The sequence below is a fragment of the Ottowia thiooxydans DSM 14619 genome, from assembly GCF_000422885.1.
GTDB lineage: Bacteria > Pseudomonadota > Gammaproteobacteria > Burkholderiales > Burkholderiaceae_C > Ottowia > Ottowia thiooxydans.
Window position 1 is genome coordinate 1 of record NZ_AUGX01000025.1, and the last position, 57,152, is coordinate 57,152.

Consider the following 57,152-nt stretch of genomic DNA (forward strand, 5'->3'; position numbering starts at 1 on the left):
GGCACTGGCACTGGCACTGGCACTGGCACCGGCACTGGCACCGGCACTGGCACTGGCACCGGCACCGGCACTGGGGGCGACGGCACTGGAGGTGGTTCTGGTACGAGCCGCTGCCAATCGATGTCTGATCAGAACGCAACTTACCAATGCGTCGGACGAGACGTGATCTCGCTTGTAGCGGGCGGCTTCACGACCTTTGTGGGCAACACCAGCGAATACATCAATACCGGCACCCAGACAGTAGAAACGCGAGGCCCGGCGGCTCAACTATGCTCGGTAACCAAATCAGATGGAATATGGCACTTCAATACGCCATTCCGTAATTTCACCATCCCTGCATTAGATGAAATGGTGACTACATTCAACGAAAATTTGAGAAATGGTTATGCGGCTATGCAAAGCCTTACGCCATTGGGCGGTGGTGAAAATCTACTAACCTATACGATCTTGGTGGATAAAGAAGGCAGTGTTTATCGCACAGCAATGGTTACCACTAACACTAAAGAAACCTACGCCTGTACTTTTGATCCCAAGCAATCCACGTCATCACCGAATCAGCCATCCGCCGATGAGTTTATACCTTGGAACAACAGCAGAAATGGCACGGTTGTAAAAGATGCATCTGATAATAGTTTTTCTTTTCACCGTAAAGATGGCTGTATATATAGCCATAACATGAAAACTACGTATACAAATTTCTGCCTGGTACCTGGATCTGAAAATAGAATACGCTTCAAGAATCAAGATTATTATGTGTTGCACATTGCTGCCCGCGATGGCGGGTGTATTACTGGGCTGGGGTTGGATGATGGGAGGCAGGTCGACATCTTCACCACATCTGTGACAGAGGCAACCGCACAAGTGCTGCCCACTAAATGGGTTATGTGCCCGAAATAAATTAAAGGCAATTGATACTTCGCTGTTGTTCCAGCGACGGCAAGTATCTATTGTTAAAAAATCCTCTTCGGAGGATTTTTTACGTGAATGACATAGTCACACCTGCGCGGTTCGCGGCGGCAACCGTCGGAATATGTGGGTCCACCCACCACCACATCGCTTCCTGCGCTTGCTCAGCCCTGCAAGGATTGCAGCAACTGCAAAAGCTCCACTTGCCTGTGGCAGCCGGTTTTACGCAACAGGTTTTTAAGATGCGTACGCGCCGTGTGCCAACTCATGTCCCCTTCAGAGGCGAAATCCTTAACCGTTTCGCCTTTGACCAAACTCAGCGCAAGCTGCGCTTCGGTGGGTGAAAGGCCCAGCATCTCTCTCATCAGATGAGGGTCAAGGTGAGGTGCGGCACCAGAAACGGCTGCGATGACCATGGCCATGGGTGCTTGTTGCTGAGAGGCGCAGATGTGCGAGGCATTCAGCGGCAAGATGTTGAGCGTTAAGCGCCGTTCGCCATCTCCCAAGATGAGGGCACCGGCCTTGCCAGGTAGAGCGCACGCACCGCGTACCAATTGCACCAGCCGGCCAGAGGCCTTCGCGTGCGCGCAATGAAGCCGCCCATACCGAACGGCTAGCGCGCTGGATTGGGCCAGTAGCTTCTCTGCCGCGGCGTTGGCGTGATGGATGCGGCAATCCAGGTCCACCACTGCAACGCACTGCCGCAGCGTCTCCAGTGCCGCCATCCCCAGGCTGGCACTTCGTGAGAGTGCAAGGGTACCCGCGCGCAGTTTGGCTGCGCGGGTGATGTCAGGCATCAGCTGCTCTATGAAACGCTTGTCTTCCAAGGAGAACGGCTTGGCATCCCGGGGGCGGATGAAGCTCACAAGTTCGCGCGCGCTGCCCTCTGTGCGCACCACAACCCCCGCCGTATGCTTGAGTCCCAGGGGTATGAGCCAGTCTGCGTACACGGAGTTGCGAAGCGCCTCGGCCTCACTCACGTGTTCATGATCCAGCATGATCTCTCCGGGGGCGAGACCTAACGTTGCCATCAGCCGAAGATCGTTGCCAGCATGCTCTGTTTCGTATTCGGCCATGTTACGGGCCTGCAGGCCAAACTCCTCCACATTGCCCACGCTCTCTGGGGTGGGTGTCTCGCCTGAAAACAGCGTGAAACCGTGGAATATGCCCGCCTGCAGGTGCGTGCACATGTCATCCATCGCGGCATACCAGGCCCCAGGCTCCAGTACCCCGTCATAGAACCTCCCCGCAATAAGTTGTGCCTGCTCGTTCATGGTGAGTCCACCCTTACTCAGTCACCCCAGGCAGGATGCCGTCACAACGTGAACCGCAGATCCTGTGCATCTTCGTGCTTGGGTTTCAGGAGGCTGTGTCAGAGCCTTCTGCTAATTTCTCATCCATTATTCGCTACTTTTTTACGAATGTAAAAAAATGTGTGGGAATTCCCTCTCAGCCCTGCAAGGACTGCAGCAATTGCACCAACTCCACTTGCCGGTGGCAGCCGGATTTGCGCAAAAGGTTCTTGAGATGCGTACGTGCGGTGTGCCAACTCATTTCCCCCATAGAGGCGAAATCCTTGACAGTCTTGCCCTCAACCAAAAGCAGAGCAAGCTGCGCTTCCATGGGCGAGAGGCCCAGCATCTCCCTCATCAGATGGGTGTCCAGGTTCGGCGTGGCGCCAGACACAGCTGCCACGACCATGGCCATGGGCGCTTGGCGCAGAGAGGCGCAGATGTGTGAGGCATTCAGCGGCAGGATGTTGAGAGTTACCCGTTGCGCGCCGTTTCTCAGGATGAGAGAGCCGGCCTTACCGGGGATGGCGCACGCCCGGCGTACCAACTGCACCAGCCGGCCAGAGGCCTCCGCTTGCGCACAGTGCAACCGCCCATACTGAACAGTCAGCGCGCAGGTTTGGGCCAGTAGCCTCTCAGCTGCCGCATTGGCGTGATGGATGCGGCAATCCATGTCCACCACGGCAACGCATTGGCGCAGAGTCTCCAGGGCTGCCGTCCCCAGGCTTGCGCTTCTGGCGAGTGCGAGTGTGCCCGCGCGCAGCCTGGCAGCGCGGGTGATATCAGGCATCAGTTGCTGGATGAACCGCTTGTCCTCCAAGGAGTACGGCTTGGCATCCCGAGGGCGCATGAAGCTGAAAATTTCTCGTGCACTTTCTTCCGCGCGCACCACAACAGCTGCAGTGTGTTTGAGCCCCAGGGGCATGAGCCAACCTGCATACACGGAGTTGCGAAGTGCCTCGGTCTCGCTCACGTGCTCATGATCCAGCATGATCTCCCCAGGGGCGATGCGCAGCGTTGCCTCCATTCGACAATCGTTGGCGGCGTGCTCTGTTTCATACTCGGCCATGTGCCTGGCCTGTAGGCCAAACACTTCCAGATTTCCAATGCTTTGGGGAACGAGCGCCTCACTTCCCACCAGCGTGAAGCTGTGGAATATGCCCGCTTCCAGGCGCGTGCACATGTCATTCATGGCGGCATACCAGGCATTGGGCTCCAGCACCCCATCATAAAAACGCCCTGCTATATCCTGTGTCTGTTCGTTCATGGCGATCAGCCCAGTCTCAGCGATTGCAAAAGGGCGACAAGTTCCAGCTGACGGTGACACCCTGACTTGCGCAACAGGTTCCGGATGTGCGTGCGTGCCGTGTGCCAGCTAATTTTTTCGCTTTCAGCGAAGTCTTTAACGGTCTTGCCTGCCTCTAGCGAGAGTGCCAACCGGGTTTCTACGGGCGACAGGCCCAGTATTTCGGCAATGACATGCGGATCAAGATCTCCGGGGGCTGTGGGCTTGCGCAGTATCAAGAGTGCCAGCGGACTTTGGTGCGAGGCTGCCAGGAGGTGTTGAGTGTTGACGGGCATCACCGTGATGACCAAACTGTTCAATCCAGGCCCGGAATGAAATGTTCCAGCCATTCCCGTTCCCTGGCGTGTGCAGGCCGCCGCTACGGTAGATTGCAGTCGGGCTTTCGTACTCTCGTCGTGGCAGGAAAGTTGGCCGTACTGCACCACCAAGGCGCCCGCACTTGCGAACATGCGCTCAGCTGTGGGGTTCGCGTATTGGATGCGGCATTGGGCATCAACAAGCGCAATGCCTTGCGGTAGGGCGGCGAGCGCGGTGAGCCCCAGGGCTGCTTGCTGAGCCAAATCGCTGGCATGGGCGCGCAAGCGGGCAGCCCTTATCAAATCTGGCATAAGTTGCGAAGCAAAATCACGCTCTCGTTGGCTGAAGTGCGCTTGGTCCTTGGCACGCATGAAGCCTAAATACTGTTGAACGCTACCCTCTACGCGCAGCATCAAGCCCATGGTGTATTTCATGCCCTGCGGGGCCAGGCAGTCTGCATATAGCGCACTGCGTGACATGTGGCGGTCACTGAAATGTTCGTGGTCCAGCATGACCTGGCCTTGGCCAAGCTGCATGGCAATAGGAACCCGTTCGTCGATCAAGGCATAGTGCCGGTCGTAGTTTTCTACAGCCTCTTCGTTGTGTTCGCTGGCAATGCTTTCAAGCACGGAACCTTGCCGCACATCCACGGTCAATTGGTGAAAATTGAGGCCACCCACGGCCTCGCTGAACGTGGCGATGCCGTCGTACCAATCCTGCTTTGACAGGATCCCGTCATATAGCAAACTGCTGATCTTCCTCATCCCCGGTTGAATATGGCTTGTCATAGCGCATCCATTTTTTTGGGGTTCATGTCATACCCCTATCTGGCGTCTCCGGCTGATCCCTAGCCAGGCGAGCGCCAGGCCAAGCATGGCCAAGGCCCATGTGGATAAGGTTGGTACGGGTACAGGGGTAACCAGCTGAGAGCTCATGACTCCCACCTGCCCTGGATCAACAATCCGGCCATTGACCTGCCCGTCGTCATCTCCCTGCCCGCCATCGCGCAGCGTTAGTGTCACGGTGCTGCTACCCGGCTGAGCCACTGCGTGGCTATAGGGCGCCCATACCCCAGCGTTCAGCTTCCAATACCGCACGCCCTGTGGCAAGGCGCTCGGATAGGTGAGCGTGAGCGTCACATCAGTTGGATCGCACCCTGCCAGCGCAAAGTCCAGCAGCCCGTGTGGGAAGCTCAAGCCCGTTGGTGGGGCAGTAGCGGCATCGCCTACTGGCAACACCCGCACATGCTCAAAGCGGCAGGTGCTGCCACCTCCGGTGACGCTTGCAGTCACAGTGCCGGAGCTGGTGGGCGAGGGGGCAGAGAATGAGCTTGAGTTAACCAAAGGTGTAGCCGGATTGGAAGGGGTAGGTGGTGTACCGGTGTCTGCGCTGCTGCCTGCTTCGTTAAGAGCTTCCACGGTGAAGGTATAGGTCTGTCCGTTGACCAAACCGGTGAATGTGCAGGTCGTGGCCGTGGCGGGGGTAGGCGTGCAGGTCTGGCCGCCTGGCTGCGCGGTGACCACGTAGCCGGTGATGCCACCGCCGGTATCGGCAGGCGGTGTCCACGTCACGGTCACTTGGCCTGATGTTGCGGGTGTGGCCTGCACGTTGGCGGGAGTACCTGGAGAGACTTGTCGAGTGATGGCGACGACATAGGTGCGTGTGGAGGTTTGATCGCCGGACGTGACTTCCACAGTTACCGTGTTGGCGCCCGGATTAAGTGCGAGAGTGGTGGCATTGCCGCTGCTGGCCGCGCCACCGTTGATGGTGATGGTGGCATCACCAATCCATGCGGTTGGGGTGATCGTGGCGCTTGCGCTTTGCACAGTAGCGGAGTAGCTCGAGGTGGCGCTGTCGAAGGCCGGTAAAACGGCTACGGGGTTGCCGCTCGCGGCCAGTGCCAAGTTCAGCAGGCGTGATTCATTGGAGAGAGCGCCATTGGTGCGTTTGAAAACGCTGCGGCCACTGGTGCCTGCGAAGATCGTCTGGCCGTTATTGGCTACGGCCAGGGAGTACACGTTTAGGTGGATCAGCCCATTGTTGACGGCAGCCCAGGAGTTGCCCCCGTTGGTGCTTTTGAATACACCGGTGCCAGTGCCCGCGAAGATCGTCTGGCCGTCGCCGAAAAGCTTGAGAGACTGCACATTGGATGAGCCCATCAGCCCATTGTTTACGGCCGTCCAGGAGTTACCACCGTTGGTGCTTTTGAACACCTGGTTGCCAGTGCCCGCGAATATTGTCTGGCTGTCGCTGCTTAGCACAAGTGAGTACACAGATGGCCTGTTGTAGATCAAGGCCCAGGAGTTGCCACCGTCCGTGCTTTTGAACACGCCGCGAGAAGCGGTCCCCGCGAATATCGTCTGATTGTCGCTGCCGAGCGCCAGCGATCTCACATCTGTATCGCTCAGCCCATTGTTGACGGTGGTCCAGGAGTCTCCGCCGTTGGTGCTTTTGAACACGCCTTCATAGTTGGTGCCCGCGAAGATCGTTTGACCATCGCTGCTTAGCGCTAGAGAGTGCACTATTTGATAGGAGAGCCCCTCGCCATTGTTGACGGCGGTCCAGGAGTTCCCGCCGTTGATGCTTTTGAAGACGCCGCTGTTGGTGCCAGCGAAAACTGTCAGGCCGTCGCTGCCCAGTGCCAGGGAAGGAATACGGGACGCGCTTAGGCCGTTGTTTGCGGTGGTCCATGAACTGCCGCCGTTGGTGCTTTTGAAGACGCCGTAATTCGTGCCGGCGAAGACCGTCTGGCCGTCGTTGTCCAGCGCCAAGGAAGGTACAGAGAGATAGTTCAGCCCATTGTTGACTGCCTCCCAGGAGTTACCGCCGTTGGTGCTCTTGAATATGCCGCGGCCCCAGGTACCAGCGAAGATTGTTTGGCCGTTGGTGCTCAGTGCGTGTGCGTACACGGACAGGTTGGAGAGCCCATTGTTGACGGCCGCCCAAGAATTGCCGCTGTCGGTGCTCTTGAACACTCCACCACCGCTGGTACCGGCGAAGAGCGTTTGACTGTCGCTGCTCAGCGTAAGTGAGTACACGGAGAGGGCCAGGCTGTTGGACAGCCCGTTGCTGACGGAGGCCCAGGAGCTGCCTCCGTTGGTGCTTTTGAAGACGCCGCCGCCATCTGTGCCGGCGAAGAGTGTTTGACCATCGCTGCCCAGCGCCAGGGATCTCACATCGTTATCGGTCAGCCCATTGTTGACTGCGGTCCATGAGCTGCCGCCGTTCGTGCTTTTGAAGATGCCGCCGTAGGTGCCAGCGAAGACGGTCTGTCCGTCGCTGCTCAACCCCAGGGAGTACACAGTCTGGTTGGTCAGCCCATTGTTGACGGCAGCCCAGGAAGTTCCGCCGTTAGTGCTTTTGAACACGCCTTCATAGCCGGTGCCCGCGAAGATCGTCTGACCATCGCTGCTCAGCGCCAGGGAGTACACAGACGCGGCGGTCAGCCCATTGTTGACGGCGGTCCATAAATTCCCTCCGTTGATGCTTTTGAATACGCCGCTCCCATCGGTGCCAGCGAAGATTGTTTCGCTGTCGCCGCTGAGCGTCAGGGCTTCCACCTTCCGATTTGGCAACCCATTGTTGACGGTGATCCAGGAGATACCGCCGTTGATGCTTTTGAACACGTCGCCACCGATGCCAGCGAAGACTGTCTGACCGTCGCTGCCCAGCGCCAGCGCCTGGATGAATCCTCCACCGCCAGGCCCGATAGGTTCCCACGCATTCACGGCCCAGGCCGTTGAGCTCACGCTCCCCCAAAGCAGCACAAACACCAACAGCCAACGCAACCACCAAGGTCTATCGTGATGTTTCCTTGCCCCAGCATTGAATGGGCAAACAGTGGCAGCGCTCATGGTGACCTCGGATCAATCGAAAACATCCAAACACGAGCGCTCCGCAATTCGCATGGCGGGTAGCTGCAGGCCCCAGCAGGCGTATATGCCTGCGGCTATGAGCCCAACCAGGAATGGGACTGACCCATACAGGGCAAGGCAAACCTCCATATGGGTTTTCTCCCTCCCGGCTCCCTCGCTTCATGCGGGCGTCGCGCCCTCTTTGGGGGATATTCGTTGCAAAACGTGACGCGCGCCATACCGCAAATGAGGTATGTCGTGTTCAGGCGCTCTAGAGTCGTTTCCGCTGGCAGCCCTGGGACCGCCGAGCTCCCGCTTGGCTCTCTCGGCTAAAAAGTCCCAGCCAAGCCCCTTATCGACGCCATGAAGCTTTTGGCGTCAAGCGGGGTAAGGGTGTTTTCAGTGTCTTGTGCGCTGAAAGCCCACCACCACATCACCCTAAGGCAAATCAACCAACCTTTTGCGCCATTAAAGTCGGCGCGGCTGCCAGGTAAGCCGATACGTGCAGCCGTATGACTGCATCAATGCCCATCGAAGTTGAGTTTCGATAAACGTGCCGCCTGATCGCAAGGTGCGAGATAGCGCCGTGGAGCAACCAACCGATTTCCTGGCGCAGATCCAATTGCGTTGGCAGCGCCAAGCCAGCATCAAAAGCCGTTTCTTCTACGATGGTGTCCAACAGCGTCTTGATGACGGCGGTGATATACGCCGGTGCCATTTCCACCTCTGCCAGGGAGGCATAGAGAAACAGCCTCAGCCAACCTCTGGTCAGAACGCCCTCGTAGTACTCCCTGTAAAACCAGAGCAGGCGTTGCTCCAGCGCAATATTGCGGTCGCGGAGCTTTTCCAGCCAGACGGCCTTGAAAGGGCCCGCGATGTTGGCTTCGTAAACGGCCTCGATCAGCGCAGCTTTGCTGGGGAATATGGTGTAGAGCAGCCGCTGAGACACGCCGCAGGCATCGGCCAGGGCGCGGGTTTGAGCGGTTAACCCATATTCTGAGAAAAATTCGAACGCCTTCGCCAAAATTTGCGCCTTGCGCTCGCTGGCGGGCATGCGAGACGTGGCACGACGCTTGCTTGACGGGAGCGTCGGTGCCGGGGCCTTGTCTTGCCTGTTGGCCGCAAGAAGATCTGACTTTGCTTTCATCGTGGCGGTGCCCACTGCTTCGAATCCTGTTGAAGAGGCTATGGGCCTGTGAATTCCAGGGTCGGCCATCCGACAAAAACTGCCCTCGCTGAGGCCCATTTTCGCTATCGGCGCTCCAAGTCCGGCAGCCTCCTGGACTTGGGATCACTTTACCTTGAAAATATATATCGTCAATTGACGATGTAATATCGCGAACCTACTCATTTTTCCCTTCCTTCTTCCTTGAAAGGTCGTTCATGATCTACGAAATGCGCACGTACCAGATCCAGCCGGGAAAAGCCGCTGAATTCCTCAAGTTTTACCAGGAGCAAGGCCTGGGCATCATCACGCGATATGCCAGCTTGGTGGGTTGCTGGGTCAAGGAATCCGGTGTGCTGAATTCCACTGTGTTCATATGGGCTTACGAAGATTTTGGTCACCGTACTGCTCAGCGCACCAAGCTGGCCCAAGACCCTGAATGGCAAAGCTTTGTGCCCTCTATGCTGCCCTATTTGGTGCACCAGGAAAGCGTTTTCATGACGCCGGCTGCGTTCTCCCCCGCAAAGTGAACCGCACCGGGGTGACCATAACGGTGCAAAAGCGTCCCTAATATCGTCACTTGACGATATAGACAAACTGCGGCAACAATAACAACGGGTCGGGTCATTGGCGGAGCCGGTGATCTGCGAGCCCATCCGAACTTGCGCAAGCGCGCGAACCAGCTTCGCGTACCACCCAAAGGGAGATTTTTCGATGAGCCAGAACTGGACCAGCGACAGCAACCGTCGTGATTTCCTCAAGTACGCTGCGGCTGCGGGCGCCGCTTCCTCGGGTGCCCTTTCGCTTGATGCGTTGGCGCAAAACGCGCCCATTAACCTGTCTACCTGGTCTGCTGCGGTGGATCTGGTCAGGAGCCACGTCACGGCTTTCGAAAGCAAGATGGGGCTGAAGGTCAACTACAGCAATGCGCCCTGGGCTCAGTACCGTGAGGCCATGGTCACTAAGTTCGTGGGCAAGGCGCCTATGGATGTTCTCTGGGTTTCGGACAGTTGGCTGCCTGAGTGGGCAGATGCCGGCTGGATCGCCCCCATCAACAACTACCCGGAGTTGATGAAGTACAACGCCGACGCAGATGACTTCTGTACGAAGTCCATGCAGTACAAAGGCAAGCAGTACGGCCTGACCTACTACTCAGACTATATGGCCTTCTTCTACGACGAAGAAATCCTCAAGAAAGCAGGCATTGCAGCGCCACCCAAAACCTGGGACGAGCTGCTGCAGCAATCTCTCAAGATCAAAGCCGCAGGCCTCTCTGAGTATCCCATGATGCTTTCCATGGCTCGGGAAAGCTGGCTGATCGAGTTCCTCACGGCCATGGTGTATTCCAATGGCGGCCGTTTCACGGATGACAGCGGCGCTGCGGTGATGGCCGATCCCAAGAAAGGGGCGCAACAAGCTTTGCAGTGGATCGTAGATGCCGTGCAAAAGCACAAGATCATCTCTCCTGCATGCGTAGAGACAGGTGAGCTCAACGGCTTGAAATCCTTCGGCTCAGGCAACCATGCGTTCGCCCTGCTCAGCCGGTATCGCATCCGCACGCTGAACGATCCCAAGCAATCGGCGGTGGCAGGCCGCATCAAGCAGGCACTGATACCCGCAGGCCCTGGCGGTTCTCACATGACCGTGGGTTGGATGCGCTTTCACGGGATGTCGGCCCAGGCCGCGGCGAACAAGGCGCGCGCGGCTAACGCGGTGAAGCTGATTGAATGGTTCGGCGGCAAGGCTGACGGCAAATACCAATTCCAGAAGCTGCTGTTCAACGATCTGGGAACGGGTTTCGGTGTCAAAGAGCTGTTCCGTGACCCTGAAGTGCAGGCCAACTATGCCAAGTATTCGGATCTGTCGATGTACGAGGCGCAGCAGAAGCTTGTTCGCAAGAAAGACGTAATTACCCGTTGGTTCGGCGAGTGGGACGAAGTGAACGGCACAGCATGGCAATCAGCCGTGCTTGGCAAGACTCCAGTAGCGGCGGCACTTAAGAAATCCTCCGACGCCTGGAACGAAATGCGCAAGTCCTGAGGCGCGGGCGATGGCCGCACGGAGGTACGGCCTCGTCATAAGCTAAGGCGCCATGTGAAGCCGCGCAGCAGGCGTGATCACATGCGCAGATTTCCGTAAAAAGACACACCCAGTGTGGTGCGTCGTCGGTCTACTAAATTCAGCCCCATGAACGCCCAAAAGCCCCAGCGCCGCCCCTGGTTGATCTTGCCATCGAGTCGGTACGACCAGCACAGCGCCATGCTGTTCCTGGCGCCGATGATGGCCGTGCTCATGATCGTGGCTGTGTTTCCGGTGGTCTACTCGTTCTGGGTCAGCTTGCATGATTTGAAGCTCACCAGGCCACACCGCGTACCTTTCGTCTGGTTTGCCAATTACTTCAAGATTTTCCAGGACCCTCTTTTCTGGGAGTCGGTGGGTCGCACGTTCAGCTTTACTGTGATGTCCGTGCTGGCCATCATGGTGATCGCCACCATGATGGCGATGCTGTTGAATGAGGAGTTCCGAGGTCGGAGAATTCTCTCGACCATTCTGCTGATCCCATGGGCGATTCCCTATGTGGCCAACGGACTGATGTGGAAGTGGATCTACGACTCCGGTTATGGCGCGCTGAATGGCCTGCTGCTGCAGTTGGGGTTCATCGACAAATACGTGGTGATGCTGGGGGATGTGAGCAAGACAATGCCTCTCATCACGAATGCCTTCGTCTGGAAAGAAGTGCCCCTGGCGACCATTCTTCTGCTGGTAACGCTCAAATCCATTCGGCCCGATCTCTATAGCGCCGCGAAGGTAGATGGTGCGAATGCCTGGCAGCGCTTCGTTCACATCACCCTGCCCTCGTTGGTGCCAGGGTTCGCGCTCGTGATGATCTATGAATCCATGATGGCCATCCGCCATTTCGATCTGTTCTTCATCCTGACAGAAGGCGGCCCTGCAGATGCTTCCCACGTGCTGGCCTGGCAGGTGTACGTGGAAACCTTCCGCAAGCTGGCCTTCGGCACAGGCTCTGCGCTCGCCTACATCATGGCCATCGCCACTTTCACCTTGGCGTTTTTCATTATCCGCAGCACCAGCCGAAAGCTTTGATCGGCTCACCAACCCGCGGAGAAATAGTCACCATGAAATACCTACCCTCGCCAAGGCAAGCACTGATCTTCTGTTGTTCGGTCGTCTTTGCGCTTTACGTCTTGGCCCCTGTGGCCTGGCTGGTGTCGTCGTCATTTCAGTCTGAAGCTGAAATCACGTCGGTGCCCCCGCACTGGGTGCCAGAGCAGCCCACGCTGGAAAACTTCTCGGCCATCTTCACCTCGGGGGACACAAAGATGACCTACGAGACTCGCAAGGAGGGCGATACCGCCACGGGAGGTTTCATCCCCTCCACTGCGAGCAACCTGCTGCCTTCCATGAAGAACAGCTTCATCGTGGCGTGCGCTGTGGTGGTGCTGAACTTGCTCATCGGTGTGCCAGCAGCGTATGCACTGGCCAAGATCCGCTTCATTGGCCGTTCGTCGTCCATCTACTTCATGCTGACCACGCGGGTGATTCCAGATATCGCCCTGGTCGTGCCCTTCTTCCTCTTCATTCAGAAGCTCGGGTTGATGGACACGCTTTCCTCACTGGTCATCACCTATCTGGCCATCACGGTGCCATTCACCGTGTTCATTCTCCTGGGGTACTTTGAATCGCTCCCGGATGAGTTGGACAAGGCCGCACGCGTAGATGGATGCTCGCGTCTGCAGACCTTGTGGCTGGTCTATTTGCCATTGGCACTGCCTTCACTCGTGGCCGTTATCTTGTTCACCTTCCTGACCAGCTGGAACGAGTTCTTGCTGGCACTCATGTTTACGCAAACGACCGCCTCACAGACCATGCCAATTGTGGTGGCTTCGTTCACCTCAGATTTCAACATCAGCTTTTCGTTCATCAACGCGGCTGGCGTCATGGCCATCATTCCCCCGGTGATCGTCGCCATTTTGTTTGAGCGTTACATCGTTTCTGGTCTGACCGCAGGTGCGGTCAAGGGATAGATCGCAAGCACGTTCCAAGAGCATTACAGGAGTACAGATTGGCCAGAATCAAGTTTGAATCTGTCGGCAAGCGTTATCCCAACGGTTATGTCGCACTCGAGAATCTGAACCTCGACATCGGGGACAAAGAATTTTTGGTGCTGCTGGGGCCATCAGGCTGTGGCAAGTCCACCACGCTCAACATGATCGCCGGTCTTGAAGATGTGACCGAAGGCGAGTTGACCTTCGATGGCGAAATCATGAACACGGTACCGCCTCACAAGCGAGACGTGGCCATGGTGTTCCAGAGCTACGCGCTTTATCCGCACAAGACGGTGTATGAAAACATTGCCTTCGGCCTGAGGATGCGCAAGTACGAAAAGGCCGAAATTGACCGTCGCGTGAGAGATGCGGCGCGCAAGCTGGCCATTGAGCCCCTGCTGGAGCGGCGCCCGGAGCAACTCTCGGGCGGGCAGCGTCAGCGGGTGGCACTGGGCCGTGCCATGGTCAGGCAACCTCAGGTGTTCCTGATGGATGAACCGCTCTCAAACCTTGATGCGGCGCTGCGCATTTCCATGCGAGCCGAGATCAAGCAACTGCACCAGGCGATGCAGACGACCTTCGTCTACGTGACCCACGATCAAGCTGAAGCACTCACGCTGGCTGATCGGATCGTCGTGATGCAAAGCGGGGTGGTGCAGCAGATCGGCAGCCCGGACGCGATCTACGAGCGGCCACGAAACATGTTTGTAGCGTCATTCCTGGGCAACCCTCCAATCAACTTCATGGAAGGGTGCCTCACACCAGCAGGAGATGGCCTGAGCTTTGAACGCGGTGATCTGAAGATCTCCTTGCCCTCCGCTATGGCAGAACGCGTAAAGGCGCGTGCTGGTCAGGACGTGGTGCTTGGTTTGCGCGCGGAAGACGTTGTAGAGACAAGCGGGCCAGACCATAGCGCGTGCATTGCAGGCCGCGTGGTCTCGGTTCTGCCTGTGGGCTCTGATCAATTCATCGAAGTGGAGGTGGAGGGTGTGAAGCTTTTCCTGCGCCTTGGCAAGGAATACCGCCATCGTGAAGGCGAGCAGGCCACGTTGTATCTGAACCCCAACCGCCTGCACCTCTTTGACAAACAAACCACGCAGAGCTTGCTGTGGGATTGATCTTGATCTCAAAGGCGGCAGTAAATCACATGTGGTCTTCACGGGCGCCGCATGCCTATTGATGTCCTTTGCCTGAATTGAGCGCGCGGTGAAGCCGGCATCCTTTGAATACCACCGTCCCGCCTCCATTGGTGAGGCGTTGACGTTGCTCGCGGAATACGGGGCTCAGGCGAAGCTGATCTCCGGAGGACAGAGCCTGATACCCATGATGAACATGCGCCTGGCCAGTCCTGCGCACCTGATCGATATCAATGATCTGTCTGAACTGGCTGGCGTGAAAGACCGCGGAGATCTCATTGAGATCGGCACGCTCACTCGGCATCACGAAGTGGCCTCCTCTTCCCTGACGGCAGTACATTGCCCACTGGTGTCTCAAGCAGCCAGCACCATTGGGCACTATGCGATCCGCCAGCGGGGCACCCTGGGCGGTAGCTTGGCGCATGCTGATCCGGCGGCGCAGATGGCATTGGTGGCATGTACGCTGGATGCGCGCATCACCCTCGCAAGACATTCAGGTGAGCGCGAGCTCGCGAGCGCTGATTTCTTCGAAGGGGCCATGACCACCGCAGTCCGGCCCGATGAAATGATCGTGCGTGTGGGCTTTCCAAAGCAGCAACCAGGAGAGCGCTCCTCGTTCAAGTTGTTTTCGCGTCGCCACGGCGATTTCGCGGTCATTGCGGTAGCTATGGTGCTGGGCATGAAAGACGGAAAGGTCAATAAGCTGCACATAGGTGTAGGCGGTGCGTCGCCTGTACCTGTTCGCTTAGATGCGGCGCTCGAAGATTTCCTCGACAAGACACCAGATGCACCTTGGGTAGTGAGCGTGGGGCTGGCGGCGTATCACGCAATTGCACCAGAGGAATCTACCCGCATACCTGCGATCTACCGCAAGGAGCTGACTCAGAGTCTGGTCATGCACGCGCTGAATGACTTGCTGGCTGAACAAGGGATGGAAGCCGCATGAACAAGTCCAGGATCATGCTGACGGTGAACGGCCAGAACATAGAGTTTGATGCCGAACCCAGGAAGCTGTTATCTGATGCACTGCGCGAGGACTGCAGGCTCACGGGCACCCATGTAGGGTGCGAACATGGTGTTTGTGGGGCCTGCACTGTGCTGGTGGATGGCCGGCCGCAGCGTGCTTGCCTTTCCTTTGCCATTCAGATGGAAGGCCACGAAGTCACCACGATCGAAGCCATAGGCTCGCCGACAGGCTTTTCCATCTTGCAGGAGGCGATGCATGTTGCCCACGGCTTGCAATGCGGCTTCTGTACGCCAGGCATTGTGATGACCTTCGAAGCGTTTCTGCGGGAGCATCCGGATCCTTCAGAGGCAGACATCAGAGAAGCGCTGTCGGGCAATCTATGCCGTTGTACGGGTTACCAGAATATTGTTAAAGCGATCGTTGATGCTGCACAGCGGATGAAGGGGGCGGGTTGTGTGCCTTTGGATACGGCATTGGCGAAAGAGGCTTGTCCTCACGCCGTAGCCGGCCGCCCCAACCCTATCCCAGAGGGAGAGGGCGTAAATCCAACACGACAGAACTTTGAACAGGCTCTCAAACCATGAGCTCTTCAGAATTCCGCCATATCGGTGGCCACCAACCCCGAAAGGAAGACGCCCGCCTGCTCACCGGCAAAGGCCGCTACATCGACGACATCGTGGTCGACAATGCCCTCCACGCCTGCTTCATCAGATCCCCCCACGCCCACGCCCGCATTCTCTCCATCGACACCACAGCCGCGCAAGACATGCCCGGTGTCGTAACCGTAGTCACCGGTAGGGATCTGCAAGATTGGACAACCAGGCACCGCATGGCCCCTCCGATCGACGGATTGCACCCCATGGAAATGGACACCTTGCCCATAGAAAAGGTTCGATTCCAGGGAGACCCCGTGGCTTGCGTGGTGGCCAATGACCGCTACCTCGCAGAAGATGCGGCAGAACAAGTGCAGGTCGAATACGAGCCCCTGCCTTCTGTGACCAATCTCTGGCGCGCGCTCGAACCCGACGCGCCGCGTGTGGATGAGTCCCTGCCGTCCAATCTGCTCTCGCATCAACAGGCGATGCATGGCGACGTAGCTGGCGCCATGACATCCGCCTTCCGGATCGTGGAGTCCACGTTCTCACAGCACCGGCAAACACACCTGCCAATTGAAACCAGAGGATGCATTGCGGAGTGGGACGAGGGGCGCGAGCACCTGTTGTTTCAGGTGGGCACACAGGTGCCTCATCCATACCGGACCACCTTGGCCGCGAGGTTGCGCCTGAAAGAAACCCAAGTCACGATTGCGTCGCCAGATGTGGGCGGCGCGTTTGGCCAGAAGATCGCGCTGTACCGTGAAGAGCTCACTGTGGCGGCCTTGGCCATCCAGCTCAAGCGCCCGGTTCGCTGGCGTGAAGACCGCATGGAAAACCTGCTGGCTTCGGCACAGTCTCGCGAGGACCATTGCCGCACCCGGGCCGCCGTGGATGAGCAAGGGCGGGTGTTGGCGCTGGAGATGGAGATGGTTGAAGACTTCGGCGCCTACAGCTTCTACCCCGGCAACTATCTGGCGCGCGTGGTCGCCATGATCCTGACCGGGCCTTACCGCATTCACCATTACCGCTACGACGTGCGGGTCGTGCTTTCCAACAAAACCGGCAACGCGCCCATGCGTGCACCCATGGCCATTACCAGTTGGGTCATGGATGGCACCATGGATTCGATCGCCCGGACCCTGGGCCTCGACCCCATGGAAGTTCGGCGCATCAATATGCTCACGCGCGAGGAGATGCCCTTCACCATGCCCACTGGTGAGGTTCTGGTGGATGTCACGCCTCGTGAAACGATGGAAGGTGCGCTGCAAGCCATTGACTACCCCGCGTTTCGTGCGCGCCAAAGAAAGGCGCGTGAAGAGGGCCGTTTGTTGGGGCTAGGCCTTTGCAACGTGGTCGAATCAACTACCTATGGCTCCAAGTTCTACAAGGCAGCGGGCATATTGGGTTCCGGCCATGAAGCGGCCTGGGTGCGCATAGAACCCTCTGGAGAAGTGAGTGCCGCCGTCGGTCTGGGGGCCTCCGGGCAGGGTTATGAGACTTCGCTCGCCAACGCCGTGGCCGATGGGTTGGGCGTCTCTCCTGCCTGCGTCAAGCTGCATCTCGGCCATACGGATATCGCTCCTTATGGCATGGGTAGTCGCGGCGCACGGGGTGGTACTGCCGGCGGTGGCGCGCTCTATCTGTGTGCTCAGATGGCACGCCAAGCCGTGCTTGAGATTGCGTGCAACTTGCTAGGGGACGTGGACACCAAGCATCTTCGTCTCATGGATGGCCGCGTTCAAAGTTCGGCTGCAGGCCCATGGGAAGATACTCCCCTCACGCTGGCGGACATGGCACGCACGGCCTACCTGGACCCGCTGGCGCTGCCACCGGGCATGAAGCCTGGCCTGGAGTTTCATACAACCTATGAACCCCCTCCCATGACCTACTCGAACTCGAGCCACGTATGCGTGCTGGAGATCGATGGTCAAACCGGAGCCATTTACTTTGAGCGCTACATCGTGGCCGAGGACTGCGGCACCGTACTCAATCAGTTTGTGGTGGAAGGCCAGCAGCACGGGGCGATTGCCATGGGCTTGTCGGGCGCCTTGTACGAACACGTGGAATACGACGACGTCACGGGCCAAAACCTTTCAGGCTCGCTGGCGGATTACCTTGTCGCCACTGCGTGCGAACTGCCGCACTTCGAGTTGCTTCCCATGCACACACCCAATAGGCAAACGCCGGGTGGCATGAAAGGCATGGCTGAGGGGGGCGTCATGGGGGCCATCGGCGCCGTGACGAACGCGGTCAACGACGCGCTTTCTTTCCTGGGCGTGGTGGCCGAGCGCCAACCCCTCACGCCCATCTACATCCGGGAGTTGCTGCGCAATTCTCCTCATTCCACTTTCACCAAGGTGCAATCATGAGTGCAAACCAATCAGATCTGCGCGTGGGCTTTGTCGGCCTAGGCATCATGGGCCAAGCCATGGCTGGCCATCTTCTCGCTGCGGGGCATCCGCTGCGCATCTACAACCGCACGCGCTCCAAAGGCGATGCACTTGTTGAAAGAGGCGCTATGTGGTGCGACACACCCGCTGAGGTGGCTGCTTCCTCTGATGTGGTCATCACTATGGTGGGTTTTCCGAGCGATGTGGAGCAGGTCTGGCTCGGCGCAGAAGGCATTCTGAAAACCGCGCAAAAGGCCGTATTGATCGATATGAGCACTTCCAGCCCAGCTTTGGCGCAGGAGTTGGCCGCCGAGGCGTTGAAGCGTGGCTGCGTGGCTCTGGATGCTCCAGTTTCCGGTGGTGATGTGGGGGCGCGCGATGCCAAGCTTTCCATCATGGTGGGAGGCGATGAGGCCGCATTTAGCCGCGTGTTGCCAGTGCTCCAACTGATGGGAACCAATATTGCCCATGCCGGAGCAGCAGGGGCCGGACAACACACCAAGATGTGCAACCAGGTCGTCATTGCCTCGACCATCATGGGGGTATCTGAAGGTTTGGCTTATGCCAAGTCCGCCGGGCTGGATCCGGAGCGGGTGTTGCAAACCATAGGCTCAGGCGCAGCGGGTAGTTTTCAGCTCAACGTCTTGGGCGTGCGTATTGTCAAAGGTGATTTCGCACCAGGGTTTTTCATTGAGCACTTTCTCAAGGACCTGGGTATTGCCTTGTCAGAAGCAGAACGTATGGGCCTGGAGTTGCCGGGGGCGGGTCTGGCGCGGAAACTCTACGAACAACTCGCTGCAAGAGGCCTCAGCCGCCAGGGCACGCAGGCGCTTTATTGCCATTACGTTCAGGAGTGAGCATGGAGTTCTTCGGCGAATACCGCATCGCGGCTCCCCAGCAGCGCGTATGGGAGGCGCTGAATGATCCGGCGATCTTGAAGGCCAGCATTGCTGGTTGCCAATCACTTGAGAAAACAGGTGAAAACAGCTTTGCCGCCATCGTGACCACCAAAGTGGGGCCTATCTCCGCCACATTCCGGGGCTCGCTGGAGTTTTCAGAAATAGACGCTCCCAATGGCTACACGCTCACCGGTCGCGGGCAAGGCGGTGCGGCAGGGTTTGCCAAGATGAGTGCCAGCGTGGGTTTGCGTCCGGACGGCGAGTCGACCATATTGCGCTACACCGCCGGAGCGGAAGTGGGCGGCAAGTTGGCCAGTGTGGGCAGTCGCTTGATCCAATCGGTGGCCAAGAAGAATGCGGACGATTTTTTCTTAGCCTTTGCCAGGCAATTGACAGGCGAAACACAAGACTCTTCCCTCGCTGCAACGCAAGGGGGGGGCGCTATGCAAGCGCAAAAGTCCGTGCAGGCAACGCCGTCGATCAGCACCGGCTCCAGTGGTTATGGGCAAACCGCCCCAGCGTGGCTGGTCGTTTTTGGAACTGCGGTTGGCGTGGCCTTGGGGTATTGCCTGGCGTTGGTCATGCGCTGAGCTCACCGGCCGGAAAAACGCCCCGGAAGTGCCTCTATCCAGGCATCCATGGCCGCGTTGCGTTCCTTCAATGCTTCCCCCACGTACTCAACAAAGGTGTGGATGCGCGCACTGAGATGCCGCCGGTGGTGATAAACCGCCAGAACCGGGTGCACTTCAAAAGAGCGGTTGGTAAAGAGCGGAATCAAGGCGCCGGAATCAATATCGGGGCGCACATGAAAATCCCCTAGCCGGGCAATTCCCGCGCCCTGCCTTGCCATTTCAATCAGAGCGCCGCCATCGCTCGCGGAGAAGTTACCCATCGTGGCTTGCTCATGCGTTTCCTGCGCCAAACTCATCTGCCACTGGTTCCATGCATCCTTCACGGTGAAGTTCAGGCAGTTGTGCTGCACCAGGTCTTCCGGTTGCAAAGGCATGCCGCATCTGGCCAGGTAGCTTGGAGATGCGCACACGATCCAGCGAACCGTAGACAGTGGTTTGGAGACCATGGATGAATCCGGCAGGCGTCCGGAATGAATGAGCAGATCCAGCCCGCGTTCTGCGAGGCTTGGTGCGTCAAGTCCCATGAACATCTCTATGCGTACCTCTGGGTACTTTGCAAGAAATGAGGCGATGACTTTCGTCAACTCGATCCTGCCAAACACAGGCGCCGCATGAAGTCGCAAGTTGCCGCGAACATCTTCCTGCGCTTGCGTGGCAGCACTTTGGGCGCTCTCCGCCGCATCCAGCAATGCCTGTGCCTTGCCGTAGAAGGCACGCCCGGACGGCGTGAGCGTCACGGCGCGTGAGGTTCTGTCGAACAAGCGAACCTTGAGCCGGCTCTCCAGGCGATCAATGGCTTTACTCACTGTGGAGGGCGAGAAGTGCCAGTCCATGGCGGCCGCTGAAAAATTGCCTCGTTCGGCCACGCGGACGAACAACGCCACATCGCTGATTCGATCAATCTGCTGGGCTCGGTTATTCATAGTTCTATCGTAGGAAGTGGATCAGCTGAAGCCAGTTTTGCACAGATCGTGCCGCATCTGTGAAGAATTTTCACAATAGCTTTTCCATGGATTCGTTTGCCGCTAACCGGGGCAGGGGTGCACGATCGGGCATCGGGGCGGGTAAGCCCTTCTAACGGAGACAAAAATGAAAACTCAAATGGCAGCGGCTGCCCTGACCGCTCTTCTTGCTGTGGGCATGAATGCCCAAGCTGCAGAATTTGCGCCCACCCGCCCTCTGGTCATCGTGGTGCCGGTTCCCCCTGGCGGCACCACAGATATTCTGGCGCGCCTGCTGGCAGACAAGCTCACCACCACCTTCAAACAACCTGTAGTGGTAGAGAACCGGCCGGGTGGAGCCACGGTCATTGGCGCCCGCCAAGTGTTGAATGCACCCGCAGATGGCCAGACCATGTTCCTGGGAACGTTTGCCACCATTGCCAATACTTACTTGAGCAAATCCAGCAAGGTGGCCTACACCGATTTTGATCCGGTGTCCTTGGTTATCAACACACCCAATGTGTTGAACGTGGGGCCGGGAGCCAACTACAAAAGCGTGGGGGATCTGGTGAACGCGGAAAAGGCCAAACCGGGCAGCGTGAGCTTTGCATCCACAAGCAATGGTGGCTCGCCCCATCTCTCAGGCGCCTTGTTCAACAGCATGGCCAAGACCCAGATGGTTCATGTGCCTTACCCAGGTTCTGCCCCGGCCATTGCAGATCTCCTGGGCGGGCATATTGGGGTGATGTTCGACAACCTGCCTGCGGCGCTGGCTCAGATCAATGCAGGAAAGCTTCGGCCTCTGGCGGTTACCACCAAGCAAAGAGTCCCAGCCCTGCCTAATGTGCCTACCTTGGCGGAGTCCGGCTTTCCTGATTACGAAGTTAACGCCTGGTTTGGCATGCTTGCGCGCAAGGGCACGCCGCCGGAGGCCATCTCCGCGTGGAGCGATGGCATCAAGGCGGCACTGGATTCGCCAGATGTCAAACAGAAGCTGATTTCTTTGGGCGCCATACCGGTTGGCAGCACGCCTGCAAACTTTGCGGCGTATCTCAAAGCGGAAGACGAAAAATGGGCGCGCGTTATTCGTGAAGCCAACATCAAACTGGATTGAGTGAAGCCATGCAAGCTCAAACGATTCGAATTGGATGCGGCTCTGGTTGGTGGCGTGACCGGGTGGAGCCGGCTGTGGTCAACGCCAGAGACGGGAAGCTGGACTTCCTTTGCTTTGAGACCATGGCGGAAGCCACGGTGTCTTTCGCGCAGACCCGCAAGCGCCAGGACCCCTCCTTCCCCGGCTACGAGACGCTGTTGGAAGAGCGAATGCGCAAGGTCATTCCGCACTGCATGGCCAATGGAACGCGCATCATCACCAATGGTGGGTGGATCAATCCTCTCGCGGCGGCGCAGGCCACGGCGCGGATTTGTGCGGAGCTGGGGTTTCCCGGCGTCAAGATCACGGCGGTCATTGGGGATGATTTGAGTGAGCGCGTCTTTACCCTGGCCGACAAGATCATGGAAACGGGCGCACCGGTGAGTACCTTGCGCGAGACCTTGATCTCCGCAGAGGCCTACGCCGGGGTGGATGGCATTGTGCAGGCGCTCAATGAGGGCGCGCAGATCGTGATCACCGGCCGCGTGTCTGACCCTTCGCTTTTCCTGGCCCCAATGATCCACGCCTTCAATTGGTCAGTGGATGACGCCAACCTCATGGCGCAGGGCTCGGCTGTAGGGCATCTGCTGGAATGCGGCGCGCAAGTCACCGGAGGGTATTTCAGCGACCCTGGCTTCAAGGATGTTCCAGACCCCTGGAATCTTGGGCTACCCATCGCCGAGGTGAGCAGATCAGGAGACACCGTGATCACCAAGGTTGGTGGAACCGGTGGGCGCGTCAATGCGCAGACCGTGAAGGAGCAGATGTTCTATGAGGTCGGAGATCCATCTGCCTATCTCACTCCAGATGCGGTGGTTAATTTCTTGACCGCTCGCGTAGAAGAAATTGGTGAAGACCGTGTGCGCTTTTCTGGCGTTACGGGCCGGCCCAAACCTCAAACGTTGAAGGTATCCATGGGGTGCAAGGAAGGCTTCATTGGAGAAGATTGGTTCTTCTATGCGGGCCCTGGGGCGCTGGCGCGCGCAAAACTGGCCAAGCGAATGCTGGAAGAGCGATTCAAGATGGTGGGCTTGGAAGCGCAAGACTTGCGGATTGATTTCCTGGGGGTTAATGCCGTGCACCGGGAGGCCTCACCCCCTGTGGAGCATGAGCCTTATGAACTCGCCGTGCGGGTGTCGGCGCGAACAAAAACGCGCGAGATGGCGGAAAAAATAGGTGGCGAAGTCGATGGCATGGCGGTATCTGGCATCGCGGCTACGGGCAAGCGTTTGCCTTTCAACGAGCGCACCCGGGAGGTCATTGGGATCTGGTCCACGCTCGTGGACCGGGGCGCGATTGGTGTTCAACTGCATTCGCTTGAAAGCTGACTATGGAAATAGCACTGCGCTACCTTGCCCACAGCCGTTCGGGAGACAAGGGCAATATCTTTAACGTGGGCGTCTTCGCCTATGAGCCGTCTGCCTATCCGTATCTGGTGGAACAGCTCACCGCTGAAAAAGTCTGCGCCTTTTACAAGGTGGCCGAGCGTGTAGACCGCCACCTTGCAGACAACATCTGCGGCATGAATTTTGTGATGCACAACGCATTGGCAGGTGGGGTGTCGCGCACCCTGGCTTTGGACAACTATGGAAAAGCCATGTCCAGCGCGATCTTGCGCATGCCCATCGATCTGCCCGAGGAGCTGGCGGAGCAGGCGCTGAAGCGATTTTCAGCGGTACTCCAAAGCTGATCAACGTGCGTTGGCGGGCCTGTGGTCCATAGATGCACACATTAGCTCGCACTGACTCTATGAACCTTCAGTGCGAGCGCGAGAAGTAAAGACGGGCGAGATCGCGTTTCACGCCCTGCACTAGTCGTATCATTAGTGTTACTTTTTTTTGTGCGCCGCCTTTTCTATGGAAGAGAACACTCCCAACGAACGGCCCATCAGCCCGCCTGTCGAGACCGGAAACTCGCCCACGCGCTGGATCGTTGTCTTTTTTGCCCTGGCGCTTTTGGTGCTGGGCGGATACGAGGGCTACCGGTGGTGGTCAGCCAGCGCTGAGCGCGCTGAAACCGCAACTACCGAACCCGTGGCAGAAGTAGCGCCTGCAGTGCCCTCTATAGCTTCGGCACCGGCAGCAGCGCCCCAGCCAGTGCCCGTGCAGCCAGCGCAGGCCAGCCCCCCACCTGTGACAGAAGCCGGCATTCAGGCCCCTGCCGTGGTTGGCACCAACATCATCAACAAGTGCCAGCTGGATGGGCAGGTGACCTTCACCAATGAGCCTTGCCCGGAAGGTGCGGTAGCGGTGATCACTCCAGCAGAAGCCACGGCGATGGACCCCAATGGTGTTTCTGGCTCCACCGGCGACAAAGCCTCAACGGATATCGCGCGAGCCCCTCTTGGCGGAGAGCCTAGCCAGCAAGAGGCCGAGTGTCGCTACCTGGCAGCGGAGATCACGCGCCTGAACTATGAATTCCAGCAATCGCTCCCGCCGCCGGTGCTCGATCAGATTGCCACCCGTCTCAAAGGCACGCGTGATCGCAGTGCGGGTTTGAAGTGTGCTGGCGCTCCCAAGGAGGCTGCTTCCAAACCGGCACCTTCCACACGTCGTGCGGCTTCTGCGCCGGCATCTAAGATGTTGGAAGAGAAGGGCTGATACCGAAAGGCGGTTCATCGAATGAACGCCATTCGTTATGAGCCCACTGAAGCTTAGCTGTCAGCTCCCCGTACCAGCGTATTCCGCGCGAATCTCGTCAGTGTGCTGACCCAGACCAGGCGGCGCGCGGCGGACTGCAAAGCCCTCACCGTTCAGCCGGATGGGAGAGGTGAAGGTCTGCGTTTTCTGGCCGTTGGGCAATTCCAGCGGCTGCACCCAACCCATATGAATAGCTTGTGGATCAGCCAGCGCGGCTGCGTAGTCGTTGATGCGGGCATGGGGAACACCGGCTGCGTTGAAGGCGTTGATCCAGTGGTCCACCGGCTTGGTGGTGAACTCAGCTTCCAGCAGGTCTTTCAGCGCCCCCTGGTTCTTGGCTCGATCGGTGGTGGTGAGAAAGCGGGCGTCTTCAGCCAATTGCGGCATGCTCACTACGCGCAGCACATCCAGCCACAGCTTGTGGTTACCCGCCGCAATGGCGAAATAGCCATCTTTCGCCGCGAACGCCTGATATGGCGCGTTGCGCGGGTGAGCAGAGCCCAGCTTGCCCGGGCTGCGACCATTGCCAAAGAATTCGCTGGTCTGCAAAGCGGCAATACCCAGCGTGCACCCAAACATGGGAATATCAATGTGCGCACCCTTACCCCCGGCCCGCACGTGTACCAGCATCGATGCGATTGAAAAGGCCGCATACAGGCCGGAGGCGAAGTCCGACACGGGCACGCCGCATTTCACCGGCGCTCCATCAGGCTCGCCGGTGACACTCATCACCCCTGCAGCCGCCTGAATGGTGAGATCGAAGCCGCCTTCGCCTGAGCGTGGGCCACTTTGCCCGTATGCGGAGATGGAGCAATACACCAAGGAGGGCTTTTCAACCGACATGGCGGCGTGGCCCAGGCCCAGCCTATCCATCACCCCCGGGCGGTTGTTCTCCACCACCACTTCGGCCTCCAAGATGAGCTTGCGTGCCAGCGCCACGTCCGTGGCGTCTTTGAGGTTCAGAACCGCCGAGCGTTTGTTCCTGTTGAGCGAAGCAAAGTTCTCGCTATAGCCATTGTTCAGCGGCGGCCATTGGCGAAGGCCATCGCCTGCGGGCGGTTCGATCTTCACGACCTCAGCGCCCATATCTGACAGCAGCATGGTGGAGAAAGGGCCTGAGGCGGTAGAGCAAAACTCCACCACGCGGACACCGGCAAGGGGCAACAAAGCGTTCATGAGCTAAGTGGGTATTGAATTAAAAAAGAGAATCAGGATGCGATTGCAGCCATAGCGGCAAAGCCGTCTTCGAGATCGGCAATAAGTTCTGCGGGGTTGTCTAGACCCGCATGCACGCGGATCAAGGGGCCGCCTGACCAGGGGGCCGCAGTGCGCAAGCCTGCCAGGTTGCCCGGCATGATCAGGCTCTCAAAGCCACCCCAGGAAAATCCCAGTTTGAAGTGCTTGCGGTGATCACACAGCGCACTGACCTGCTCAGCGGTGGCCGCGCGCAGCTCAAACGAGAACAGGCCGCTGGCGCCACGGAAGTCGCGTTTCCACAGGGCGTGCTGTGGGTGCGAAGGCAGTGCTGGGTGAAGCACGCGGGCTACTTCGGGGCGTGACTGCAGCCATTGAGCCAGCGTGATGCCATGGCTCTCGTGCGCACGCATGCGCACTTCCAGGGTGCGCATGCCGCGCATGATGAGCCACGCGTCATCGCCCCCTACGCACAAGCCCTGCTGCCGCACAGACTGGTGCAGCTTGGGCCACAACTCTTCACGCACCACGGCGGCGCCCATCAGCACGTCTGCATGGCCGCTCCAGTATTTGGTGAGGGGAATAACCGAGATGTCCACGCCCCAATCAAACGGGCGAGCCAGCACGGGGGATGCCCATGCGTTGTCAATCGCCGTCAGAATGCCGTGCCGCTTCGCGACGGCGCAGATGGCTGGTACGTCCTGAATTTCAAAGGTGTAGCTCCCCGGGCTTTCCAGGTAGATCATGCGGGTGTTGGGCTGCAGCAGCTCTTCAATCGCTGCGCCCACGCAGGGATCGTAGAAAGTGGTCTGCACCCCAAAGCGAGCAAGCATGCCCTGCACAAACAGGCGCGCCGGGCCGTACACCGAATCGCTCATCAGTAAATGATCGCCAGGCGAGAGAAAGGCGAACAGGGTGGCCGCAATGGCGGACAAGCCACTTGGCATCAGGGCTGCACGTGCCGCGTGCGGGCCGGCTTCCAGCTGTGCCACGGCCTCGGCCAGTGCAAAGGTGGTTGGCGTGCCTGCGGTGGCGTAATTGGCCGCACGCCGTTGGCCCGCCGCTGTGGCGGTCACCTCAGCGCGCATGTCCGCCACGTTGGAAAACAGCACGCTGGAAGCCCGCCATACCGGCAGGTTCACGCTTTCGTACGGTTTGCCAGGATCGCGTGCGATCGAAACAACGTCCAAATCAGTGTCTTTTTTCATCGAAGGGAAATGTGGGTTCAACGGACCGCGCGAAGCGGGGGAGCGTGGGGGCCAACAACGCTTAGGACCATGACACAAGCTTCCCTAAACCTGAGGCAAGCGCTTTGTCGGCGGCCAACTCGATGGCACCCAAATCAAGCGCGCCAAATCCAAGCGATTTGTAGAGCGTGATCTCGTCCGTGCTGACGCGCCCCTGGGCGCAGCCCAGCAGCACTTCACCCAGCTCAGCCCGGATATGCTGCTCGGTGATGGCACCGGCGGCGATGGCCCGGCGTACATCACCCGATTCAGCCAGCGCGGCGTCTCTGCGGTCTACAAACAAAAGCGCTGCGGCCATCAGTGCGGGATCAATCTCGCAGGCAGCAGGCGTGCTGGAGCCCACCGCGTTCACATGGCAGCCTGGAGCGATCCACTCTTTCTTCAGGATGGGATCATGCGCTGCGGTAACCGTGCACACCACATCGGCATCACGCACAGCGGCTTCGATGCTGGTGAAGGGCTCGCACCCCATCTCACGCGCCAGTTCTGCGGCTTTCTCCGGCGAGCGGCCCCAGAGGCGGATCTGCGCGTTAGGCAAGATGGCTCTCATGGCAGCGGCATGAGTGCGGCCTTGCACCCCGGCGCCAATGATGGCCACCGTGCGCGCATCCGGCCGGGCGAACGCGCGGGTGGCTAGCGCGGTGGTGGCTGCAGTCCGCAAGGTGGTCAGCTCAGGAGCATCTGCAATGGCCAGCACCTGGCCGTTGTCTCCATCGTGCAGCAACACCACGCCTTGCAAGGGGTCCAGGCCTACTGCAGAGTTCTGCGGTGTGACCACCATTTGCTTAAGACACCACCGGCGCGGGGATTTCATGCGCAGCGTGGGCATGAGCGTCATTCCGTTGGGGCTCTCGCCTTCCGGACGCACGCGTGTTCGTACGGGGGCGTAGAAGCCACCTTCTGCGGTGTCCATGAAGACCTGGCGCATGGCTTCCACGCAATCCGCGGTGGTCAGCACGGCACGCAGGGTAGGCGCGTCCAGTAGGATCATGGGCGACTCCGGATGAAATCAGGCCCGCAGCAATTCACCACGGGGCGCAGGCGCGGAGGAGGCGTCTGCCGGCTGCGCCCGGAAACAACGGCTTGGCCATCGATCAGCACATGGGTGATGCCTGGCAGATCGCCATGGGCCACAGCGTCTGCGAGCGAGGTGCCGGCAGAGCCTTCCACCGGGCCGCACAAGGCCAGATCGGCGGGCCGTCCGGGAGCCAGAATGCCTTCTTGCAACCCGTGGGCACGGCCGGTGTTGCCGGTGGCCACTGCAATGGCCACCGCTGGCGAGAGGCCACACATCGAGGATAGAAAGAGAATGTTGCGCCAGGCGCCGCGTGGAATGATGCCTGTGCCGCCAGGGGTGTCGCTGCCCAAGGTCAAGCGATCGAGCCGGCCGCGCTCCACCAGGCGCCGCACCGCGCGATGGCCCGAGGCGTAGTTGCCGGAGGAGCAGATTTCAAGAGGAAACTCCAGCTCATCAATCACGCGGTCAAGGTCTTCATCGCACATAGGGATGGGGCCGCCCGAGACATGCGCCGCAATGTCTGGCTGCAACCAGGACAAGATTTCGAAGCCGCAAATCTGGCTCACGCCCGAACGTGACACGCCTCCGGTATGCACCTTGCTCCGCAGCCCGCGCTCACGGGCCCAACGCACATAGCGCTTGGCCTCCTCAGGGTCTTGCGCAAATGGATAGAACAGAAACTTCACCAGCTTTGCGCCTGCTCGTGCAAGGCGATCAAAGTGAGCTTCTGTCATGCCCGGCACCAACAATGCAGTGCCCGCATGAAGCTTGACACCACTGGCGCGGTCATTGGCAAAGGTATTGGCAGTGACTTCGGCGAGCGAGGTGATGAGATCGGGCGTTAAATTTCCATAATCCAACCCGGGCATGTGCAATTCACCGGCAGAGAGCATGGTGGTCGTGCCGCCATGCAGGTAATTGCTCACCCAGCCTATGGCATCTTGCGTGGGCGTCCATTCGCCGGCCACGGGGTGCACGTGGCCATCAATCAAACCGGGGACCACGGCAAGGCCACCCGCATCAATGACGGTATCAAACCCTTCATGAGAGCTTGGGTCCAGGGCCTCAACGAGCCCCTTGGCAATGGCAATGGACTTGACCGGCAAGCTGGGCTGCGCCAGATCGCCCGTATAGAACTCTCCAATGTTGTGGATCAAAACACGCTGCATCACCATTACTCCTTAAGTTTGTCGAAGCCAAGGAGGCTGTCGGACTTGGAAATCGCCGGCTGCAAATGGGCCGCAGCGGTCCATTTTTCACCGTCTTTTTGACCCATAGCTTGGCTATGGGCCTGCAAATCCAGCGAAAACTGTCCTCGCTGGGGCCCATTTTCGCTATCGGCGCTCCAAGTCAGACAGCCTCCTAGACGTTAATGACCGATAATCGGACATCATCTCCATAGGCACCATCACTGAGTTATGCCCGAAATTTCCAAGACAGCCGATCAGGCGCTCGTCCTGCTGGCCTATATTGCCGAACACGGTCCGCTGGGAACCACCGATCTCGCACGTGTTCTCGACATGCATCGCACCGTAGTGCATCGGCTGCTTGCAACGCTCCAGGGGCGCGGCTTTGTGCGCCGCGTGGAGGCAGGTTACTTGCCTGGCACGGCGCTTTTGCACCTGGCGCAGTTTGTGGAACCCGAGCTGATCGCGTCGGCCCGCCCTATCCTGGACACGTTGGCTCAGGAGTTTGGCGAGACCTTCATTCTGACCGCCTTGCAAGGCAGCCATGAGGCGATCCAGATCGAGCAGGCCGTGGGCGGCCATCATTTCATGCGGGTGCAATTGACGCGAGGCTTTCGCCACCCTCTCTCCAAGGGGGCCAGTGGGCGCTCCATCCTGGCCTTTTGCGAAGCTCCCACGGTTGCGTACGCGTTGCAGCATTCCGAAGACCCGGATCACTTGTCTCAATTGCTGAGCGAAGTGCGCGAATTGGGTTACGCCGTATCGCACGACGAGCTCTCGCCGGGCGTGCACGGTGTGTCCGTGCCCATCATGCAGGATAAGTTGCCCATCGCCTCGATTGGCGTGGTTTACCCGGCTGTACGTGCCGAGGCGGTGGAGACCTATGTCAAGGCACTTAAAAAAGCCGCCACAGCCATTGCTCGCGCCCTCAAGCAGCAGAGCGCCTGAGACCAAGGCACACCGGAGCTGAACCTGGTTGCGATTGCCTGTGCGCCGCGCTTTCATACCAAGCCGCTCGGAAACACAAATCCGTTCACGCTGAGCCTGTGGAAGCGCTGCGCGAGGCTTCGACCCTTCGTCAAGCTCAGGACAGGCCAAGCTCAGCCCGAACGGTGTGGGTGGAGTGAACGCAATGCGGTATCAAAACGGGCTTTCCACCGCCACGGTTTCCGGAAAATCCTTGATCGCATCCTGAATGGCCTTGCGAACCCGCTGCGCATCGCCCACCTCATGCATGAGCAAGAGCGTCAGGCGCGCCAAAATTTGTGGGGTGGCTTCCTCGCCGGTGCGGGCCATGCTGTAGCAGAGCTCAGTGTAGAGATCGTCCAGATCCTGGGGAGCGAGTGCGGTCACAGAGAGCCTCCTTGGCAGCAGAGTTCGATGGCTTGGCGAATAGCAGGGGCGTCCGCCTGGCGCCAGCGGGCCAGAACGTTTCCGTCCGGGCGAATAAGGTACACCGTGCCGGGTTTGGCGTCGTAGCGCTGGCCAAGATCGCTCTTGGTTTCAAGCGACAACTGGGTTAGCGGCAGATTCAGCTCAGACACTTGTGCGGTCCAGGCCGGTGTTGGCTCGAACGCCATCAGGGTGAATTGCGGGCCTATGTGTTGGCACAGGTGGCCGCCTTGGGGCAGAGGCGCATCAATGAAGGCAAAGCCGCTTCGAGGGCCTGCCGTGAATGCCGCATCTTGCGCAGCTTGATTCAGCGGCGAATCCGGATAGCCCACCGTGGTGCTCTGGCGGGGATCGATCAGGCGGCGAACCCAGGGGTGTTCCGCTGCCAGCCCCAGCACCGCCGAACGCATCAGCGCGAACGCCGGTGCAGGTGGTGCCATGAATTCAGCGCTCTTGGAGGCATGGCGCATGTTCTCGCGCGTGGCAAACACACGCTCAGGCGTATAGGTATCCAGCAGGCGTTCATTGGCCTGGCCTCGCATCACGAAAGCCAGCTTCCAGACCAGGTTGTTCACATCTTCCATGCCGGAGTTGAGTCCGCGCACTCCGAAGATGGGCACTAGGTGGGCAGCGTCGCCCGCCAGCAACACCCGGCCATGCCGATAGTCCTCAAGCGTCAGGCAACTGGCCCGGTACAAGGTGATCCATACCGGTTGCCAGGGTGCGTGTTCGCCAATGAGTTCCAGGTGGCTTCGAATACGCTCCAGCACGTTCTCAGGCTTCACCGCCTCTTCTGGGTCTTCGTCTTCGCGCAATTGATAGTCAAAGCGCCAAAGATCGTCCCGATGTTTGTGCAAAAGCAGTGTGGCACCCGGGTTGGAAGGTGGATCAAACCACGCGCGGCGCCCCGCGGGGAGCTCGCTTTTCATCTTGATGTCCGCAATGATGTACTGGCCGTCGTAGCGTGTGCCCACAAAGCGGGCGCCCAGAGCCTTGCGCACTGCGCTGTGGGCGCCATCGGTGCCCACTACCCAGTCAGCGTTCAGTGTGTAGGTGCCTTCCGGTGTGGACACATCCAGCTCTACACCTCCATCGACCTGGCGCATCGCTTCCATGCGGTTTTGCCAGCGGATTTCAATCAGGTCGGCGTAGTTCGCCCTGATCGAGTCCAGCATGTACTGCTCTATATAGCACTGCTGAATATTCACCAGCCTGGGGAACTTCGCGACGGGATCTTGCGGCACCTCCAGGTGCAACACCTCCTCTGTGCGGTAGTAGCTCCACCCCTCTGCCCAGGGCAAACCCTGGCGCATGATGGGCTCGGCCACCCCCGTCTGCTCGAAGATCTCCAGTGTTCGAGACGTGACGCACCCTGCACGGCTGCCCAGACAAACGCTGTCGTCCGCCTCCAGCACCACGCTGGCGATTCCCTGGCGAGCCAGGCCCAACGCCACCGCAAAGCCCACAGGGCCTCCACCCACCACCGCCACGCGGTGGCGGACCTGATCGCGCCCTTGTTGGGTCTTTGGGACTACGGGCGCGAATTTCTCGTAGTCGAAATATGAAACGAACTCCATCAATGTCCTTGGCCGTTGAGAGAAATTGTGGCAGACTGACGTCCTATATTTGAACAGTGTCATCCTGTATTCGGACAGTCTAACCAAGACAACCGATTTTCGTCAACTATCGTCAACCCCATCGTGAGGACGCCATGCACCCGCCGGAATTCAACGTTAATCGACTGAATCATGTCGCCTGGCGCTGCCGCGACGCAGAAGAGACCCGGGCTTTCTATGAAGATGTGCTCGGTCTGCCTCTTGCGCACGTGGTGCGCGAAGATCGAGTCCCCTCCACTGGAGAGGAAAGCTCGTTCGCGCATCTGTTCTTCCAGATGCGCGATGGCTCTTATGTTGCCTTTTTTGATCTCGGCGATGGCCAGGGCGCCTCTGACCCCACCACGCCCGCCTGGGTCAACCATCTGGCCATGTCGGTCGGCTCTCGCGAAGAGCTTGAAAGCGCACGCCAGCGCCTGTTGGATGCGAATGTCAAAGTGATCGGTATCGTGGATCACAGCTGGCTGCAATCTATCTATTTCCATGATCCCAATGGCCTGCGCCTGGAGCTTTCCTGGCAAGTGGGCGGCGCGGATGTGCTGGATGATTTCTCCCGCAAGGCCCATTCCACACTGGCGCAATGGACGGCAGACAAAGCAGAGGGGCGCGCATGACTTCCTTGACTAAAGAGCTCGTGGTCCTGGATGTCAAGCCAAGCATATCCATGGATTCGCAGTCTGGCATTGCCCAACTGTGGCCCAAAATTTATGGCGCCATTGTGCGGGCCAAGGATCGCAAGACAGCGGCGATCGTCATGCACCCCGCCAGCAATTTCATGGGCCACTATTTGCTGGAGCCTATGGCAGAGGCCGGCATCACCATGCTGGGGCTCAACTCCCGCTACGTGAACAACGACTCCCAGCTCATCATGGAGCGGGTGCTCCAGGATCTGGGCGCCGGCGTACGCTATCTGCGAGAGCAAGGCTACGAGAAGATCATCCTGATCGGCAACTCCGGTGGTGCCGCGCTCGCCTCTTACTACCAGGCGCAGGCCGAGAAGTTCACCGCCACCCATACGCCTGCGGGAGACCCAACAGGGCTGGTGGCTGAAGATTTGCCTCCGGTCGACGGCATCGTGCTCACAGCGGCGCACCCCGGCCGTTCGCGTCTGTTTGCCGACTGGCTTGATCCCTCGGTGATCGATGAGCGCGACGCTTTCTCCGCCAACCCCGAGCTGGACATGTTCAACACAGCCAACGGCCCGGCCTATAGCGCTGAATGGCTGACCCGTTACCGGGCTGCCCAGGTGGAACGCAATGCGCGCATAGAACAATGGGCACGCGCACAACTGGCCTTTATCCGCGCCATGCCAGTACCCGTGCGCGATATGGCTTTCATCATCTATCGCACGGCGGCGGACCCCAGGCACCTGGACTCCAGCCTGGACCCGAATGACCGGCCTGCCGGCAGCAACATCTGGGGCAACCCGCGCGAAGTCAACTATGGCGCCAACAATATTGGCCGCTACACCACAATCACGGCCTACTTGAGCCAGTGGGCGGAATGCACCAAGGCAGATGGCCCCAGCAACCTCATCGAAACCACTGTGCCGGTGTTGTCCATCGAACACACGGCAGATGCTTCAGTGGTGCCTGCGATGAACTTACTGTGGAAGTCACGCCAGCCTGGCCGCATCTCGCGTCATGAGCTGAAAGGCGGCACTCACTACTTGGCTGGTCAACCTGAAAAGGTGCGCGAGACCATAGATGCCATCCTGGATTGGGTCGCACGGGCGGTCTGAAAACCTCGCGATACCACTCGGTATCGCTGCGTTTTTTTGCCTTGCCCCGAGTAAGAATGCATAGATTTCATTCTGTGCAGCTATTTGCGGGGCAGCACACTAGCCGGAGGGGCGCGGGATACCTGAACCGTCTGCGGCAGCCTCAGCCGGCAGTTCAAGCGTTGTAGTCTTTGTGATCTCAGACTTTCGTCAGATTCGCGATCATGTGCGCCAAGCGCGAAAGAAGGCTACGCGGGTTGTCGGTAATGCAATAGTTTCGCCAGCCGAAGATGCGTCGCACGTACGCGTCAGCTGAGTTGTCCACCGCGATGCAGGCCGTGCGTACGCCTGCTTCGCGCGCTTCGGAGACCGCCTGGCGGGCGTCCTCGATCAGGTAGGCAGGGTCGTGTACGTCGATGTCGCTTGGCGCGCCGTCGGTCACAAGTAGCAGCGCGCGCTGTCCGCGCGGCTCTGTCTGCAACAGCGAAGCGGCATGGCGCAAAGCGGCGCCCATGCGAGTCGAATAGCGCCCGCGCACCGCACCGATCATGGCCCGCGCGGGTGCATCAAGCGGCCGGCCAAACTCGAGCAAGCGGTAGTAGTACACCTCAGCGCGAGTGTTCGACGAGAAGCCGTGCACGGCTATGCGGCATGTGCCGCGCGCGTTTGAGGCAGCCAGCAGCAATGCCGCTTGCTTCTCAAGGTCGAGCAGCGATGCATGTCCCGTATCGGTATCGTTCGTGGATTCGGAGAGGTCGAGCAATACCAGCACGCTCGAAGAGCGCGGTCCCTTGCCCGCGCGCATGAAGATGCGTGGGTCGGGCCGCAGCTGGAGCCGACGGTCAATCAACACCTCTACGGCCGCATTGAGGTCGATATCATCACCCTCCGGCTGCCGGCGCAGACGGCGCTTGCGGTCGAGGTGGCGGGGCAACGCTAGTGGAGCAACGTACTCTCTGTTTGCGCTGGCCTGCGCATGCGTCACAGGCAGCCCCTGCCATGTCGGCATCTTCTCGATCACCGTGCACCAGTCAGGGCGTAGGCGTTCCAGCTTGCGGTCCCATTCGGGGTAGCTGTAGCTGCGAAGATTCATCTCGACAGTGGCCTCGGGCGAGGTCATGACATCTTCGCTCGCAGATTTCGAAGGCGGTGATCGTGTGTTCGGCTGCTGCAGAGCGATGGCCTCTTCGGGCGGGACTTCGGCCTCATCAAAATCCCAGAGGTAGCTGTTGTCGTCACGCCAGCGCGCGGGCACCGTGTAGCCGTGGGGCTCGAAGCGCACACGCATCTGGCCGAGGTCGTTGGCGAGGATCGACGCGATGCTGCGGAAGGCGCTGTAATCTTCCAACCCCGCCCGGGACACGGTCTCGTCGAACAGCCGGCGCGCCTTATTTACCCAGTGGTTATCGTCCTGCGCATCGTGCAGAAGGAGTATGCGGTCCATGCGGGCTGCGAGCGCGGCGAAGCGCAGATCCAACGAGTCGGGCATGGGCGCGAGCGATGTGGCGAACCAGCCATGCAACCCAGGGAAGTCGCGGCACAACAGGCGCTCAACGCGCGCGTCTTCGATCGCTGAGACCAGGGCGATGCCCATGGGCTTGAGTGGGTGCGCTGGGCGCGCAGGTTGTGAGTGGCGCAGGTGTGCAACGGCGTGGGCGACCATGGCGCGGCGCAAACCATCTGCGCCTTCGGGCAGCAGTAACCGCCTGCCGACGAGTACTGCCCGTGGTCCCTGCTGTGTCTGTAACTCCAGGTCGATGCCGGCCAGCCCGCGCGCCAGCAGCGACAGCGAGAGCAAGCCGTCGCTCATCCGAACTGGGCCTCTACAAAGCCCTGCAGCGCAGCCTCCATGTCGGGGTCGTCAGTGAGCGCGCGTGTCATCGTCATATCGCAGCTCTCACGAGGCGTGACGCCATTGCGGATGAGCGCGCCCGCGTAGATCAGCATGCGGGTCGACACGCCTTCGTCAAGCCCTCGGTGCTTCAGCTCGCGTGAGCAGTGCGCAATGGCCACCAGCTTCGCGGCAAGGTCAAGCCCGATCTGCGCCTCGTGAGCAACGATTTCCGCTTCGAGACTGCTATCGGGATAGTCAAACGCCAACGCCGCGAAGCGCTGGCGCGTCGAGGGTTTCATGTCCTTCGCGCTGCTCTGATAGCCGGGGTTGTACGACACCACCAACTGAAAATCGGGGTGCGCACGCACCATCTCCCCCCTCTTGTCGAGTGGCAGGATGCGCCGCGCATCGGTCAGCGGATGGATCACAATGGTGGTGTCTTGCCGCGCCTCCACAACCTCGTCGAGGTAGCAAATGCCGCCGTGGCGCACGGCCAGCGTCAGCGACCCATCCTGCCAGGCCGTGCCGTTGGCATCGAGCAAGTAGCGCCCCACAAGGTCTGAGGCTGTCATGTCCTCGTTGCACGCCAGCGTGACCAACGGGCGACCCAGCGACCACGCCATGTGTTCCACGAAACGGGTCTTACCGCAACCGGTCGGCCCCTTCAGGATCAGTGGCATGCGGTGGTGATAGGCCTGTTGGTACAGGCTGACTTCATTGCCCGCTGGCCGGTAGAAGGGTTCGGTCTCGATGCGATAGCTCGCAAGCGGATCCGGAGTGGATGCGGTCATCGTGTGTCGCGCTCCTCTCTCAACGGTGCTTGGCAGGCTCGTTCGGAATGCCCTCAATCGGACACTCCGGCGTACCCACGGTGGTGCGCGTAAACGACTCCACCATTTCACGTGTGCCCTCGGGATCGCTGATCCACTGCGTGTAGAAGTTATACGGACAGGCCGCCACACCCTTGTCACCGTCGCCGGAGTTGATGGTGCCTGTGTAGCCACGATGCACGAGCTTGAACAGGTGGTTTTGCGATTGGCCGTTCTTGCGCGCATCACGGATCAAGCTCATGGACAGCTCTCCGTACTGGATGCCCATCGCTTCCTCGCCGCATTCGCCCAGCGTACGCCCGTCAAAGCCGATGATGGCCGAATGCCCGAAGTAGGAATACACACCATCGAAGCCCGCAGCATTGGCCACAGCGACGTAGGTATTGTTCATGAACGCCATGGCCTTGGATATCATGATCTGTTGTTCCTTGGCAGGGTACATATAGCCTTGGCAGCGGATGATGAGCTCGGCTCCTTTCATCGCGCAGTCGCGCCAAATTTCGGGATAGTTGCCGTCGTCACAGATGATCAGGCTCATCTTCATGCCCTTGGGGCCTTCGCTCACGTAAGTGCAGTCACCCGGATACCAGCCCTCGATGGGCACCCACGGCATGATCTTGCGATACTTCTGGACGATTTCCCCCTGATCGTTCATGAGTATGAGCGTGTTGTACGGCGCTTTGTTCGGATGCTCTTCATGCCGCTCACCTGTGAGCGAGAACACCCCCCACACCTTGGCCTTGCGGCAGGCGGCGGCGAATATCTCCGTCTCCTCTCCTGGCACGGTCGACGCTGTGTCATACATCTCCTTGGCGTCGTACATGATTCCGTGCGTGGAATACTCGGGAAAAATCACCAAGTCCATGCCCGGAAGGCCTCGTTTCATGCCGACCATCATGTCGGCGATCTTGCGCGCGTTGTCCAACACCTCGGCCTTGGTGTGCAAGGAAGGCATGGTGTAGTTGACCACGGCGACGCCCACGCAATCGTTGCTGCTCGATATATCTCCATGTCTCATGACGGTGCTCCTGAAGGGGGAAAGGGATAGGGAGTGAAAGAAATGAAGCCGCCGGGCTTATGCGGGAACGCAGAAAGGCCGCGACGAAGCTCATGCTGTCGCGTGCTCCGAGGTTCTCTTGCGCACAGCATCAGCAAGCGATGCCGCTACCGTTAGCGCCGTGTCAGCTTTCCACCACCGATACCAAAATGCGTTTGCCGGTATCGGGGTCGATGAAGCCGGGGCCGTCAACGTTCATCACAGTCTCGCCGACCCCGAGGCGCACAAAGACATAGCGCACGTCTTCCCCCTCAATGATCTGTGCGCGATGGATCGCTCCGCGTGGGAAGAACGCGTAGTCCCCCTTGCCGATTTCAAAGGATCTTTCGCCTTCTTGGCCCCAATCGACGCGGATTCGACCAGACAGCATGTACATCACGCTGTCGTAGTTGGCATGGTGATGCCACTGGCTAGGGTCGTCGTACGCGGTGACATGGCACTCGCCGACCCACAGGCCGTCCGTTGCAAATGCCTTCATCCGGTTCTGACCGGGCGTAATGGGCCCTTGGGTGAGCGTCTCTTTTGTAACGTACGAAATAGTGTTGAAAATGCCTTGAGCCATGGGAAGCCTCCTGCTTTATGGTGCGCAGCCGATTGCTGCCGAGGCAATCGTAGAGGTCCAATGTGCTGAAGAAAATGTCCACTTTCCTACCGCATACAAGACCATTTCAGCACGTCCAATGACTACGCTTTCTCTGGTGAGCTAGACCGGATATGAAACTCAAGAGGCGCGATGTGCCGAAGCGCAAACCTTGCAAAAGGAAAGGCCTTCAGCGGCGGCTAGCTACATGCCGAACGGAGTCACCAAGGCGGGTAGCTGCGGTCATGAGCAGCGTGCGGTCGTAACCTGTGAAGCATATGTCCAGCCCTGACCGTCCACCGCCGTCCAGATACATTGGTGAGATGGGTCTGACGACTACCCCGCGGCGTGCTGCTTCGGCGGCAACTTCCCGATCATCGATGTCTTCTCTCAGATACGCAACGAAGCGCATGCCGCAGTCAGGCGTGGCGATCGTTGCAAAAGGCTCTAGTGCCGAGCGCAAATGCGGCACGAATTCTTCGAGAATGCTGCTGTAGCGCTGCCGCATCCGACGAATGTGGCTGGTGAAATAGCCTTCCCGCATAAATTCCTCAAGCACGCCGTGATGCGCGGCTGGTGGCCCGCGATCGGTCAGAAAGCGTGCGCCGCGAAATGCCTCTACCAAATCGAGTGGCACCACTAGAAATCCAGTCCGGATGCCAGGGAATAAAACTTTGCTGAGTGTGCCGACGTAGATCACGCGTGACGACTGATCCAAGCCCTGCAACGAAGGAAGGGGCGCTCCCTCGTAACGAAACTCGCTGTCGTAGTCGTCCTCTACGACCCATGCATCGGCCTCGTTGGCTGCATGGAGCAACTCGTACCGGCGCTCGATAGACATGACCGCACCAGTGGGATACTGATGCGACGGTGTCACAAAGATAGCCCTCGGGCGCGGCTCTTTCTCAAGGCCGACTTTGACGCAGAGCCCGCTCTCATCGACGGGCACTGGAACTGTAATGATGTTGGCTGCCCTCAATGCCGTCTGCACGGCCCTGTACCCGGGCTCCTCGATCCACACGGGGTCCTCGGCATTGAGGAGCACGCGGATGGCCAAATCGATGCCTTGCTGTGCTCCTGATGTCACGATGACCTGGTCGGCAGTGCAGTTGACTGATCGGAAGGCGCGCAGATATTCGGCGATCACCTGCCGAAAAGACTCGCGCCCGAAGAGATCGCCATAGCCCAGTACATCCGTGGCAATCGATTTCGCCTGGCGCACCGTGATCTGACGCCAAGCCTCGATCGTTGGGACGTCTACGGAAACGCGACCTGGGCTGAATGGTCGATCGTTAAAGACGGTGCTCTCGCGTAGAACATCTTGATAGCGATAGCCAGCATCCGAAAGCATTCGAAGAGACGCGCTGTCGGAGGCTGCCGCACGCATCAACCCGCGTCCACCCACCGTTGGAAGATGCTCGGCGATGAATGTGCCAGAGCCCTTTTTTCCTTCGATAAAGCCTTCGGCGAGAAGATTGTCGAATGCCGTGACGACCGACGTGCGCGAGACCTGCAAGCGCTCCGACAAAATTCTGGATGAGGGAAGTCTGCTGCCCGCGGGAAGGGCGCGGCTGATAATCGCTTGCCTCAGCTGCAGGTAGATTTGACGAGAAATTTGCGTGGTCGAATCACGGTCAACGGTAATCTCGCGCAGTTCTGCCCACTTGGTTTGGCCTGTTCTCCTCATTCAATCTCCAATCCAAGGTTCAGCAGACATTCTTGCTCTATCCTGGAACAAGTTCGTAGGTAGGGCGCAGCTTATGCAATCTGAAATTTCGCTTCGCTCGCGACTTCAATCGGACGACTCAACGGCGTTTCCGGCTCGCATCCGAACGAGAAGCTTCGACCCGGCGCGGCGGCAAGCAGTGTCTGTGTGTACTCGTGCTTCGGTGCGCTGAACACTTGCTCTGCCGAACCATACTCCACCACACGACCTCGCGACATGACCGCGACGTGGTCGCAGATCTGCGCCGCCACCCGCAGATCGTGCGTAATGAACAGCATCGCCAGTTGCATGCTCGAGCGAATCTCATCCAGCAGTGCCAAAACCTGCGCCTGGACCGACACATCCAACGCTGAAACCGCTTCGTCAGCTATCAGAAGTTCTGGCTCCATCGCGAGTGCTCTGGCAATACAGATCCTTTGACGTTGTCCTCCAGAAAATTGGTGGGGATAGCGGTCAAGCGCCCGCGCATCAAGTTGAACAGTTTCCATCAAAGTCCGTGCTCGCCGCATTGCGGCGTCTTTCGACACGCCAAAATTGAGCGGGCCTTCTATGATGGAGTCGCCCACCGTCCAACGCGGGTTAAGGCTGCGATACGGATCCTGGAACACCATTTGTACACGGCGACGTAGCGGGCGAAGTTGACCTGCCCTCATGGTGGCGATCTCGCTGCCGTTGAGCTGGACTGAGCCCGAACTTGGCGTGATGAGTCGCGCAACGCAGCGTGCGAGCGTAGATTTTCCCGAGCCCGATTCTCCTACGATGCCAAGCGTCTGGCCTCGCCCGATTTGAAGGTCCACACCATCGACCGCGCGTAAGCCCGCAGTCTTGGAAAAAAAGCCCCGGCGCTCATACTCCTTCTTCAAGCCTGTGACCTTCAGCACAGTCTCAGGGGCCTCAGCGGTCTTGGCGGGTATGCGCTGGCGCGGCTTCAGTGAAGGGACCGCGTCTATCAGCATACGGGTATATGCCTGCTTTGGTGAGTTGAGCAGGGCGAGAGTTTGTTGTGTCTCAACCAGGTCCCCAAGGTGCAAGACCACCACGCGATCCGCGATGTCGGCGACGACACCGAAGTCGTGCGTAATGAACAGAACGCCGGTGCCCTTTTTCCTTTGCAAGTCTCGAATGAGGCGCAAAATTTGCGCCTGGGTTGTGACGTCCAACGCCGTAGTGGGCTCATCTGCGATCAAGAGCACCGGCTCCATGATGAGAGCCATGGCGATCATGATCCGCTGGCGCTGGCCACCCGAGAGCTGATGCGGAAAGGAGTTGATCACTCGATCGGGGTCCGGCAACTGCACCTCATCGATAATTTCACGAATGCGGCTGCGTCGCTTTTCGGGCGCCCAGTCAGTGTGCATACGAAGAACTTCGTCAAGTTGAGCACCGCATCTCATGACAGGGTTCAGGGCCGTCATCGGTTCTTGGAACACCATCGACATCCGAACACAGCGCAGCTCTCGTAACCGGGACTGCGAGGCCTTCAGCAGGTTCTCGCCCTCTAGCAGGATTTCGCCGGACAGTACTGGTAGCTCATCCGGGGAAAGGCCCATGATCGTGTGAGCAATCACGGACTTGCCAGAACCCGACTCGCCAACGAGGCATACGACCTCGCCCGGGTTGACAATCAAGTTGACGTTAGTCACGGCACGTTGTCGGTCTCCACCTGCCGGTAACGCCACGTTCAAGTTACTGATGCTCAATACGGGCTTCATCGCTTTGCTTTCTTGGGATCCAGGGTGTCGCGCAGGCCATCCCCTAAGATGTTTACCGCCAGGACGGTTAGAGCCAGGGCAATGCCGGCAAATAGCACGTTATGTGGGTACTGCTGGAAGCTTGCACGTCCCTCAGCCATGATGTTGCCCCAGGTAGGAAGCTCGGCGGGCAAGCCTACGCCAAGGAAAGACAACACCGACTCGGTCAACATGGCAGACGCGCACACATAGGTGCCCTGCACGATCAGCGGGGCAGCGGTATTGGGCAGCAAGTGCTTGAAGATCACACCAAACGAACGTGTGCCCAGTGAAATGGCGGCTTCAACGTAGGGTTCTTCGCGAAGAGAAAGTACGAGCGAGCGCACCAGGCGAGTCACGCGGGGTATTTCAGGTATGGCCACCGCCACGATGACTGTGGTGAGCGAGCCTTTCCACAAAGACACCAGCGCGATGGCTACAAGAATTCCGGGGACAGCCATGATGCCGTCCATCAGGCGCATGATCGCCATGTCAAACCATTTGAAGTAACCGGCGGCCAATCCCGCGAGCAATCCAAAGAAAAGAGCAATAGCCGCACAGGCCGCCCCAATGGACAGCGAAATTTGAGCGCCATAGACCACGCGGCTGTAGATGTCGCGTCCAAGCGAGTCCGATCCCAGCCAGAAGTGGTGCGGTGCGACATCCCCCTCAAGCGAAGTCATCTCCCCTACTGCACTAGGCAACAGGTTGCGACTTCCTGCGTCGAAAAGCGTGGGATCCACGGTGCCAAGCCAGGGAGCCGTGAGGGAAACGCAGAGCAAAAATACCAGCACGGCACCGCCCGCCCGCACGGACCAGTTATTTCGTACGCGGCTCCATATGCCTGTGCGCTTTTTCTGCACCATTGCATCACCGCAGCGGTTTGGCAGCGATGAAGCAGCTACTGCAACTATTGTGGCTTTAGTGTTCATGAAGACGTTTAACTAGTAGCGGATCCGTGGATCCAACAGGAGATATGACAGGTCAACGAGCAGGTTGATCAGCACATACACCATGGAGAAGAACAGAATCACTCCCTGTACGGTGGGAAAGTCACGCGCAAGCACCGCATCGACGGTCAGACGGCCCAGGCCCGGAATCCCGTAAACCGACTCGGTGACAACCACCCCGCCCATGAGCAAGGCAATTCCGATGCCGATCACGGTCACGATCGGCACGGCAGCATTGGACAGTGCGTGCACGATCAACACGCGCATTTCTGTCAGGCCTTTGGAACGTGCGGTGCGCACGTGGTCCTGAGAAAGTACCTCTTGAACGCTGGCGCGCGTGACACGCGCGATCAGCGCGATATAGACGATGGAGAGTGTCAGGGACGGAAGGATCAGATGGTAGAAAAATGGACCTACCCCGTCGCTGAGACGTCGATACCCCTGTACCGGGAGCCAGCCCAACTTCATGGATACCAGCCAGATCAGCATGTAACCGAGCACAAATGAAGGGATGGAAAATCCCAACACCGAGAAGCTCATCAATGCACGATCAAGCCAGCCTCCTTGCCGCCACGCTGCCAGTACGCCAAGAGGCACTGCAAAGCACACGGCGAGAACGATGGAAAAGAGAGACAACGCAAATGTTGGCTCAATACGATGAGCAATCAGTTCGCTGACCGGAGCCTTGTAGTAGTAGGACTGCCCCAGATCGCCGCCAAGCACATGGCCAATCCATAGCCCGAACTGTGTCGTTAGCGGTTCAGAAAGCCCAAGCGCGGCGCGAATCTCCGCCACGTTTTCCGCCGAAGCCGCATCGCCGGCCAAGATACTGGCCGGGTCACCCGGGGTGAGCCGTAGCAACAGGAACACGCCCACCGCCACGATGAACATGACAGGGATCGTCGCAGCGATCCGCTTCAGAACGAAGTTCAGCATGGGCAATCCAGTCCGCGTTCAGGGGGGGCACAGCAAGAAGTGCGCTCGTTCACTTCTTCAGGTTCCAGTAGAAGTTGCCAGGCCCGGTCACCAGACCAGTGACCTCCTTGCGCATGGCCGCCGGATTGACGTATTCCCCGAGCGGGACGTACATGACCACCTCATAAGCGCGCGCTTGCATCGCCTCTGCAATAGCGACGCGCTTTGCCATATCCGGCTCGACAGCGAACTGCTTGCGCAATGCCACCAGTTCCGAGTCTGAAGGCCAACCAAACCATGATTTCTCACCCTCGGCACTCAACGTCAGGCTCGACGCGGGGCTCCAGAGATCAGGCGAGACGATAGTTGTTGTAAAAATACTCCAACCTCCGGCGGCCACCGGATCTTTTTTGGCGCGCCGCGTCACGACAGAATTCCAGTCCATGGCAGCAAGCTCCACCTTGAAGCCAGCCTGGCGCAACAATTGAGCTGCGACGTCAGGTAGTTTGTCGATGGATGGCAGATCGGTTGGTTTCATGATCAGGACTGTGGTGCCGTCGTAGCCTGATGCCTTGAGCAAGTCCCGTGCCATCTTCATGTTTGATTTCGAGAACGATTCGGAGCCCTTGGTAGAGCCGTACGGCGTTCCGCAAATGAACATGGAATAGCAGATCTTGTAATACCCCTTGATGCCGACCTGTGCCTTCAAGAACGCCTCTTGATTGCTCAATGCAGCAAGTGCGGCTTGGCGAACCTTGATGTTGTTGAACGGTGGCTGCAGGTGATTGAATCGCAGTGAGAACTGACTGCCTAGCGTGTTGCCGTTGACGCTCTTGATGTCTTTGTCGGCAGAGAGTGCCGCGTACGAATCGAAACCGGGTTGCTCGATCATGTCGACCTCCCCGTTCCTCAGGGCGTTCACCTGCGACTGCGGATCGCGTAATGCGAGGTTCCACTCCACACGATCAACGTAAACATGTTTCCCTCCCGTGGTGCCGGAGGCCGGCTCTTGACGAGGTACGTATTTGGCGAATTTGACGTAGACGGATTTGTCACCAGGCTTGAATTCGTCGCGCTTGAATACGTAAGGGCCAGAACCGATGTAGTCCTCGATTTGCTTGAACGGATCCGTCTCTGCAATGCGTTTTGGCATGATGAATGGGACGCTCGAGGACGGTTTTCCAAGTGCGTCAAGCATGATGCCGGTGGGCTGCTTTAGATGGATGCGAAAGGTATCCGCTGTCGGTGCGTCAAGCTTGTCAATGAAGCTGTAGAGCAGCTGTCCCATTGGATCGCGCTTACCCCACCTGGTTAGCGACGCCGTTACGTCCTCAGCAGTTACGGGCGCGCCGTCGTGGAACTGCAGTCCCTTGCGCAATGTGAAATTCCACAGCAAACCATCGGGGCTGACGCTCCATGTGTCCACCATTTGGGGCTTGATCGCACCTTTCTCATCCGTTCCAAACAGAGTGTCATAGATCATGTAGCCGTGATTGCGAACGACGTAGGCTGTGGTCCAGATCGGGTCGAGAACCGACAGATTGGTCTGCGGAACGACCTTGAGGACTTTGTTCTGTGCGGCAGCTGCGCTTGATAGCAGCAGACTCGCGGCCGCAGTCAGGAATAAGGATGTGAGCAAGGATTTTCTGTTCTGCGATTTCATTTGGGCTTTCAAGGTTCGTGGAAAGGGCCATCTCGGCAGCGAGCTCGGCTTCTTAGATCGTGAATACGTTCTTAGGGCGAAGGAATTACACACTCGATGGTTCGCCCGCCATCAATCCACTTCAGGTGTGAATCCAAGTCCACTTTGTTCTTGAATGCTGTGAGTTAGAGGCCCATTGAGCCGTTGCCGAGCCTGGGCGGCTCTCCTGTGCTGTGTGTACTCGGCGAAGCTTCCACGAGTGGAATGCCCCAATCAACATGGGCTTTGACTGAAGCTAAGCGCCAGGAGATCAAGCCGCTGGAGCTGCGAGCGTGCATCGTGCAGGCCTGCGCTGGTGGGAAGAGCAACAACGTGCTGATAGCTCGTCAGCGCGTCACTTCGTTGACGGTGATCAAGCGGAGGCACGGTTCGTCAAACATCGACTCAGCGGCCTGATGGGCGTGCCCCATTCTGGGGCGCTAGGGTCATCGGCGATGCCCCAGGAAGTGGTCTACCCGTCGTTGACCAAATACCCGGAGCCTCTCCGGTTAGAACGCAGAGGAAGTCGGCCGGGTGTTCAACGTACCCTCACTTCACTCGGTGCAGCCGCACAGCAAAGACTGCGGCCGCCACCAGCGCAAGGGAAAGCAACAGCTTCTCCTACGCGCTATCCAACAAGGGCACAGTAGCGATCTTTGTGCGCAGCGCGGCATCCAACCGTGATGCAGGCGGTCTGCTCTAGCGCCTTGCTATTGTGTTTGGACCCACGCCGGGTTGATTGGCGCGAACATATCCGCCTTCCAGCTATCTGGGAAGGACGAGAACAAGATCTCGGATCCATCCAACACCCACAAGCTGAGAATCTAATGCAAGTGTCATCCGTCTCAATACAGCAACCACGGGCGTTGCCGTATGGGGATGCAGGTCTCAATCCACGTGAATGTTCTTCGCCTTGATGAGCGCAGCCTACCGCACACGCTCCGTTTCAGCAAAATGACGACGGTGGCAGACACGAAGTGTCGAACGTTAGAGTCGCGCTGGAAGCAGCGTCCCCCAACATTCACCGAAACCGATCCGCGTCGCACCAGGCCGCTCGCACCAGCCTCTCAAGACCACCGAGTCACCGTCTTCCAGGAAGATGCGTTTTTCACCCGATGAGAGGTGAACGGGACGTTTTCCCCCTGCCGTGAGTTCGATCAAGGCGCCGGCCTGGTTTGTCCCTGGTCCAGAGAGCGTGCCGGTGCCCAGCAGGTCACCGGGCCGTAGATCACACCCGTTGACTGAATGGTGCGTGACCATCTGTGCCATCGTCCAGTACGCGTGGTGATAGCTGGTTTCGGCGATGTAGTCTGCGTGCGCGCCTGCAGCCTGCATGCCGACCGTTAGCAGTCCGACCTGCAGTCGGATGTCGATCGCTCCGGACGCGCGGTTCAGCGTACTGTCCAGATACGGGAGCGGTTGGGGATCTGCTGTTTCACGCGTGAACGGCAGCCGAAACGGAACGAGCGCTTCTAGCGTCACAATCCACGGCGAAATGGTAGTCGCGAAGTTCTTGGACAAGAACGGGCCGAGGGGCTGGTATTCCCATCCTTGCAGGTCACGCGCTGACCAGTCGTTGAGCAGGCAGATGCCGAATACGTGCTCTTCGGCATCTGTAATGGGGATGGGATCGCCCGGACGATTGCCCATCCCGACGAATATTCCCAGCTCGAGTTCGAAGTCCAGGCTGCGCGTCGGTGTGAGCACGGGTGTTGTTGTCTCTGCGTCCTTGACCTGGCCTAACGGCCGGCGAAAGCTCTGCCCGGATACGCCGATACTCGAAGCTCGGCCATGGTACGCGATGGGCACCCACTTGTAATTTTGCAGAAGTGGATTGTTCGGACGGAACTGCTTGCCGATATTGGTGGCGTGGTGGACGGAAGTGTAGAAGTCCGTGTAGTCACCAATGTGCGCGGGCAAGTCGTACTCCACGTCATTCATAGGGACTAGGCACGAACCTACTAGTGCCTGGCCCGCCGCGCCGTCCCGCAGGAGGCGCGACAGGGCGAGACGCAGTGCACTCCAGGCAGAAGGACCCAATGCCATCAGCGCGTTCAGATTTTTCATTCCCCCGGCCTCGGCAGCCTGCTTCGCCTGATCGGAAACGAGGCACGAGGCGGCGATACGTGGAAGATCCACGATCTGGTCGCCGATGGCGACACCTCCACGAAACGGCTCGCTGCTGCCTTTGCGTCGGAACACCCCGAATGGCAGATTCTGAATCGGGAAGTCCGTATCGCCCTGGTTCGCTGATACGACCCAGCTGGCAAGTGTCGGGTTATGCGTTTCGTTCAGTTCTCGCATCGAGACGCCTACAAAGCGAGGCTACTGTCATGCATCCACGCGGCGTGTTGCGGGGCACGCCGCGTGCGATCCCACTCGTCAAGCATCAGCCACTTTACCTCGTCCAGCCTCTGATGCATCGCCGGCGTTCCGCAATCCCAGGCCAACTCCAGGCGGTGGCCGTTGGGGTCGAAGAAGTAGATGCTCTTGAACAGGGCATGATCGGCCGGACCGATGACTTCAATGCCATCTGCCTCTAGTCGCGCTTTGGTTGCGAGCAGTGCGTCCATCGATGCTACCTTGAAGGCGACATGCTGTACCCATTTGGGCGTATTGCGGTCTCGGTCCATGGACGGTGATGACGGGATCTCGAAGAACGCCAACACGTTGCCACCACCAGCATCCAGGAACACATGCATGTAAGGGTCCGATGCACCAGTGGAAGGCACCTGATTCTCGGCGATGGCGAGCACGAATGGCATCTTCAGGAAGTGTCCATACCATTCCACTGTCTTCTTCGCATCAACGCATCGGTACGCGACGTGGTGGACGCCCTGGGTAATCATTGTCATTATTAGAAGTCCTGTGCGGTCGCGCTCATTCGGCAGTGATCTTGCTGTTGATGATGATGTGCGACCAACGGGCCGACTCCGACTGGATCGCCGATCTAAGCTCTGCAGGGGAACCTGCCACGGATTGCAGTCCCTGGGCCTCCAGCTTCGCTATAACTTGCGGATCCTTGGCTGCCCTTGCCAGGCTCTGGCGAACTTTCTCAGTGACGGCGCTGGGAGTGCCTGCTGGGGCCATGAGTGCGATCCAGAGCTCGGAGGAGAAACCTGGATAGGCACCAGCCACTGTGGGAATGCCCGGGAGGCTAGCCACCGTATCCTTACTGGTTACCGCGAGCGCCTTGAGTTGCCCGGTCCTGACGAAGGGCATGAGCGAATTTGGAATGCCGAACATCATCTGGACCTCACCTCCCACCAGATCCGTTACTGCCGAAGCTGCACCTCGGTAGGGAACGTGCAGTGCATCGATACCAGCTTCCGACTTGAACAGTTCAGCGGTCAGGTGGTGGGGTGTTCCTACACCCGCTGACGCATAACTTAGCTTGCCAGCATTGGCCTTCGCGTAGGTGACGAGTTCACGCACCGAGTTCACCGGCAGCTTTGCGTTCACGGTGAGCAGGATTGGCCCCTGGGCCATCATCGATATGGGTTCGAAGTCCTTGGCGACATCGTAGCCCAGCTTCTCCTTGGCGTACATGTACGGATTCATGGTTGGCAGGTTATTCGGCGTGATCAACAGCGTGTATCCGTCTGCCAGAGACTTCGCCACGAACGCTGCACCGAGGTTCCCGCCTACGCCGGGTCGATTCTCTACGATGACCGGCTGTCCCCAGTAGGCAGACAGCCTTTCTCCGTAGACGCGGGCTACCACGTCATTGCTGCCACCGGCGGTGTAGGGCACGATCAGGCGCACGGGCTTGTGCGGCCACGAGTCCGCCGCGAACACGACGCTTGCAGCGAAGGTTGCGGCCGCAGCGCAGAAAAATCGTTTGGTAGTGGGGAATATCTTCATTTTTTGTCTCCTGGAATAATCGTCAATGCGGGGCGGTTGCGTTGATCAACGCGCCGCGCACGGTGTCAGCGATTCGCGCGGCGCAATCCACTTCGTTTCCGCGCCAGGCGACGTGCCCATCGGGCCGGATGAGAACCATTGGTTGCTCATACAACTGGGCTGCTTCGTCGCTTTGTAGCGGGATAACCTCTAGCGGGATACCGTGGGTGCTGAACTCCCTTCGGATGGCTTCAACGGATCGCTGCTGCGCGGTCGGGAACGTCACTAGCGCAAAGCTCTTGCCGAAGAGGTCAAGGGTGGACTGGCGCTCCGCCAACCAGCAATGAGGTGCACGCGACCCGGGCCGTGTGGTCGGAACGTAGATCCGGAAATCGTCGGGCGTTGGAGGCGAACCGTCTGCCACGCACACTGGCGAGTCTTCGTAACGGTGGCCGATCTGAAGGCCAATCGACTCCCATTCGATACGAGTCGACTCGCGCAGACGCCGACCTAGAGCGGCGCGAACGCGCTGGCCTTCTTCTGTGTCGTCGCAGACTGCGGCGGTGTCGGGAGTGTCTCGCCACGCATTGAAGTTCTGCGTGGAGAAGCTGATATTGCGCGCGGCTATCGGCAGTCGCTCGATCTCGTAGCTTTCCAGTAGATCAGGATGGGCCCACCCGGCAAGCACGCCCTGCAGTTTCCAGCCGAGGTTCGTGACCTCCTGGATGCCGGTGTTCATACCCATGCCCCCTGTTGGCGACATGGTGTGGGCGGAGTCGCCTACGAGAATCACTCGCCCCTTTTGGTACTTCTCGGCCAGCATCTCCGTCCGTCGCCACGGAATGACCGACGAGACTTCGTACGGTATCTGGCCCGGATTCGCCTCGGTGCCGAGCGCTCGCTGGATCCAGCTATCGGCATTGAACTCGGCAAGATTCATTTTTTCTTCCGCGCCTAGCACCGTAAGCCGCCAAGTAGCGTCACCATCGACCACGGTCAGGTTTCCCCACATCCCCTCGGAACCGACGAACATGTACCGCTCGGCCTCGCCCATAGCATGCTTGCCTACGAGGCCGGGACAGTGGAACAGGATATTGACGGAATAACTCAACAGCTTGCCGCGCATGGAGATACCGGCCTGCTCACGTACAGAACTCGTCGCTCCGTCGCATGCGATCAGATAGGGTGTGGCAAACTTGCTGAGGTCGCCGGACCGCAGGTTCCTGACGGTGACCGTCACGGAATCTTCGCTTTCCTCGAAGCTCAAAAATTCGTGCTCGTAGAGCAGCTGTACCCCGGCCTGAGTAGCGGCCACTTGCTGAAGGATGGGCTGTAACCACAACTGCGGACAACGCTGCTTTTTCTCTGGCGTCTCGGGGGGAGTCGTGGCGTCCGCCATGCTGGGGTATGGTTCCTTATCCAGCAGTCGGCCGTTCAGCGACGTGCAGAAGACCATCGATAGCTCGTAGTCTGCGGGAAAGCCGCAGTCGCGCACAGCCTCTGCGATGCCCCAATTGCGGAAAGTCTCCATTGTGCGAATGGCGACCAAGCCGGTCCTGGGGTGCTCGATCGTGCCGTCGCCGCGATCAATGACGATGCAATTTATGCCACGGTTGCCTAACTCGATGGCCATGGCTAGGCCCACCGGCCCCGCGCCGATAATAAGGATGGTGTTTTCCATGGCTGTCATGGTAGACCCCATGCTTGACCATGGTCAAATCAGATTTTAAGCGAGTTAGTATTCACGTCGTGAATATTTTCGGGGGCGCACATGCTTTACGGTCGTCGAGGCTCATTACCCTCCCATGTACCTCGCGCGCGGGCGCAGCATGGAGCCGGCATGACGTTGCTCGACCGCATGCGCGATCCAGCCCGCGGTACGCCCCACGGTGTTGATCAGTGAAGCGGCGCCTGGCGGAAGCCCGAGGGCGCGGGCCATGATCACTAGGGCGCCGAACAGATTGGGATATCGGCCGGTATCGGTACGCAGTGATTCAATGGCCTCAAGCAATCGGCGTCCTGGCCCCGTCACCGAAGTGCAGCGCGCGGTAACAGCCAACAGGCATTCGGCCCGGGGATCCGTGGCGTAGAGGGGATGACCGAAGCAGGGGGCATCCAGCGAGGACACGAGTGGGGACGGGTCACCTGATTGCAGCATGTCTTCGAGATCCGCGGCACCCCCCATCTGCATCGGGCCGCAGTGCGCCATTAGGGCTGCAACTACACAGGCGTATAGATCCACCCCGGTTGAGGCGCAGATCCGAGCGACAAATGTGGGCGCTGATAACTCGTGGTCTGCACTGAGCACCAGCGCGGTGTTGAGTACATTGATGGCCGAAGGATCGTTGCCAGCACCTCCGAGCCCTCGCAACAGGAAGGCCGCGACGTGTTCGCTGTCACCCTGCGGTTCCGGAGCGCGTCGTGGTCCCAGGTAACCCGCGGCTGCTGCGAAGGCCTGGATCAGGCGTATGCCGGCTGTGCGTCCGAGATAAGCCGTCTCACTAGATGGACGCTCCAGAGAAGTCATCGCCAGCGCCGTGCGCGCCAGCAGCCGCGTAGCCGATTCGTGACCACGCGATTCAAACCCTGCTGGGCCGGCTAGACCTTCGACACCGAACACTCCCGGCTCCCTAACCCATGCGCTGTCCCGCAGGCGCGGCAAGCCACCCCAGATTAGTTCGGCTACGTATTCGAAGGACCTGCGCGCTTCCACCAGGTCCAGCGCCAGATGGCCACGGTAGCGGGGGCCGGCCGGTGTGATGTCGCAGATCCAACTCTGGACGACCGGGTCGCCGTAGCGCAGGCTGTGCGAGATAGTGGGGCCGCCCGCGCCGTCGCCGCCCCGAGTGCGCAATGCATCGACATCCGCCTTCAGGTACAGGTTGGCCTTCTTCTGTCCCGGTTGCTTGATCGTCCTCACCAGACCGCGGCTGACGTACGTGTACAGCGATGCCTTTTTGATACCCAGCACCTTCATGACCTCCTCGCTGCTCAGGTAGTCGACGTCGTTTACACGTCGATCGGGGGACTCGTGGCGGAATGGCTGCGTTGTGATGGCGGCTGTCATGGTGGGTCTGGAAATGGGAAATGGATCGATTTTAATATCGATCTATACATCGATCAAGTCAATTAATAGAATCAATGCATCGATACGACCTACCTGGAGATGCAATGACCAACGCCTGCGAACAACTAGCCGTCCTGGCCCCCAAATTCAAGCTGACGCGCGAAAAGCTGCTGCGCGCCCGCCACCTCCCCGGCCACGTCTACAGCTCGCCGGAGCTGTATGCAATGGAGAAAGAGCGCATCTTCATGACGCACTGGCTGTCGGTCGCGAGGGTCGAGGAAGTCCCCAACGTGGGCGACTACCTAACGTTCGAAGTGATGAACGAGCCAATCATCATTTCGCGGCCGAATCCCGACGAGATCTCCGTCTGCATGAACATGTGCTTGCACCGCGGTGTAGCGGTGGCTAGCGGCTGTGGCCATGCGAAGGATTTCAGCTGCCCTTACCACGCTTGGACGTTCAGCGTGGACGGTAAGCTGATCGCCGCTCCAGGCATGAAGGAGTCGGAGGTGGACATGAAGAACGCGCGCCTGAAGAAGTTGCAAGTAAAGATCTGGCGCGGTTGGGTGTTCGTGAACTTCGCGGAGGACCCGATACCGTTTGAGGAGTACATGGGTGTCATGGAAGACAAACTGTGGTGGTTCCAGTCTGACCAGTGCAAGGTAGCACGCAAGGCCATAATCGACGTCAAGTGCAACTGGAAATTCTTGGTCGAAAATCTTATCGACATTTATCACGTTGGTGTCATCCACCGCAGCACCTTCGGTGGCTTTGTTAAGGGCGAGAAGCTGAGGTTTAACCTGGAGGCTAACGGTGCTTGGCACACGCGCTACGAAGCGCGCCCGCACAGCAAGGGTGGTGAGCAGGTGTTTCCTACCCTGCCCTGGGCCACTGAAGAGTCGCCCGGCATCGCCTGCAAGGCCGGAATCTATCCGAACATAAATCTCTCCATGCGGGCCGACAGCCTGCGGATGTGGCATATCTGGCCAATTTCACCCGGCGAGACACGCGTGGTCTGCTACATGCTCTTCCCCGAAGGCGCTTCCTCCATCCCCAACTACGACGCGGAGATGGAGAAGTACGTGGCATTCGTCAAACAGATCATCGCCGAAGACGCGATGATGGTGGAGTCATTGCAGAACGCGTCTGGCTCGAAGTTTTTCGAGCCGGGGCCCATGGCGCCGTTAGAAGAGGCTCTCCACCACATGGAGAACCACTATGTCGACCTGATGACAGCGTGAACGGCCATGGAGCACATAAAGAGTCCGGTGCATACCGGCGGCGGCACACCACAGGGCTGGGTTGAGGTCGCGCGGTATGACCAATTGGGCGAGGACGAAACGCTAGCCATCGAGCTCGACGGGTGTGAAGTCTGCGTCTACAACGTCGCCGGGGAGATATTCGCAACCGACAACAGGTGTACCCACGGGGATGCCGACCTATCCGACGGTCTAATCCTGGACGGCTGCATCATCGAGTGTCCACTGCACGAGGGGACGTTCAATATTCGTACCGGGGAACCGGTGGGACTACCCTGTACCGAAGCGCTGCGCTGTCATGAGGTTCGTGTCGATGCCAACTCGATCTTCCTGCGTGCGCGCCCGAGCGCAAAGGAACTCGCATGAGGGTTGTCATTGTCGGTGCTGGCCAGGCAGGAGCCTGGGTGGTGCAACGGCTTCGTGCAAACGATCCAGATTGTGTTATCACCCTGGTGGGCGAGGAGCCGTGGGCTCCATACGAGAGGCCGCCGCTATCCAAAGCCTCCTTCGTGACCGACGACAGTGCGCCGCGCTTCATTTTATCCGTCGAGCAGGCCGCGAAACTGAACGTAAGCTTGCTGCTCGGCACGACCGTCGTTCAAATCGACCGAGCCCGCAAGTGTGCCGTCACCCGTGGACATGGCGAGCTGGCCTACGACAAACTGGTGCTTGCCACGGGGGGCTCGGCGCGCCGGTTGCAGGTGCCGGGTCACGATCTTCCAGGAGTCTGCTATCTGCGCACATGGGAGGATGCCACACAGCTGCGCGGGCGCCTGAATCGCGCGCGGACCTTGTTGGTGGTCGGGGGCGGATGGATCGGCCTGGAAGTGGCCGCATCCGCTCGCATGCTTGGATGTAACGTCGTGCTCGTCGAGAGCTCTGAGCGGCTCTGCGCGCGCACTGTGCCACCGTGGGTCTCAGGGTACTTGGCGCGACAGCACGAACTGCGGGGAGTGACCGTCAAGCTATCCTGCGAGGTGAGCAAAATCGAACTCTCTACTGAAGGGGGACTGGTCGCGCACACGAGTGATGGAGCACTGGACGCCGACCTAATCGCGGTGGGCGTCGGATTGCAACCTAACATCGGCCTCGCAGCGGCCTGCGGTCTCGAGGTTGCTAATGGTATTCTGGTGGATGCTTTCGGCGGCACCTCCGATCCGGACATCTACGCGTGCGGCGACGTTGCCAATCAGCCACTCGCGACCAGCGGCGAGCGCATTCGCATCGAGTCCTATGCCAATGCCATTAATCACGCAGTGACGGTCGCGGATCATCTCAGCGGCCGACCCCAAGATGGCAAGGATGTTCCTTGGTTTTGGTCCGACCAATTTGACTTCCAGCTCCAGGTCCTCGGCTATCCCAGCGGCGACGGGGAGTGGGTAACACGCGGTGATGAAGGGCAGGGCAAATTCTGCTTGTTCCAGATCCAGGGGGGTGTGCTCCAGTCCGTGATTTCTGTGAACATGGCCAGAGAATTGAAGCTTGCTAAGCGATGGATGAAGGCCGGCGTCTGCCCGCCGGCGCATGTCCTTCGCGACTTGACAGTGCGGCTCGACAAGGTTTGATGTACCTGCTCAATCTTCTCGAGCTTCGTTGGTCATCAGCGCGGAAATAGTGCTTCGTAGCCACTTATTGGCAGGATCGACATGGACACGTCGGTGCCAGCACTGACGGACTGCTGCGCGGGGCAGCTCGAACGGCAAAGGCAGTATGCGCAGTCCGCCTATGCCGCGCACGGTGTTCTCGGGGACTGTGGCAATCAGCCTCGTTTTGGCGACAACCAGCGCCGCCATGTGGTAATGGACGACAGATAGTCGGACATTCCTGCTCATGCGCTGCGCAGCAAGGTGCTGCTGGAGCACGGATTCCGCGTTGCCGCCGGTTGCGATTACGTGCTCCAGTGAGAGGAAGCGTTCCAGCGTGATCGGCTCGTCCGCCAGAGGATGGCCGTGGGCGAGGATGCACACGTAGCGGTCGCTGAAAAGATGCTGCTGGAAGAAGTTCACCTCAGGCAGGGAGACGTTACCTATGGACAGGTCTAGTGCGCCAGTGCGGAGTGCATCAGGGTACATCGACGTTGCCATCCTTAGGGCGTCGATGCGAATGCCCGGTGCGACGGACACGAGATGGTCGGTCAGCACCGGCAGCAGCACCTTTTCGCCGACGTCGGACATGGCGATATTGAAAACGTGCTTGCTAGAGGTGGGGTTGAACCCTGTGGCGAGTGTCAGGCTTGCTTCCATGAGCCTGAGCGCTTGGTGGATAGGATCAGTCATGGCCAGCGCAAGGGGCGTCGGCTCCATTGCCCGCCCGCCTCGCACGAACAGGGGGTCGTTGCACTGCTGTCTCAGACGCTGCAATGCATTGCTAATGGATGGCTGCGTCAGCCCGAGGGTGTCTGCGGCGCGGGACACGTTCCGTTCACGCTCAAGTGCCGCGAACACCCGCAGAAGGTTGAGATCAAAATTCCTGATGTTCATGCGGTAGGCTGGCTTAAACACGTATCTAGGTGGTCGTCCATCACCAACAAGCTCAGGAACTCTGGTTGCATATAGCCTAGCTTGCGAGACTAGCGCCTAGTTTTCCTATGACGTCCTGCACTCGCGCTCGCGCATGACCATTTTCATGCAAGGTTTTCCGCAGAAAATTTCATCGCTCAATTCGTGACGTTCTTATCTTCGAAAGCTGCTGCTAGCGCATGCGCCGACCTTCGGCGAGTTGATGACGATCAGGCGACACTTAATCGTAGGACGTGTAGCGAACTAAAAAGTACCAGAGCGGGTTGTGCGGAGAAAGGAAGCGTCACAGCCGCGACTGCAGACATTCTATCCAGAACGTGTGCAAAGTTCGCATGGCGCGATGCGTTCGAGCCGAGCCCGCGGCCAATTAAAAGTCCGCGGTCTTTGGGCTCTACGGAATCGGGCGCAATGCAAATTAACGCCGGTCGAGGCCTTCACCGAACCGAACTGGGGGTTGACCCAGCCGTGTCCTGCGTCGTGGGGGAGCTTGACCTGTCATGCGGCTTTCCTCTGCGGAATAACCGGAGGAGTCTCAATCCACGTGAATGTTCTTCGCCTTGATGAGCGCAGCCCACCGAACACGCTCGGTTTCAGCAAAACGTTCGAATTCCGCGGTGGACTTGCTGGTCACTGGCTCCAGCCCCATACCGCGCAATTTTTGCGCTACATCCGGGCTTTCGATGGCGTCACGAATACCGGCGAAAAGTTTTTCCACAATGGCGGGCGGTGTGCCACGCGCCACTGCAAACCCCATCCACGAAATGGCTGAGAAGTTCGGATAGCCCTGCTCTGCGATGGTGGGCACGTCGGGTGCGACTGCCGCACGTGCAGGCGTTGAAATGCCCAGCGCCCGCAGCTTGCTCCCCTTGATCTGTGGCAGCGCCGTGGGGGACTCCAGCATCGCCACATCTATGACGCCCGCCAGCAGGTCCGCCACTGCGGGGCCCGAACCGCGGTAGGCCACATGCTTGATGTCTACCTTGGCTTGTTCTGCAAGGCCTTCCATCGACATGTGGTGGATGGTCCCTATGCCTGCCGAGCCATAAGACAAGCGGCCAGGGTTCTTGCGCGCTGCTTCTATGAAATCAGACAAGTTCTTGTATGGGCTATCCATCTTCACCGCGATGAGAAGCGGGGTGCGAACGATCTGCGTCAGTGGCAGGAGTGTCTTCTCAGGCAGCGTGATGGGCTTGCTCTGCAACGCCGCAGCGACGGCCAATGTGTCTGCCGTGGCTGCCAGCAAGGTATAGCCATCTGCGGGCGCTGTGGCCACGGCGTGGGCACCGATCAGAGTGCCTGCACCGGGTTTGTTGTCCATCACCACCGGCTGGCCCCAATCTGTGCTCAGCTTGTTACCCACCATGCGCGCAATTACATCCACACCGCCCCCTGGAGGAAACGGCACGATGACCTTCACGGGTTTGTTCGGAAAATTGTCTTGCGCAAAGCTGGGAGCTTGCGTGACAAGCAGCGCGCAAGCGAGCAAAGTGCGTACAGCGTGGATCGACTTCATCGTGGGGTACCTCAAAACGGTGGCGGTCACACACCCG

Annotated in this window: 50 protein-coding genes; 22 read left to right on the forward strand and 28 right to left on the reverse strand. The window is 59.0% G+C overall.

All coding sequences use genetic code 11. From position 1 onward, the window contains the following. The first annotated feature begins 162 nt into the window (after positions 1–162). On the forward strand, positions 163–897 hold the full coding sequence (locus G518_RS0118290) for a hypothetical protein (protein ID WP_028603783.1): 735 nt from the start codon (positions 163–165) through the stop codon (positions 895–897). Positions 898–1,070: 173 nt separating this feature from the next. On the opposite strand, the gene G518_RS0118295 is transcribed toward G518_RS0118290, so the two are convergent. The 5 genes from G518_RS0118295 to G518_RS0118320 all read right to left on the reverse strand — a co-directional run bounded on the left by G518_RS0118295 (position 1,071) and on the right by G518_RS0118320 (position 8,802). Then, a complete protein-coding gene (locus G518_RS0118295) occupies positions 1,071–2,180 on the reverse strand; it encodes a helix-turn-helix transcriptional regulator (RefSeq protein ID WP_028603784.1) in 1,110 nt (369 codons plus the stop codon). 175 nt (positions 2,181–2,355) lie between these two features. Beyond that, a complete protein-coding gene (locus tag G518_RS0118300; RefSeq protein WP_028603785.1) occupies positions 2,356–3,465 on the reverse strand; it encodes a helix-turn-helix transcriptional regulator in 1,110 nt (369 codons plus the stop codon). Between the two features lie 5 nt (positions 3,466–3,470). Beyond that, positions 3,471–4,589 carry a PAS domain-containing protein gene (locus G518_RS0118305; protein ID WP_036595240.1) on the reverse strand — a complete coding sequence of 373 codons (1,119 nt, stop codon included), beginning with the start codon at positions 4,587–4,589 and terminating at the stop codon, positions 3,471–3,473. 27 nt (positions 4,590–4,616) lie between these two features. Beyond that, positions 4,617–7,655: an IPTL-CTERM sorting domain-containing protein gene (locus G518_RS38635; RefSeq protein ID WP_084651968.1), complete on the reverse strand. Its 3,039-nt coding sequence runs from the start codon at positions 7,653–7,655 to the stop codon at positions 4,617–4,619. A gap of 448 nt (positions 7,656–8,103) precedes the next feature. Beyond that, positions 8,104–8,802, reverse strand: a complete 699-nt coding sequence (locus G518_RS0118320; protein WP_245598021.1) for a TetR/AcrR family transcriptional regulator — start codon at positions 8,800–8,802, stop codon at positions 8,104–8,106. A gap of 236 nt (positions 8,803–9,038) precedes the next feature. On the opposite strand from G518_RS0118320, the gene G518_RS0118325 reads away from it, so the two are divergent. From G518_RS0118325 to G518_RS35805, 10 genes are all read left to right on the forward strand, one after another. Next, positions 9,039–9,350, forward strand: coding sequence for an NIPSNAP family protein (locus tag G518_RS0118325; RefSeq protein ID WP_028603788.1), 312 nt, complete (start codon positions 9,039–9,041; stop codon positions 9,348–9,350). Between the two features lie 184 nt (positions 9,351–9,534). After that, positions 9,535–10,860, forward strand: coding sequence for an extracellular solute-binding protein (locus G518_RS0118330; protein ID WP_028603789.1), 1,326 nt, complete (start codon positions 9,535–9,537; stop codon positions 10,858–10,860). Positions 10,861–11,007: 147 nt separating this feature from the next. Continuing rightward, complete coding sequence (locus G518_RS0118335) at positions 11,008–11,925, forward strand: carbohydrate ABC transporter permease (RefSeq protein WP_051237001.1); 918 nt, start codon at positions 11,008–11,010, stop codon at positions 11,923–11,925. A gap of 32 nt (positions 11,926–11,957) precedes the next feature. Then, entirely contained in the window at positions 11,958–12,866 is a 909-nt protein-coding gene (locus G518_RS0118340; RefSeq protein WP_028603791.1) for a carbohydrate ABC transporter permease, read from the forward strand. 38 nt (positions 12,867–12,904) lie between these two features. Then, positions 12,905–14,005 carry an ABC transporter ATP-binding protein gene (locus G518_RS0118345; protein WP_028603792.1) on the forward strand — a complete coding sequence of 367 codons (1,101 nt, stop codon included), beginning with the start codon at positions 12,905–12,907 and terminating at the stop codon, positions 14,003–14,005. Positions 14,006–14,093: 88 nt separating this feature from the next. Continuing rightward, positions 14,094–14,969: an FAD binding domain-containing protein gene (locus G518_RS0118350; protein ID WP_028603793.1), complete on the forward strand. Its 876-nt coding sequence runs from the start codon at positions 14,094–14,096 to the stop codon at positions 14,967–14,969. Further along, positions 14,966–15,574 (forward strand): 2Fe-2S iron-sulfur cluster-binding protein, encoded by a 609-nt coding sequence (locus G518_RS35800; protein WP_084651969.1) that lies wholly within the window; start codon positions 14,966–14,968, stop codon positions 15,572–15,574. Before G518_RS0118350 ends, G518_RS35800 begins: the two co-directional genes overlap by 4 nt. After that, a complete protein-coding gene (locus G518_RS0118360; protein WP_028603794.1) occupies positions 15,571–17,955 on the forward strand; it encodes a xanthine dehydrogenase family protein molybdopterin-binding subunit in 2,385 nt (794 codons plus the stop codon). Before G518_RS35800 ends, G518_RS0118360 begins: the two co-directional genes overlap by 4 nt. Further along, positions 17,952–18,833, forward strand: coding sequence for an NAD(P)-dependent oxidoreductase (locus G518_RS0118365; RefSeq protein WP_028603795.1), 882 nt, complete (start codon positions 17,952–17,954; stop codon positions 18,831–18,833). The genes G518_RS0118360 and G518_RS0118365 overlap by 4 nt, the downstream gene beginning before the upstream one ends. A gap of 2 nt (positions 18,834–18,835) precedes the next feature. Beyond that, positions 18,836–19,465: an SRPBCC family protein gene (locus tag G518_RS35805; RefSeq protein WP_084651971.1), complete on the forward strand. Its 630-nt coding sequence runs from the start codon at positions 18,836–18,838 to the stop codon at positions 19,463–19,465. Positions 19,466–19,467: 2 nt separating this feature from the next. On the opposite strand, the gene G518_RS35810 is transcribed toward G518_RS35805, so the two are convergent. After that, the gene (locus tag G518_RS35810; RefSeq protein WP_051237003.1) at positions 19,468–20,430 is read right to left on the reverse strand and encodes a LysR family transcriptional regulator; all 963 of its coding nucleotides are present in this window, start codon (positions 20,428–20,430) and stop codon (positions 19,468–19,470) included. A 166-nt stretch (positions 20,431–20,596) separates the two neighbouring features. On the opposite strand from G518_RS35810, the gene G518_RS0118380 reads away from it, so the two are divergent. The 4 genes from G518_RS0118380 to G518_RS0118395 all read left to right on the forward strand — a co-directional run bounded on the left by G518_RS0118380 (position 20,597) and on the right by G518_RS0118395 (position 24,201). Beyond that, a complete protein-coding gene (locus tag G518_RS0118380; protein ID WP_028603796.1) occupies positions 20,597–21,562 on the forward strand; it encodes a Bug family tripartite tricarboxylate transporter substrate binding protein in 966 nt (321 codons plus the stop codon). An 8-nt stretch (positions 21,563–21,570) separates the two neighbouring features. Then, a complete protein-coding gene (locus G518_RS0118385; protein ID WP_028603797.1) occupies positions 21,571–22,929 on the forward strand; it encodes an acyclic terpene utilization AtuA family protein in 1,359 nt (452 codons plus the stop codon). A gap of 2 nt (positions 22,930–22,931) precedes the next feature. Then, positions 22,932–23,291, forward strand: coding sequence for an AtuA-related protein (locus tag G518_RS35815; RefSeq protein WP_051237005.1), 360 nt, complete (start codon positions 22,932–22,934; stop codon positions 23,289–23,291). A gap of 166 nt (positions 23,292–23,457) precedes the next feature. Next, positions 23,458–24,201, forward strand: a complete 744-nt coding sequence (locus tag G518_RS0118395) for a hypothetical protein (protein WP_028603798.1) — start codon at positions 23,458–23,460, stop codon at positions 24,199–24,201. Positions 24,202–24,261: 60 nt separating this feature from the next. On the opposite strand, the gene G518_RS0118400 is transcribed toward G518_RS0118395, so the two are convergent. The 4 genes from G518_RS0118400 to G518_RS0118415 all read right to left on the reverse strand — a co-directional run bounded on the left by G518_RS0118400 (position 24,262) and on the right by G518_RS0118415 (position 28,868). Further along, positions 24,262–25,416, reverse strand: coding sequence for a CaiB/BaiF CoA transferase family protein (locus tag G518_RS0118400; RefSeq protein ID WP_028603799.1), 1,155 nt, complete (start codon positions 25,414–25,416; stop codon positions 24,262–24,264). 32 nt (positions 25,417–25,448) lie between these two features. Continuing rightward, positions 25,449–26,642: a cystathionine beta-lyase gene (metC, locus tag G518_RS0118405; protein WP_036595242.1), complete on the reverse strand. Its 1,194-nt coding sequence runs from the start codon at positions 26,640–26,642 to the stop codon at positions 25,449–25,451. Between the two features lie 61 nt (positions 26,643–26,703). Continuing rightward, the gene (locus G518_RS0118410; RefSeq protein ID WP_028603801.1) at positions 26,704–27,672 is read right to left on the reverse strand and encodes an ornithine cyclodeaminase family protein; all 969 of its coding nucleotides are present in this window, start codon (positions 27,670–27,672) and stop codon (positions 26,704–26,706) included. Continuing rightward, complete coding sequence (locus G518_RS0118415; protein WP_028603802.1) at positions 27,669–28,868, reverse strand: amidohydrolase family protein; 1,200 nt, start codon at positions 28,866–28,868, stop codon at positions 27,669–27,671. Before G518_RS0118415 ends, G518_RS0118410 begins: the two co-directional genes overlap by 4 nt. 249 nt (positions 28,869–29,117) lie before the next feature. Here G518_RS0118415 and G518_RS0118425 point away from each other — a divergent pair, with 249 nt between their 5' ends. Continuing rightward, positions 29,118–29,834, forward strand: a complete 717-nt coding sequence (locus tag G518_RS0118425) for an IclR family transcriptional regulator (RefSeq protein WP_028603803.1) — start codon at positions 29,118–29,120, stop codon at positions 29,832–29,834. A gap of 192 nt (positions 29,835–30,026) precedes the next feature. On the opposite strand, the gene G518_RS35820 is transcribed toward G518_RS0118425, so the two are convergent. Both G518_RS35820 and G518_RS35825 read right to left on the reverse strand, forming a co-directional pair. Continuing rightward, on the reverse strand, positions 30,027–30,239 hold the full coding sequence (locus G518_RS35820; protein WP_036595244.1) for a DUF2783 domain-containing protein: 213 nt from the start codon (positions 30,237–30,239) through the stop codon (positions 30,027–30,029). Then, on the reverse strand, positions 30,236–31,855 hold the full coding sequence (locus G518_RS35825) for an FAD-dependent monooxygenase (protein WP_036595245.1): 1,620 nt from the start codon (positions 31,853–31,855) through the stop codon (positions 30,236–30,238). The genes G518_RS35820 and G518_RS35825 overlap by 4 nt, the downstream gene beginning before the upstream one ends. 134 nt (positions 31,856–31,989) lie before the next feature. Here G518_RS35825 and G518_RS0118440 point away from each other — a divergent pair, with 134 nt between their 5' ends. Together G518_RS0118440 and G518_RS0118445 are read left to right on the forward strand one after the other, a co-directional pair. Further along, a complete protein-coding gene (locus G518_RS0118440; RefSeq protein WP_028603804.1) occupies positions 31,990–32,505 on the forward strand; it encodes a VOC family protein in 516 nt (171 codons plus the stop codon). After that, on the forward strand, positions 32,502–33,632 hold the full coding sequence (locus tag G518_RS0118445) for an alpha/beta hydrolase (protein WP_028603805.1): 1,131 nt from the start codon (positions 32,502–32,504) through the stop codon (positions 33,630–33,632). Before G518_RS0118440 ends, G518_RS0118445 begins: the two co-directional genes overlap by 4 nt. 178 nt (positions 33,633–33,810) lie before the next feature. Here G518_RS0118445 and G518_RS0118450 read toward each other — a convergent pair whose 3' ends face one another. The 9 genes from G518_RS0118450 to G518_RS0118495 form a co-directional block, all read right to left on the reverse strand. Next, a complete protein-coding gene (locus tag G518_RS0118450; protein ID WP_245598023.1) occupies positions 33,811–35,274 on the reverse strand; it encodes a nitric oxide reductase activation protein NorD in 1,464 nt (487 codons plus the stop codon). A 143-nt stretch (positions 35,275–35,417) separates the two neighbouring features. Then, entirely contained in the window at positions 35,418–36,236 is an 819-nt protein-coding gene (locus G518_RS0118455; RefSeq protein WP_028603807.1) for a CbbQ/NirQ/NorQ/GpvN family protein, read from the reverse strand. 19 nt (positions 36,237–36,255) lie between these two features. Continuing rightward, a complete protein-coding gene (locus tag G518_RS0118460; protein ID WP_028603808.1) occupies positions 36,256–37,293 on the reverse strand; it encodes an aliphatic amidase in 1,038 nt (345 codons plus the stop codon). Between the two features lie 163 nt (positions 37,294–37,456). Then, on the reverse strand, positions 37,457–37,894 hold the full coding sequence (locus G518_RS35830; protein ID WP_051237007.1) for a cupin domain-containing protein: 438 nt from the start codon (positions 37,892–37,894) through the stop codon (positions 37,457–37,459). 208 nt (positions 37,895–38,102) lie between these two features. After that, on the reverse strand, positions 38,103–39,599 hold the full coding sequence (gene pdxR / locus G518_RS35835; protein WP_036595247.1) for a MocR-like pyridoxine biosynthesis transcription factor PdxR: 1,497 nt from the start codon (positions 39,597–39,599) through the stop codon (positions 38,103–38,105). 71 nt (positions 39,600–39,670) lie between these two features. Beyond that, complete coding sequence (locus G518_RS35840; protein ID WP_084651972.1) at positions 39,671–41,350, reverse strand: ABC transporter ATP-binding protein; 1,680 nt, start codon at positions 41,348–41,350, stop codon at positions 39,671–39,673. After that, on the reverse strand, positions 41,347–42,300 hold the full coding sequence (locus G518_RS0118485; RefSeq protein WP_084651974.1) for an ABC transporter permease: 954 nt from the start codon (positions 42,298–42,300) through the stop codon (positions 41,347–41,349). The genes G518_RS35840 and G518_RS0118485 overlap by 4 nt, the downstream gene beginning before the upstream one ends. A 12-nt stretch (positions 42,301–42,312) precedes the next feature. Further along, positions 42,313–43,254 (reverse strand): ABC transporter permease, encoded by a 942-nt coding sequence (locus G518_RS0118490; protein ID WP_028603810.1) that lies wholly within the window; start codon positions 43,252–43,254, stop codon positions 42,313–42,315. A gap of 49 nt (positions 43,255–43,303) precedes the next feature. Beyond that, on the reverse strand, positions 43,304–44,896 hold the full coding sequence (locus tag G518_RS0118495; RefSeq protein WP_028603811.1) for an ABC transporter substrate-binding protein: 1,593 nt from the start codon (positions 44,894–44,896) through the stop codon (positions 43,304–43,306). 243 nt (positions 44,897–45,139) lie between these two features. Here G518_RS0118495 and G518_RS40065 point away from each other — a divergent pair, with 243 nt between their 5' ends. Further along, positions 45,140–45,331: a hypothetical protein gene (locus tag G518_RS40065; RefSeq protein WP_156909457.1), complete on the forward strand. Its 192-nt coding sequence runs from the start codon at positions 45,140–45,142 to the stop codon at positions 45,329–45,331. 570 nt (positions 45,332–45,901) lie between these two features. Here G518_RS40065 and fahA read toward each other — a convergent pair. The 5 genes from fahA to G518_RS0118525 all read right to left on the reverse strand — a co-directional run bounded on the left by fahA (position 45,902) and on the right by G518_RS0118525 (position 51,824). Next, entirely contained in the window at positions 45,902–47,218 is a 1,317-nt protein-coding gene (fahA, locus tag G518_RS0118505) for a fumarylacetoacetase (protein WP_028603812.1), read from the reverse strand. 8 nt (positions 47,219–47,226) lie between these two features. Beyond that, complete coding sequence (locus tag G518_RS0118510; RefSeq protein ID WP_028603813.1) at positions 47,227–47,763, reverse strand: VOC family protein; 537 nt, start codon at positions 47,761–47,763, stop codon at positions 47,227–47,229. 31 nt (positions 47,764–47,794) lie between these two features. Continuing rightward, entirely contained in the window at positions 47,795–48,778 is a 984-nt protein-coding gene (locus G518_RS0118515) for a Bug family tripartite tricarboxylate transporter substrate binding protein (RefSeq protein WP_036595249.1), read from the reverse strand. Between the two features lie 22 nt (positions 48,779–48,800). Then, positions 48,801–50,459 (reverse strand): FAD-dependent monooxygenase, encoded by a 1,659-nt coding sequence (locus G518_RS0118520; RefSeq protein ID WP_028603815.1) that lies wholly within the window; start codon positions 50,457–50,459, stop codon positions 48,801–48,803. A 93-nt stretch (positions 50,460–50,552) separates the two neighbouring features. Further along, on the reverse strand, positions 50,553–51,824 hold the full coding sequence (locus G518_RS0118525) for a citrate synthase (protein ID WP_028603816.1): 1,272 nt from the start codon (positions 51,822–51,824) through the stop codon (positions 50,553–50,555). A gap of 104 nt (positions 51,825–51,928) precedes the next feature. On the opposite strand from G518_RS0118525, the gene G518_RS0118530 reads away from it, so the two are divergent. The 3 genes from G518_RS0118530 to G518_RS35845 are packed head-to-tail and all read left to right on the forward strand — an operon-like array spanning position 51,929 to position 54,648. Further along, positions 51,929–53,065, forward strand: coding sequence for an aromatic ring-hydroxylating oxygenase subunit alpha (locus tag G518_RS0118530; RefSeq protein ID WP_028603817.1), 1,137 nt, complete (start codon positions 51,929–51,931; stop codon positions 53,063–53,065). 6 nt (positions 53,066–53,071) lie between these two features. Beyond that, on the forward strand, positions 53,072–53,449 hold the full coding sequence (locus G518_RS0118535; RefSeq protein WP_051237009.1) for a non-heme iron oxygenase ferredoxin subunit: 378 nt from the start codon (positions 53,072–53,074) through the stop codon (positions 53,447–53,449). Beyond that, the gene (locus G518_RS35845; protein ID WP_036595251.1) at positions 53,446–54,648 is read left to right on the forward strand and encodes an NAD(P)/FAD-dependent oxidoreductase; all 1,203 of its coding nucleotides are present in this window, start codon (positions 53,446–53,448) and stop codon (positions 54,646–54,648) included. The genes G518_RS0118535 and G518_RS35845 overlap by 4 nt, the downstream gene beginning before the upstream one ends. Positions 54,649–54,657: 9 nt before the next feature. On the opposite strand, the gene G518_RS0118545 is transcribed toward G518_RS35845, so the two are convergent. Next, on the reverse strand, positions 54,658–55,563 hold the full coding sequence (locus G518_RS0118545; protein ID WP_028603819.1) for a LysR family transcriptional regulator: 906 nt from the start codon (positions 55,561–55,563) through the stop codon (positions 54,658–54,660). A gap of 571 nt (positions 55,564–56,134) precedes the next feature. Continuing rightward, the gene (locus G518_RS0118550) at positions 56,135–57,115 is read right to left on the reverse strand and encodes a Bug family tripartite tricarboxylate transporter substrate binding protein (protein WP_028603820.1); all 981 of its coding nucleotides are present in this window, start codon (positions 57,113–57,115) and stop codon (positions 56,135–56,137) included. Positions 57,116–57,152: the final 37 nt, after the last annotated feature.

What these genes read in the sequence shown, in the direction of transcription:
- G518_RS0118330 (WP_028603789.1), top strand. Translation starts at nt 9,535, where the DNA reads ATGAGCCAGAACTGGACCAGCGACAGCAACCGTCGTGATTTCCTCAAG.
- G518_RS0118320 (WP_245598021.1), bottom strand. Translation starts at nt 8,802, where the DNA reads ATGAAAGCAAAGTCAGATCTTCTTGCGGCCAACAGGCAAGACAAGGCC.
- G518_RS0118415 (WP_028603802.1), bottom strand. Translation starts at nt 28,868, where the DNA reads ATGCAGCGTGTTTTGATCCACAACATTGGAGAGTTCTATACGGGCGAT.
- G518_RS0118440 (WP_028603804.1), top strand. Translation starts at nt 31,990, where the DNA reads ATGCACCCGCCGGAATTCAACGTTAATCGACTGAATCATGTCGCCTGG.
- G518_RS0118335 (WP_051237001.1), top strand. Translation starts at nt 11,008, where the DNA reads ATGAACGCCCAAAAGCCCCAGCGCCGCCCCTGGTTGATCTTGCCATCG.
- G518_RS0118490 (WP_028603810.1), bottom strand. Translation starts at nt 43,254, where the DNA reads ATGCTGAACTTCGTTCTGAAGCGGATCGCTGCGACGATCCCTGTCATG.
- G518_RS0118525 (WP_028603816.1), bottom strand. Translation starts at nt 51,824, where the DNA reads ATGACAGCCGCCATCACAACGCAGCCATTCCGCCACGAGTCCCCCGAT.
- G518_RS0118460 (WP_028603808.1), bottom strand. Translation starts at nt 37,293, where the DNA reads ATGAGACATGGAGATATATCGAGCAGCAACGATTGCGTGGGCGTCGCC.
- G518_RS0118515 (WP_036595249.1), bottom strand. Translation starts at nt 48,778, where the DNA reads ATGAAGATATTCCCCACTACCAAACGATTTTTCTGCGCTGCGGCCGCA.
- G518_RS0118445 (WP_028603805.1), top strand. Translation starts at nt 32,502, where the DNA reads ATGACTTCCTTGACTAAAGAGCTCGTGGTCCTGGATGTCAAGCCAAGC.
- G518_RS0118340 (WP_028603791.1), top strand. Translation starts at nt 11,958, where the DNA reads ATGAAATACCTACCCTCGCCAAGGCAAGCACTGATCTTCTGTTGTTCG.
- G518_RS0118485 (WP_084651974.1), bottom strand. Translation starts at nt 42,300, where the DNA reads ATGAACACTAAAGCCACAATAGTTGCAGTAGCTGCTTCATCGCTGCCA.
- G518_RS0118530 (WP_028603817.1), top strand. Translation starts at nt 51,929, where the DNA reads ATGACCAACGCCTGCGAACAACTAGCCGTCCTGGCCCCCAAATTCAAG.
- G518_RS0118535 (WP_051237009.1), top strand. Translation starts at nt 53,072, where the DNA reads ATGGAGCACATAAAGAGTCCGGTGCATACCGGCGGCGGCACACCACAG.
- G518_RS0118365 (WP_028603795.1), top strand. Translation starts at nt 17,952, where the DNA reads ATGAGTGCAAACCAATCAGATCTGCGCGTGGGCTTTGTCGGCCTAGGC.
- G518_RS35800 (WP_084651969.1), top strand. Translation starts at nt 14,966, where the DNA reads ATGAACAAGTCCAGGATCATGCTGACGGTGAACGGCCAGAACATAGAG.
- G518_RS35845 (WP_036595251.1), top strand. Translation starts at nt 53,446, where the DNA reads ATGAGGGTTGTCATTGTCGGTGCTGGCCAGGCAGGAGCCTGGGTGGTG.
- G518_RS0118300 (WP_028603785.1), bottom strand. Translation starts at nt 3,465, where the DNA reads ATGAACGAACAGACACAGGATATAGCAGGGCGTTTTTATGATGGGGTG.
- G518_RS0118360 (WP_028603794.1), top strand. Translation starts at nt 15,571, where the DNA reads ATGAGCTCTTCAGAATTCCGCCATATCGGTGGCCACCAACCCCGAAAG.
- pdxR (WP_036595247.1), bottom strand. Translation starts at nt 39,599, where the DNA reads ATGAGGAGAACAGGCCAAACCAAGTGGGCAGAACTGCGCGAGATTACC.
- metC (WP_036595242.1), bottom strand. Translation starts at nt 26,642, where the DNA reads ATGAAAAAAGACACTGATTTGGACGTTGTTTCGATCGCACGCGATCCT.
- G518_RS35810 (WP_051237003.1), bottom strand. Translation starts at nt 20,430, where the DNA reads ATGAATAACCGAGCCCAGCAGATTGATCGAATCAGCGATGTGGCGTTG.
- G518_RS0118450 (WP_245598023.1), bottom strand. Translation starts at nt 35,274, where the DNA reads ATGGTCGCCCACGCCGTTGCACACCTGCGCCACTCACAACCTGCGCGC.
- G518_RS0118425 (WP_028603803.1), top strand. Translation starts at nt 29,118, where the DNA reads ATGCCCGAAATTTCCAAGACAGCCGATCAGGCGCTCGTCCTGCTGGCC.
- G518_RS35825 (WP_036595245.1), bottom strand. Translation starts at nt 31,855, where the DNA reads ATGGAGTTCGTTTCATATTTCGACTACGAGAAATTCGCGCCCGTAGTC.
- G518_RS35830 (WP_051237007.1), bottom strand. Translation starts at nt 37,894, where the DNA reads ATGGCTCAAGGCATTTTCAACACTATTTCGTACGTTACAAAAGAGACG.
- G518_RS35805 (WP_084651971.1), top strand. Translation starts at nt 18,836, where the DNA reads ATGGAGTTCTTCGGCGAATACCGCATCGCGGCTCCCCAGCAGCGCGTA.
- G518_RS40065 (WP_156909457.1), top strand. Translation starts at nt 45,140, where the DNA reads ATGCCCCAATCAACATGGGCTTTGACTGAAGCTAAGCGCCAGGAGATC.
- G518_RS0118305 (WP_036595240.1), bottom strand. Translation starts at nt 4,589, where the DNA reads ATGACAAGCCATATTCAACCGGGGATGAGGAAGATCAGCAGTTTGCTA.
- G518_RS0118495 (WP_028603811.1), bottom strand. Translation starts at nt 44,896, where the DNA reads ATGAAATCGCAGAACAGAAAATCCTTGCTCACATCCTTATTCCTGACT.
- G518_RS0118410 (WP_028603801.1), bottom strand. Translation starts at nt 27,672, where the DNA reads ATGATCCTACTGGACGCGCCTACCCTGCGTGCCGTGCTGACCACCGCG.
- G518_RS0118385 (WP_028603797.1), top strand. Translation starts at nt 21,571, where the DNA reads ATGCAAGCTCAAACGATTCGAATTGGATGCGGCTCTGGTTGGTGGCGT.
- G518_RS0118400 (WP_028603799.1), bottom strand. Translation starts at nt 25,416, where the DNA reads ATGAACGCTTTGTTGCCCCTTGCCGGTGTCCGCGTGGTGGAGTTTTGC.
- G518_RS0118520 (WP_028603815.1), bottom strand. Translation starts at nt 50,459, where the DNA reads ATGGGGTCTACCATGACAGCCATGGAAAACACCATCCTTATTATCGGC.
- G518_RS0118325 (WP_028603788.1), top strand. Translation starts at nt 9,039, where the DNA reads ATGATCTACGAAATGCGCACGTACCAGATCCAGCCGGGAAAAGCCGCT.
- G518_RS0118295 (WP_028603784.1), bottom strand. Translation starts at nt 2,180, where the DNA reads ATGAACGAGCAGGCACAACTTATTGCGGGGAGGTTCTATGACGGGGTA.
- G518_RS38635 (WP_084651968.1), bottom strand. Translation starts at nt 7,655, where the DNA reads ATGAGCGCTGCCACTGTTTGCCCATTCAATGCTGGGGCAAGGAAACAT.
- G518_RS35840 (WP_084651972.1), bottom strand. Translation starts at nt 41,350, where the DNA reads ATGAAGCCCGTATTGAGCATCAGTAACTTGAACGTGGCGTTACCGGCA.
- G518_RS0118455 (WP_028603807.1), bottom strand. Translation starts at nt 36,236, where the DNA reads ATGACCGCATCCACTCCGGATCCGCTTGCGAGCTATCGCATCGAGACC.
- G518_RS0118545 (WP_028603819.1), bottom strand. Translation starts at nt 55,563, where the DNA reads ATGAACATCAGGAATTTTGATCTCAACCTTCTGCGGGTGTTCGCGGCA.
- fahA (WP_028603812.1), bottom strand. Translation starts at nt 47,218, where the DNA reads ATGCGAGAACTGAACGAAACGCATAACCCGACACTTGCCAGCTGGGTC.
- G518_RS0118395 (WP_028603798.1), top strand. Translation starts at nt 23,458, where the DNA reads ATGGAAGAGAACACTCCCAACGAACGGCCCATCAGCCCGCCTGTCGAG.
- G518_RS0118380 (WP_028603796.1), top strand. Translation starts at nt 20,597, where the DNA reads ATGAAAACTCAAATGGCAGCGGCTGCCCTGACCGCTCTTCTTGCTGTG.
- G518_RS0118550 (WP_028603820.1), bottom strand. Translation starts at nt 57,115, where the DNA reads ATGAAGTCGATCCACGCTGTACGCACTTTGCTCGCTTGCGCGCTGCTT.
- G518_RS0118510 (WP_028603813.1), bottom strand. Translation starts at nt 47,763, where the DNA reads ATGATTACCCAGGGCGTCCACCACGTCGCGTACCGATGCGTTGATGCG.
- G518_RS35815 (WP_051237005.1), top strand. Translation starts at nt 22,932, where the DNA reads ATGGAAATAGCACTGCGCTACCTTGCCCACAGCCGTTCGGGAGACAAG.